This window comes from Mariniflexile sp. (assembly GCF_041583155.1).
Classification (GTDB): Bacteria; Bacteroidota; Bacteroidia; order Flavobacteriales; family Flavobacteriaceae; genus Mariniflexile.
In genome coordinates this window covers 1-41,046 of record NZ_JBFHGK010000037.1, presented here as the reverse complement: position 1 = coordinate 41,046, position 41,046 = coordinate 1, and the positions used below count along the sequence as shown (strand labels likewise).

The 41,046-nt window shown below is 33.2% G+C and carries 32 protein-coding genes and 1 pseudogene; 18 read left to right on the top strand and 15 right to left on the bottom strand.

Going from position 1 to position 41,046, the window contains the following annotated elements; translation table 11 throughout:
• Together ABYI63_RS13200 and ABYI63_RS13195 are read left to right on the top strand one after the other, a co-directional pair.
• A pseudogene (locus ABYI63_RS13200) lies at nucleotides 1–151 on the top strand (succinate dehydrogenase/fumarate reductase iron-sulfur subunit); the annotation flags it as partial.
• A 171-nt stretch (nucleotides 152–322) separates the two neighbouring features.
• Nucleotides 323–1,180: a M28 family peptidase gene (locus ABYI63_RS13195; RefSeq protein WP_372756853.1), complete on the top strand. Its 858-nt coding sequence runs from the start codon at nucleotides 323–325 to the stop codon at nucleotides 1,178–1,180.
• 19 nt (nucleotides 1,181–1,199) lie between these two features.
• Here ABYI63_RS13195 and ABYI63_RS13190 read toward each other — a convergent pair whose 3' ends face one another.
• The 4 genes from ABYI63_RS13190 to ABYI63_RS13175 all read right to left on the bottom strand — a co-directional run bounded on the left by ABYI63_RS13190 (nucleotide 1,200) and on the right by ABYI63_RS13175 (nucleotide 10,595).
• Nucleotides 1,200–2,333 carry an efflux RND transporter periplasmic adaptor subunit gene (locus ABYI63_RS13190; RefSeq protein ID WP_372756852.1) on the bottom strand — a complete coding sequence of 378 codons (1,134 nt, stop codon included), beginning with the start codon at nucleotides 2,331–2,333 and terminating at the stop codon, nucleotides 1,200–1,202.
• An 11-nt stretch (nucleotides 2,334–2,344) separates the two neighbouring features.
• On the bottom strand, nucleotides 2,345–6,658 hold the full coding sequence (locus tag ABYI63_RS13185) for a CusA/CzcA family heavy metal efflux RND transporter (protein WP_372756850.1): 4,314 nt from the start codon (nucleotides 6,656–6,658) through the stop codon (nucleotides 2,345–2,347).
• 78 nt (nucleotides 6,659–6,736) lie between these two features.
• The gene (locus tag ABYI63_RS13180) at nucleotides 6,737–7,129 is read right to left on the bottom strand and encodes a hypothetical protein (protein ID WP_372756849.1); all 393 of its coding nucleotides are present in this window, start codon (nucleotides 7,127–7,129) and stop codon (nucleotides 6,737–6,739) included.
• Nucleotides 7,130–7,178: 49 nt separating this feature from the next.
• Nucleotides 7,179–10,595: a hypothetical protein gene (locus ABYI63_RS13175; RefSeq protein ID WP_372756847.1), complete on the bottom strand. Its 3,417-nt coding sequence runs from the start codon at nucleotides 10,593–10,595 to the stop codon at nucleotides 7,179–7,181.
• A gap of 169 nt (nucleotides 10,596–10,764) precedes the next feature.
• On the opposite strand from ABYI63_RS13175, the gene ABYI63_RS13170 reads away from it, so the two are divergent.
• The 6 genes from ABYI63_RS13170 to ABYI63_RS13145 all read left to right on the top strand — a co-directional run bounded on the left by ABYI63_RS13170 (nucleotide 10,765) and on the right by ABYI63_RS13145 (nucleotide 16,882).
• Nucleotides 10,765–11,529: an exodeoxyribonuclease III gene (locus tag ABYI63_RS13170; RefSeq protein ID WP_372756846.1), complete on the top strand. Its 765-nt coding sequence runs from the start codon at nucleotides 10,765–10,767 to the stop codon at nucleotides 11,527–11,529.
• A 39-nt stretch (nucleotides 11,530–11,568) separates the two neighbouring features.
• Nucleotides 11,569–12,528, top strand: coding sequence for an OmpA family protein (locus ABYI63_RS13165; RefSeq protein ID WP_372756845.1), 960 nt, complete (start codon nucleotides 11,569–11,571; stop codon nucleotides 12,526–12,528).
• 277 nt (nucleotides 12,529–12,805) lie between these two features.
• On the top strand, nucleotides 12,806–13,837 hold the full coding sequence (locus ABYI63_RS13160) for an NADP(H)-dependent aldo-keto reductase (RefSeq protein ID WP_372756843.1): 1,032 nt from the start codon (nucleotides 12,806–12,808) through the stop codon (nucleotides 13,835–13,837).
• Nucleotides 13,838–13,860: 23 nt separating this feature from the next.
• Entirely contained in the window at nucleotides 13,861–14,295 is a 435-nt protein-coding gene (locus tag ABYI63_RS13155; RefSeq protein ID WP_372756841.1) for a DUF4174 domain-containing protein, read from the top strand.
• 119 nt (nucleotides 14,296–14,414) lie between these two features.
• Complete coding sequence (locus tag ABYI63_RS13150; protein WP_372756839.1) at nucleotides 14,415–15,317, top strand: neutral zinc metallopeptidase; 903 nt, start codon at nucleotides 14,415–14,417, stop codon at nucleotides 15,315–15,317.
• Nucleotides 15,318–15,535: 218 nt separating this feature from the next.
• Nucleotides 15,536–16,882, top strand: coding sequence for a rhodanese-like domain-containing protein (locus ABYI63_RS13145; protein WP_372756838.1), 1,347 nt, complete (start codon nucleotides 15,536–15,538; stop codon nucleotides 16,880–16,882).
• Between the two features lie 238 nt (nucleotides 16,883–17,120).
• Here ABYI63_RS13145 and ABYI63_RS13140 read toward each other — a convergent pair whose 3' ends face one another.
• The 3 genes from ABYI63_RS13140 to ABYI63_RS13130 form a co-directional block, all read right to left on the bottom strand.
• Nucleotides 17,121–18,254 carry a lipid II:glycine glycyltransferase FemX gene (locus ABYI63_RS13140; RefSeq protein WP_372756836.1) on the bottom strand — a complete coding sequence of 378 codons (1,134 nt, stop codon included), beginning with the start codon at nucleotides 18,252–18,254 and terminating at the stop codon, nucleotides 17,121–17,123.
• 175 nt (nucleotides 18,255–18,429) lie between these two features.
• Entirely contained in the window at nucleotides 18,430–19,977 is a 1,548-nt protein-coding gene (locus ABYI63_RS13135) for an Rne/Rng family ribonuclease (RefSeq protein WP_372756835.1), read from the bottom strand.
• Nucleotides 19,978–20,386: 409 nt separating this feature from the next.
• Entirely contained in the window at nucleotides 20,387–20,707 is a 321-nt protein-coding gene (locus ABYI63_RS13130; RefSeq protein ID WP_372756856.1) for an HU family DNA-binding protein, read from the bottom strand.
• Nucleotides 20,708–20,815: 108 nt separating this feature from the next.
• On the opposite strand from ABYI63_RS13130, the gene mutY reads away from it, so the two are divergent.
• The 4 genes from mutY (at nucleotide 20,816) to gldD (ending at nucleotide 24,371) form a co-directional block, all read left to right on the top strand.
• A complete protein-coding gene (mutY, locus tag ABYI63_RS13125; protein WP_372756834.1) occupies nucleotides 20,816–21,877 on the top strand; it encodes an A/G-specific adenine glycosylase in 1,062 nt (353 codons plus the stop codon).
• Nucleotides 21,878–21,967: 90 nt separating this feature from the next.
• Nucleotides 21,968–22,432 (top strand): single-stranded DNA-binding protein, encoded by a 465-nt coding sequence (locus ABYI63_RS13120; protein ID WP_372756832.1) that lies wholly within the window; start codon nucleotides 21,968–21,970, stop codon nucleotides 22,430–22,432.
• 53 nt (nucleotides 22,433–22,485) lie between these two features.
• Nucleotides 22,486–23,790: a gliding motility-associated protein GldE gene (locus ABYI63_RS13115; RefSeq protein WP_372756831.1), complete on the top strand. Its 1,305-nt coding sequence runs from the start codon at nucleotides 22,486–22,488 to the stop codon at nucleotides 23,788–23,790.
• Nucleotides 23,790–24,371: a gliding motility lipoprotein GldD gene (gene gldD / locus ABYI63_RS13110; protein ID WP_372756830.1), complete on the top strand. Its 582-nt coding sequence runs from the start codon at nucleotides 23,790–23,792 to the stop codon at nucleotides 24,369–24,371. Before ABYI63_RS13115 ends, gldD begins: the two co-directional genes overlap by 1 nt.
• A gap of 56 nt (nucleotides 24,372–24,427) precedes the next feature.
• On the opposite strand, the gene ABYI63_RS13105 is transcribed toward gldD, so the two are convergent.
• Nucleotides 24,428–24,925 (bottom strand): heavy-metal-associated domain-containing protein, encoded by a 498-nt coding sequence (locus tag ABYI63_RS13105; protein ID WP_372756829.1) that lies wholly within the window; start codon nucleotides 24,923–24,925, stop codon nucleotides 24,428–24,430.
• Nucleotides 24,926–25,150: 225 nt separating this feature from the next.
• Here ABYI63_RS13105 and ABYI63_RS13100 point away from each other — a divergent pair, with 225 nt between their 5' ends.
• The 6 genes from ABYI63_RS13100 to ABYI63_RS13075 all read left to right on the top strand — a co-directional run bounded on the left by ABYI63_RS13100 (nucleotide 25,151) and on the right by ABYI63_RS13075 (nucleotide 31,146).
• Complete coding sequence (locus ABYI63_RS13100) at nucleotides 25,151–25,594, top strand: DUF4199 domain-containing protein (RefSeq protein WP_372756827.1); 444 nt, start codon at nucleotides 25,151–25,153, stop codon at nucleotides 25,592–25,594.
• A 105-nt stretch (nucleotides 25,595–25,699) separates the two neighbouring features.
• A complete protein-coding gene (rplU, locus tag ABYI63_RS13095; RefSeq protein ID WP_372756826.1) occupies nucleotides 25,700–26,356 on the top strand; it encodes a 50S ribosomal protein L21 in 657 nt (218 codons plus the stop codon).
• A 38-nt stretch (nucleotides 26,357–26,394) separates the two neighbouring features.
• Nucleotides 26,395–26,655: a 50S ribosomal protein L27 gene (gene rpmA, locus ABYI63_RS13090; RefSeq protein WP_372756825.1), complete on the top strand. Its 261-nt coding sequence runs from the start codon at nucleotides 26,395–26,397 to the stop codon at nucleotides 26,653–26,655.
• A gap of 206 nt (nucleotides 26,656–26,861) precedes the next feature.
• Nucleotides 26,862–29,708 carry a TonB-dependent receptor gene (locus ABYI63_RS13085; RefSeq protein WP_372756823.1) on the top strand — a complete coding sequence of 949 codons (2,847 nt, stop codon included), beginning with the start codon at nucleotides 26,862–26,864 and terminating at the stop codon, nucleotides 29,706–29,708.
• A gap of 8 nt (nucleotides 29,709–29,716) precedes the next feature.
• Nucleotides 29,717–30,736: a phytase gene (locus tag ABYI63_RS13080; protein ID WP_372756821.1), complete on the top strand. Its 1,020-nt coding sequence runs from the start codon at nucleotides 29,717–29,719 to the stop codon at nucleotides 30,734–30,736.
• 134 nt (nucleotides 30,737–30,870) lie between these two features.
• The gene (locus ABYI63_RS13075) at nucleotides 30,871–31,146 is read left to right on the top strand and encodes a hypothetical protein (protein ID WP_372756820.1); all 276 of its coding nucleotides are present in this window, start codon (nucleotides 30,871–30,873) and stop codon (nucleotides 31,144–31,146) included.
• Between the two features lie 17 nt (nucleotides 31,147–31,163).
• Here ABYI63_RS13075 and ABYI63_RS13070 read toward each other — a convergent pair whose 3' ends face one another.
• The 7 genes from ABYI63_RS13070 to ABYI63_RS13040 all read right to left on the bottom strand — a co-directional run.
• Nucleotides 31,164–31,400: a transketolase C-terminal domain-containing protein gene (locus ABYI63_RS13070; protein WP_372756855.1), complete on the bottom strand. Its 237-nt coding sequence runs from the start codon at nucleotides 31,398–31,400 to the stop codon at nucleotides 31,164–31,166.
• A 46-nt stretch (nucleotides 31,401–31,446) separates the two neighbouring features.
• Nucleotides 31,447–33,768 (bottom strand): AIPR family protein, encoded by a 2,322-nt coding sequence (locus ABYI63_RS13065; RefSeq protein WP_372756819.1) that lies wholly within the window; start codon nucleotides 33,766–33,768, stop codon nucleotides 31,447–31,449.
• 6 nt (nucleotides 33,769–33,774) lie between these two features.
• The gene (locus ABYI63_RS13060; protein ID WP_372756818.1) at nucleotides 33,775–34,770 is read right to left on the bottom strand and encodes a PD-(D/E)XK motif protein; all 996 of its coding nucleotides are present in this window, start codon (nucleotides 34,768–34,770) and stop codon (nucleotides 33,775–33,777) included.
• Nucleotides 34,757–37,540 carry a Z1 domain-containing protein gene (locus tag ABYI63_RS13055; RefSeq protein WP_372756816.1) on the bottom strand — a complete coding sequence of 928 codons (2,784 nt, stop codon included), beginning with the start codon at nucleotides 37,538–37,540 and terminating at the stop codon, nucleotides 34,757–34,759. Before ABYI63_RS13055 ends, ABYI63_RS13060 begins: the two co-directional genes overlap by 14 nt.
• On the bottom strand, nucleotides 37,533–39,014 hold the full coding sequence (locus tag ABYI63_RS13050; RefSeq protein ID WP_372756814.1) for an ATP-binding protein: 1,482 nt from the start codon (nucleotides 39,012–39,014) through the stop codon (nucleotides 37,533–37,535). The genes ABYI63_RS13055 and ABYI63_RS13050 overlap by 8 nt, the downstream gene beginning before the upstream one ends.
• 5 nt (nucleotides 39,015–39,019) lie before the next feature.
• Nucleotides 39,020–40,270 carry a DNA cytosine methyltransferase gene (locus ABYI63_RS13045; protein ID WP_372756813.1) on the bottom strand — a complete coding sequence of 417 codons (1,251 nt, stop codon included), beginning with the start codon at nucleotides 40,268–40,270 and terminating at the stop codon, nucleotides 39,020–39,022.
• A gap of 341 nt (nucleotides 40,271–40,611) precedes the next feature.
• Nucleotides 40,612–41,046, bottom strand: a 435-nt coding sequence (locus ABYI63_RS13040) for a sulfatase/phosphatase domain-containing protein (protein ID WP_372756811.1), incomplete at its 5' end; no start/stop codon positions are given.

Sequence of the window (41,046 nt, the reverse complement as noted above, 5' to 3'; positions counted from 1 at the left end):
AGACCGCGTACGTAATATGGTAGCTCAAATGGATTTAGAAGGTTTTGGAAACTGTACCAATACTGGTGCTTGCGAAATTGAATGTCCTAAAGGAATTTCTTTAGACAATATCGCTCGCATGAACAGAGAATTAATGAAAGCGAATTTGTAATAACAAGTTTCCTTTTGTCGAAAATAATTGAAACCCAAGCATTTGCTTGGGTTTTTTGTTTAGTTTTGTCTTCTGTTTTCAATTTTATTTTTTAGTTAAATGAGGCTTCTTAAAATTATCTTTTTCTGTTTTCTTTGTTTTTTTAACACTTTATGTCGTGCACAATCTGTAGTGTCAGATGAACACATTTCCATTAATTTATTTGAAGAAGAAAGCTTGCTTCAACATATAAAAACGTTATCATCCGATGCGTTTGAAGGCAGACGAACAGGAACAATTGGTGCCTTGAAGACTGAAGAATACATAATCAATCAGTTTAAGTTAATGAATGTCTCGCCTTTGGGAGACAGCTATACCCAACCGTTTTCTTTTAATCGTGATGGAAAACGATTTGAAGCAAAAAATATTTTAGGAATAATTAAAGGTAGTTTATACCCAGAAAAATATATCGTTTTTAGCGGGCATTACGATCACGAAGGAGTGAAGAATGGGAAAATTTACAATGGTGCAGATGATAATGCTTCTGGAGCAAGTGCCTTGCTCAGTGTGGCTGAATATTTAAAAAATAATCCGCCTAAGCATTCCGTTATATTGGCAGCTTTTGATGGGGAAGAATTAGGATTGCAAGGTTCGAAGTATTACGTAAATAATTCCATAATTCCGATAGATCAAATTATGGTAAATCTTAATATGGATATGATAGGTAGAAGTGATAAGAATGAACTTTTCGCCGTTGGAACCATTCATAATAAAACCCTGAAAAGCTTGATTACCGAGAATATCTTTTCAAATAAAATAAAACTCCTTGCTGGACATGATGAAGGGAATGGTAGTAACAATTGGACTTACGCCTCAGACCACGCTTCCTTTCATAGAAAAGATATTCCCTTTTTATATTTTGGTGTTGAAGACCATAAAGATTACCACAAACCTACTGATGATTATGAAAATATTCATCCAAAATTTTATGTAGAGGCTGTTAAGGTTATCATTAGTGTATTTGATAAAATAGATTTACTAGGGCTCTAATAGCCTTGTTTTTATACTTTTATTCGGTTTCGTTTAATAACATAAAGCCACCTTTTATCAAAATGTCTTTGTTGTTTAATTCGTCTGAATTTAATACGGAGGTATAATCTTCATTTTGTGAGCCTAAATCAAGTCTAATTTTTTTAAAACTGAAGTTGTCTTCTTGCTTATTGGATAAAATTAAAGCAAAAAAATTGTTATCCATTTCTATAATGGCGTCTTTGGGTAAAGCCAATCTTTTAAAAGAATCTGTAATTATATTAGCTTCCACAAACATGCCAACTATAAAATTTGCTTGCGATTCATTAATTATATGGCCATGTACTTTTACAACTCTGGAGGTTTCATCAATGGAGGTTCCTACTAAATGTACTTCGGCTTCAAAAGTTTCGTTGGAGGCTTCCGGTATCTTAAAATGTATTATTTGTCCTTTTTTTACTTTTAAAATATCTTTTTCAAAAACCGAAAGTTCTATATGAATATGTTCTGTATCGATAATTTCTAGTATAACATCAGCAGGTGAAACATAAGTGCCATTACTAACATTTACTTTAGTAACAAAGCCATCTATGGGGGCATATAAATTTACAGTTGAAGTTAATTTGCCTTGTTCTACGGAAGTGGCACTAATGTTTAACATCGCTAATTTTTTTCGCAGGCCATTGTATTGAGCCAAACTGCTTTTGTAAACACCTTCGGCCTTTAAATAGTTTTTTTCTGATGTAATTTTTTCCTCAAAGAGGGTTTTTTGACGATTGAATTCAGACTTCAAATAATTTAGTTGCTCTGATATTTCTAAATATTGCTGTTGAATTTCGATAAATTCAGGATTTTCAAGTGTAACGAGTAATTGTCCTTTTTTAACTTTGTCCCCTATTAGCAATGGTGTTTTGGAAATATAACCACCTATAAAAGCGCTAATGGTCGCTTTGTTTTGTGGAGGAACATCTATCATCCCGCTGGTTTTAATAGTTTCATTAAAAGTGTGCGCTTCTAATTTTCCTAGTTGCATGTTTTCGCTGATAAATTGAGACTTCGTAATCTGAATTTTATTGGTATCTACAGTGTCTTGAACAACCGATTCTTTGTTTTTTTCTAAGTTCCCACAAGCTACGTTAACTAGTAGAAGCATTAGGATAAATATATATTTCATGGTTCTTAAATTTATAATAGTAAATAGTTAATAGCTATAATGGTTTCGTTGTATGCTTTTATATTGTTTAAGTAACTTAATTCAATGTCTTTTGCTGTTTCAATGCTTTGGATGTATTGAAAGAAATCAATTTCACCTTCTTTAAAAGTGCGTTCTGCTGTTTTTATTATTTCTTTGGATAGGGTTAGTCCTTCATTTTCATAATAATTGATAGATTCGTTATATTGTTGAAGCGTTGCTAAAAGAGATTGATATTCCGAAACTAACTTTACTTTGTAATCTTGTTTTTCTGTAACTGCAATGTCTACTGCAATTTTTGAAGCCTTTATTTTTGAAGCTGTACCGCTGAATAATAACGGGATTTTAATGCCCAATTGATAGCCTTGAACGTTGCTATTTAAAGTTGAGTTTGTTCCCTGAAAGTACTCTACACTTAAATCTGGTAAAAATGTTTGTTTTTCCTGTTGGTTTAAAGCTTCATATAGTGCTTTGGTGTCCTCATAAAATAGAAGTCCTACATGGTTTTCAAGTGAAATGGTTTGTACTTCAAGTTTTTTTAAAGCGTCATTAGAAATGGTTATACTATCAACTTGCACCAATTTTTTCAATTCTGCCAATGCAACTTTAACTTCTTGTAGCGATTGTTTGTAACTAGTTTCAAGCTGTTTTTGTTTCGATTTTGCACTAATCATTTCTAAATAATTGGTTTCACCCAACTGAAAACGGCGTTCGGCAGCATGTGCGAAATTTTGATATAAGCTGTCAAGATATTTATATGTTTGTTCTTTGTTTTTGGCATAATTTAATGTGTTATATGCTAAAGATACTTGGCGTTTCAATGTTTGCAGTAGAATGGTATATTCCGATTTTTGGAGCTGGTATTTTGCTTTATTAACTTTTCTACCGGCAAAATAAACGGTCGGGAATTTAAAGTCCTGAGATATACCATAAACCTTTAAAGGCAAGTTGTTAATAGCTAAATTGTTTTCGTCGTATTGATAATAAATCGAGGTTTTATCAAAATTAAAGGCACTTCCTATTTGTGCTTTTGTTTCTTTAGTTTTTAATGAAGATGCTTTTAAATGCGCATTGTTTTCAATAGCCAATTCAATGGTTTCTTCAATTGTTAAAGGTTTTTGTTGTGCGTTTATGTTTATTGTTACTAAAGTGAAAATGATTGGTAATATTGTTTTTTTATTCATTTTAATTTCTTTTTTTTCTTCAAACCAAGCATATAAAACAGGTAAAACAATTAGCGTTAAAATGGTTGCGGAAACTAAGCCACCAATAACAACTGTGGCTAATGGTCGTTGTACTTCAGCACCCGCATTCGTGGAAATTGCCATTGGTAAAAACCCTAAAGCAGCAGCTGATGCAGTTAATAAAACAGGACGCAAGCGTTCCGTTGTACCTTTTTTTATAAGTTCCTCAATATTGGTAATGCCTTCTTGTTTTAATTCTTTAAAGTGTTCTATTAAAACAATACCATTTAGAACAGCAATACCAAACAGGGCGATAAATCCAACTCCAGCAGAAATACTAAAGGGCATATCTCTTATCCATAATAATAATATACCTCCAACGGCTGAAAGTGGAATAGCAGAATATACCATAGCAGCTTCCTTTATAGAGCCAAAAGCGAAATGCAATAGAATAAAAATGAGTACCAATGCAATAGGAACCGCTACCATTAATCTGGATTTGGCGCTTTGCAGATTTTCAAATTGACCACCATACGTTACCGTGTAACCTGTAGGTAGTTTCAATTTACTATCAATAATATGTTTTACATCATCAACTACCGATTGTAAGTCGCGATTTCTTACATTAATTCCAACAACAATGCGGCGCTTGGCATCGTCTCTTGAAATCTTTGCGGGTCCTGTGGTGTATTTTATTTCTGCTAGTTCACTAAGTGGAATTTTTACACCATTCGGTGTGTCCACATATAAATTTTGGAGATTTTGAATGTTAGTACGGTGTTCGCCATCTAAACGCACCACCATATCAAAACGTTTTTCACCTTCAAAAACGGTCCCTACATTTAGCCCTGCAAAACCCATAGAAATTAATTCGTTTACATCTGAAATATTTAAACCATAACGAGCAATTTTATTTCGATTGTACGCAACACTCATTTGTGGTAAACCTTCAACTTTTTCAATGATGATATCCGATGCCCCATCAACATGTTGGATAAGTGATTTTATTTCGTTGGCTTTTTTTGCTAAAACGGATAAGTCTTCGCCAAAAATTTTGATGGCGACATCGGCCCTAACGCCAGTAATAAGTTCGTTAAAGCGCATTTCGATGGGTTGAGTAAATTCTACTTCCATACCAGGAATGATAGCAAGCACTTTTTTGAATTTATCGGCTAATTCGTCTTTGCTTTCAGCGGATACCCACTCATCCTTAGGTTTCAGTTTAATGATAACATCACTTTCTTCCATACTCATTGGGTCGGTTGGTACTTCGGCGGCACCAATTCTGCTTACCACTTGGTCTACTTCTGGGAAATTGCTTAAAAGTAATTTTTCTATTTTGGTTGTTGTTTCAATAGTTTTACCGAGTGAAGTTCCGGTTTTTAAGACGGGCTGGATTACAAAATCACCTTCATCTAGAGTGGGAACAAACTCGCCTCCCATGGTACTAAATAACCAAATGCTAATTGCGAGTAAAAACCCTGCTAGTGCAACCACTACTTTTTTGTGTTCTAAGGCCCAATGAATACTTGGTGTGTATAGTTTGGTTAGGAATTTCATCAACTTAACAGAAATGTTTTTATCACTTTGTTTATGGGGTTTTAAAAACATTGATGAAATAACGGGCACATAAGTCAAACAAAAAATTATGGCTCCAATTAAGGCAAAACTGAAAGTTAATGCCATTGGTTTAAACATTTTACCTTCCACACCACTTAATGATAAAATGGGTATAAAAACAATTAGAATAATGAGTTGTCCAAAAATGGCAGAATTCATCATTTTTGAGGCACTTTTTAGGGTAATAGAATCTATGGATGCTTGTTGGTTTTCAAAAGAAAGGGCTTGAATTTTGGCGCTTTTCGTTGTTATTTGAAACGCGATAAATTCTACAATAATTACGGCGCCATCAATAATAATCCCGAAATCTATAGCACCTAAACTCATTAAATTGGCATCAATACCAAAAATGTTCATTAAGGAAATGGCGAATAATAAACACAACGGAATAACCGAAGCTACAACGAGGCCTGAGCGTATATTTCCTAGTAGTAAGACCACCACGAAAATGACGATAAGCGATCCTAAAATTAAATTTTCGGCCACTGTAAAAGTTGTTTTCCCAATTAGTTCGCTGCGCTCTAAAAAACCGTTAATATAAACGCCCTCAGGCAAAGTTTTTTGTACGGAAGCAACACGTTCCTTAACGGCATCAATCACTTCTTTGGAATTTCCATCTTTCAACATCATAATTTGGCCGAGTACTTTTTCGCCTTCACCATTACCAGTTATGGCTCCAAAGCGCGTGGCACTTCCAAAGCCTACTTTAGCAACATCTTTTATGTAAATAGGTAGTCCATTGTTTTTTATAACAATATTCTCAATATCTTCAAGCGAGGTTACCAAACCTTCACCACGTATAAAAAAGGCTTTGTTGGATTTTTCAATATAACCGCCACCAGCTACACTATTATTTTTTTCTAGTGCATCAAAAACAGACCGATAATTAATATTCATTGCTTTCAACTTTTCAGGATTTATAGCAATTTCATATTCTTTTAGATTGCCTCCCCAGGTATTTACTTCTACAACTCCGGGAATTCCTGAAAGCTGACGTTTTACAATCCAATCTTGTATAGTACGTAGTTCGGTGGCAGAGTAACGGTCTTTAAATTCGGGTTTTACATCTAAAATGTATTGATAAATTTCTCCCAAACCAGTGGTTATTGGTCCCATTTCAGGAGAACCAAAACCTTTCGGAATCTTTTCTGTGGCCGATTTTATTTTTTCAGCAATTAATTGTCTCGGTAAATAGGTTCCCAGGCTTTCTTTAAATACAATGGTAACAACGGATAGTCCAAATTTTGAAACCGAGCGAATTTCTTCAACACCTGGAAGATTCGCCATTTCTAATTCTACCGGATAGGTAATAAATTGCTCTACATCTTGTGTTGATAAATTTCGTGATGTCGTTATAACTTGTACTTGGTTGTTAGTAATATCTGGTACGGCACCAATGGGGATTTGGGTTATCGAATAAATTCCGAAGCCAATAACCGATGCTATAAAAAGTAGCACGACAAGCTTATTCTTTAAGCTGAATTTAATTATGGTTTCTAGCATAATCCACTTTAATGAAAATTGATAAATGCCATTCAAAAAAGAATTTGAATAGTTTTAAAAGAAATATTTATAAAGGAATTAAGCTATTTTTGGCGGCTGAAAAACAGTAGGTTTTTCAAAAGAAGAGAAGGGCTCTTTATAAAAAAAGTTAAGAGGAATTTCCGTAATCATCGGGGAATATACGGCGTATGATAATGTTTTTAATAGTGTGAAGGACGTGTTAATATGAGAACACATATGGTGGTCATCTTTAAATGGCAAATTCTCATGCCCTTGATGTTTGTTTTGATGAGACGCCATTTTTTCACCATAATGTTCCGAGATAAATTCTAAAAAATCATCGCCATAAACTACTTGATGATATTTCGCATGTTGTATTAAGGCGTTGAGCCTTGAAAGGTCATCAACGTTAATATTGAAACTTTGAACAAGAATCAAAAAAGAATATATTACAACAATACATTTACTCATATCAAAACAATATTACAAAAAATATTGTTTTTTAAACAGTTATATTTAGTTAAAAATAAGCTTTTAACTGAACAGTGCCTGTGTGTATGGTATTGCTTGTTTCGGTTTTTCGGCCGAAGTAACTCAGATTTAAATCTAGAAAATCAGTTAGTTTTTTTTGTGCTAACAAGCTCCAAGTAAAGTTTTTGCCAGGTTGTAGTCCCTCTAGCATTTGATACGACACTGGTGTGTTTGCATTACCATTAAAGCTATTGGAGAAGAAGTTAAGCTCCCCAATTATAGAACTTTTTTGGTTTGAAGCGAATGTAAAAGAAGTGCCGTATTTCTGTTGTTTTAAACTTTCTAAATCGCCAACAGTATTCTCTTTTTTGGCATATTGATAAAAGATATCGAAACGGGAATTATCGTTAAATAAATACGACAGTTTTGGATTGAAACTAGTTTCATCAAAATTATAATTTTTACTAACATAGTTTTCGCTAATGCTTTCATTAGTATCAAAATCTGATTGTAATGTAACCAACCAACTTGCAGTTATTTTATGATTGAAGTTAAATTGATGACTACTTAAAGCATTTTCTATATATCCAATAGATAAAACACTCCTAGTTTTGTTTGAAAGATAAGTGTAAGAAGCTGTATAGTGCTGTTTTCCGCGATTGAAGAACAACACATTTCTGAAATTTAGTTGAAGCCCTAATTGGTTTTCTTCATTGTTTTCAAATGGGTTTAAGTTGAAGCTACCACCATCGCGTTTTAACTTTCTATCTACCAAATAACTTGTTTGGTTATAGAAATGAGACCAGAATTTTTGTGAATTGTTTTTTGAAACCGACCATTTTGAAGGGTTAATAGTTAGTGTTTGACTAAATCTATTTTGATGCGTTTTTATATATACTTGGTTGGGTAATAACACCCGAATGTATTTTCCTTGGTCTTGAAATTGGGCAATTTCAAACTCTTCTAGTTCCTGAATGTTGTTCCCGTTGTAATCGATCCAAGTATAAGTGCCTTGTCCTGGTTCCACTTCTACGTAAGTAAAATCTTGTTGTGCCAAGGTGCCCGAATTGGTTTCAAAAAGAGTATTCCATTGAACAATTTGTTGAAATAGTTTTTGATTGAATTGTAATCTAGAGTTTAAAGATTGTTCATCATCAACACCTTCGTCTTCATTTTTTAAAGTTCTATAATTAGTGAAAATTGCTAAATTGGTGTTGGTGTTTTGGATAAGTCGTGTATCTATATAAAAAGTGTTCGATGTGTTAACTTTTTGTAATTGATTGTTACGAATACTGTCATTCACTCTATTTTTATAACCAAATTCGGTAAAGATCTTCGTGCTATCTCCAACCCCATAAAATACTTCGTAAGATTTGAATTTCTGACTTAAATCTGTTAATTCGTCAGTAGCTATCTCCTTTTGTTGATTGTCTTCAATAGCCAATTTTGTGCCTAACCAGCTTTTAGGTAGACTATAGGTTATTTGGTTGGAAGATCTTAAAAAAGTAGAGCTATTTTCAGTAGAACTCGCATTTAAGACACTTGAAAAAGAGGTAATTCTAAACTTATTTAGCAATAATAATGTGTTGAAGACATGCCTGTTACCATTAAAATTTTTGGAATAGCCTAAATGTTCAAATTGATAAGTAACATTTCCTTTTTTTTGGTGATATAAATTGAATCCAGAAGTTAATAAAGTTTGATGCCCTAAATCTGTATTTAAACTTGTTGATGAGGCATCATTTAAATTCCAATCTCGATTAAATTCCGCATTGTACAATCGCTCAATAGTTTTGAAATTTCTTTGTATGAAATCGCCATCAGCGAATACATTTAGATTCCATAAACTATCATTTTTAACAAGTCCTTGCGATATTTTAAGTTTACCCGCAAACCCATCGTTATTGGAGTCATCCAAAGTAGAAAACAGGTTTAAATCATTTTTACTGCCTGCAGCTTCAAAAGTAATAGACGTTTTTTTGGAAGGGTTGTAAGTACCATTAATTACTGCAATTTGAAGTTTTGTAGGTGCAATAAGCTGGGTAATTGGTGCGTAATTACCTTGTGAAACACCAATAAATTCATAGATGTTATTAATGGCATTGGTGCTTTTTAAGATGTAATCCCCTTGGTTTGTGCCAACTTCCGAAAAGGTTACACGATATAAAGTATCTTCTGGATTGTTGGAAAATACAAAAGCTTCAACACCATCTATTAACTCTTTTTTGTATAGAATTCGATTATCGTTTTGGGATTCTTCAACTTCCGAAGGTGCTACCATAAGCGTACTGTCATCGCCTGCATTGGAAAGAATTTGTACTTGTGCTTCAGATAAATTTTGCTGCAAGGGTTGGTTTTTAGCATCGTTTTCAGAATAAACAGAAACTCCAATACTTAATTTTTCATTCTCAAATCGGGCACCACCGTAAGCTACTAAACGTGAATAATTACGTTCGCTATATTGGTAATCTACCGTAATACGCATTTCGGAAGTAATTGGGAAGGTGGAATTGAAAATAATTTCTCCTGCATTATAATCAATAATATAATCTTTGTCTTCTCCACGCTGTTTCATCACGCCATTTACATAAACGGTTTCACTACCCGAGACTATAAGTACGTATAACTGGCCACTTTCACCTTGTAATTTATAAGGTCCTTGGTTGCCTTCTTGGGCTATAAAGGTACTTCGGGTAAATTGGCCTCGTACTAAAGCTCCCGCAGCGAATAAATTTGTTTTGGAAGTTTCGTTGTCTATCGTGCCAGTTACCGATAAACCTTGAACACGTTTAGAGAAATTAGCGAAATAAGAATTATTGTTTTGTAAATCGATATCGCCTGCACGGATGTTCCATTTTTCACTATACAATTCAATAAAAACTTGGTCGAATTCATCTAAACGCTGGCTATAGCCACTTTCTTGCAAAGGTATATTGGCGTCTTGAATAGATGCTCGTAAAGAAACTTTATCATTCAGTTTACCTGAAATTTGAAGGTCCAATTCACTGTTTAATACCGAGTTCTGATTGTTACCAACAGTAACGCCTCGCGAAATACTTCCAGAAGTTGTTAATCCATCAAAAGGAATGAAGTTTTTGGTTTCATTTGGTTGCGATAGTTGGTAGAGTTTTTGGATATTAGAAGTGTTTTCAACAATAATAGCCTCATCTAATTGTTTGTACGTTTTGGTTAAAAACTCGGGAAATTTCAAATAATTGATAATAATGGAGTCTGTTTCAATAGGTGTTGTGAATTTTAATATGGCCTTGCCAAAATCAACTTTATAAAATGAACTATCTATAATTGAATTGTTTTTTAGCTTAATAGAAAAGAAATTCGAATTGATACTGACACTATCTATCACAATAGTATCGCTTATAGCTACTTTTTTAGTTCTATAATTTGAATTTTGAGCCAGTCCATAAAACCCAATAAAAAAAATAAGAAGACAGATTATAAACTTCATTAGATACTTAAACTTAAAATAGTTTAAATTATTTTGTTAATAGTTTTCGTTAAATGTGGCCTAAAATAATAGTGTAAAAGTAACGCATTATTTATTTTAGCTGAAATTAACTAGCTTTTAAAAAGTGAGTTATCACAATAGAGGTTGGGATTTTTTAAACATATTTGAAATGAAAATTATATCATATAACGTAAATGGCATCCGTGCAGCACTTAACAAAGGGTTTATAGATTGGTTAAAAAGTGCTAGTCCTGATGTTATTTGTTTGCAAGAAATTAAAGCTTTAAAAGAACAGCTAGATTTAGATTTATTTATAGAGGCAGGTTATACCTACAATTATTGGTTTAGTGCACAAAAAAAAGGCTATAGTGGCGTTGCTATTTTAAGTAAAATAAAACCAAACCATGTAGAATATGGCACAGGAATTGCTTCCATGGATTTTGAAGGTAGAAATTTGCGAGCCGATTTTGATGGCTTATCGGTTATGAGTTTGTATTTGCCATCAGGAACCAATGATGCTCGATTAGACCATAAGTTTGAATATATGGACATGTTTCAAAACTATATAACGGAACTTAAAAAAACCATTCCTAATTTAGTTGTTTGTGGCGATTATAACATCTGCCATGAAGAAATTGACATCCATAACCCTAAAGGATTAAGTAAAGTTTCAGGGTTTTTACCTGCCGAACGTAAATGGTTAGGTGCTTTTATAGATGCTGGTTTTACCGATTCTTTCCGTCATTTAAATAAGGAGCCAAACCATTATACCTGGTGGAGTTACCGCGCTAATTCAAGAGCCAATAACAAAGGTTGGCGATTAGATTATGCCATGGTTTCAAACGCCATACAAGAAAAGATAAAAAGAGCCGTTATATTATCGGATGCAGTACATAGTGATCATTGTCCGATACTATTAGAAATTGAAAATTAAAACCAATAGATAAAAACCAAACCATAAAGAAATTAAAAAATGATAAAAAGATTTTCCTTAGTAGCCTTAACTTTAGTGCTTCTATCTTCGTGCGTTTCCCCTAAAATTTATAAAGATTTAGAAGCAAAATACGCCAATTTAAAACAAGCTAATAGAAAGCTTGCCGATGAAAATGAAGATTTACTTTTCGATAAAACCAAAGCAGAAAACGAGTTAAAACAATTAAAAACAGATTATGCTGCGGTACTTGCACAACGTAATAAATTACAAAGTGATTACGATGCAACAAAATCAAATCTAGATGCGCTTAAATCGTCTTATGATGCTTTAGAGAAGAATAGCTCAGCGTCTATTTCAGCTAATTCAGAAAAAAATAGAGAATTATTGGCTCAATTAGAAGCTAAAGAACAAGCGTTGGCCGATGAAAATCAACGATTAGAAAATCTTAAAAAACAATTGCAAGATCGTTCAAATCGTATTGCGGAACTTGAGAAAGTAATTTCAGATAAAGATGCAGCCATGACGGCCTTAAGAGAAGCAATATCTAAAGCTTTAACCGATTTTGAAGGTAAAGGTTTAACGGTAGAGCAACGCGATGGCAAAGTTTATGTTTCTATGGAAAACAAATTGCTTTTCAGCTCGGGTAGTTGGGCAGTAGGAGCAGAGGGTCGTCGTGCCGTTCAGCAATTGGGAGCTGTTTTAGCTAATAACCCAGATATCGCCATCTTAATTGAAGGCCATACCGATAACGTTCCGTACCAAGGTAGTGGCCAAATTGTAGGTAACTGGGATTTGTCTACCAAACGTGCTACAGCAATCGTTAACATTTTAAGAGAAAACGCTTCTATAAATGCTGAAAACTTAACAGCTGCCGGTAGAGGAGAGTTTGCTCCTGTTGCAACTAATGAAACGCCTGAAGGAAGAGCTAAAAACAGACGTATAGAAGTAATTTTAACACCCAAGTTAGATGAACTTTCTAAGTTGTTAAACGAAAATTAATATTTTGGCGTTACCACAGGGGTCGGGCTATACACTATATCTTTTTAAAACGTCATAGCGAGGACGAAGGACGTGGCCATTTATCGAATTCTCGTTCTTCCCCTATTTATTACTACCATGTTTTAAAAAGGATAGCGTTTCTATCCCTAACGCAAAAAACAAACATGAACACTATTTTTAAACCTTTCAGTTCAATTGTAACTGAAAGGTTTTTTATCTTTATACTTTCATGTAAAAAGTCTAAAAATCCAAAGAATATCTGTCTAAACAATCTAAAATGAAATATACCACCTTACCAAAAACCGATATAAAAGTTAGTAAAATATGTCTGGGTTCCATGACCTGGGGAAATCAAAATACCGAGGCCGAAGGACATACTCAGTTGGATTATGCATTTCAACAAGGTATTAATTTTATAGATACAGCCGAAATTTACCCAGTTCCGGCATCTGCCGAAACTCAAGGTCGTACCAGTAAGATTATTGGAACCTGGTTAAAAAAAACGGGTTACAGAGATAAGCTTGTACTTGCTTCAAAAATTGCTGGAGTAGGTGATTATACGGCGCATATTCGTACTACTGGTTTTAGTAAAGAAGCAATAGCCGATGCGGTAAATGGCGAGTTAAAACGATTGCAAACCGATTATATTGATATTTTTCAATTACATTGGCCAGAACGTGAAACTAACCGATTTGGAATTAGAAATTATACCTTAGATACTAAATGGGAAGATAATTTTAACGACATACTTCATGGTTTAGAAGAGGTTATTAAAACTGGGAAAATCAGGTATGCAGGATTGTCCAACGAAAATGCTTGGGGTACCATGCGCTATCTAGAGGAATCTAAAATCCATGGTTTGCCAAGAATAAAAACCATTCAAAATGCCTATTCTTTGTTAAATAGAACATTTGAAAGTGATCTGGCCGAAGTGTCTTTACGAGAGCATGTTGGTTTATTGGCCTATTCTCCAATGGCTTTTGGGGTACTTTCAGGTAAATATATTAAAGGTATTGAGACTGAAAACTCAAGATTGAAATTATTTTCAAGATTCACAAGATATAGTAGTGAGCAATGTGCGGAAGCCACCAAACGTTATCTGAAAATTGCAGAAGATCATAATATGACTTTAGCTCAAATGAGTTTGGCTTTCGTTACACAACAAGCTTTTGTAACAAGCACCATTATCGGGGCAACGAATTTAGAGCAACTTAAAGAAAATATTGATAGTATTAATATTGTTTTAAGTGATGAGGTCATGGCACAAATTAATGCTGTTAACGATGTAATACCTAATCCCGCGACTTAACTGAAAATTATATTTAAAATATCATGTGCTATCTAAAAACTCTATTATTCTTTCTATTTTTTTTTAATATTAATACTATTATAGCACAAGATATGGATGCTCATAAATGGAAAAATAGAGTGCTATTAGTACTATCTGATGATGATAACAATCTGATTTTTAAAAACCAGATTAATGAATTTAAAGCACATGAAAAGGAACTTAAAGATCGAAAATTAATTGTATATCAAATAAGTAAAGAGGGGTATGCCATTGGTTTAAATCAAGTTTCAAATTGGCAAAAAACTACTAAAACATATAAGATATATAAGAAGGATAAAAAATCTAGTTTTGAGATTATACTTATAGGATTAGATGGTGGTGAAAAACTCAGACAATCAGATTTTATAACTTCTGAAGCCTTGTTTCGGGTAATTGATGTAATGCCTATGAGACGTTCCGAATTGAAAAATAAATAGATTTAAAATATAACGATATGATTTTTAATGGTAATAGCCTTAGTTTAAAAAGGTGTGCCAAATTTAAATTATACGTAAATTGAAGTAGTAAAAACACACAAAATAAATTTGATAATAATATGAAATGGCAAGGTAGAAGGAAGAGTTCTAATATAGATGACCGTAGAGGAAGAAGTAGTGGTTCCGGACAAGGTATAGGTGGGTTTAGCCCGACGCTTTTAGCGCCCTTAGTTAAATTACTTTTTTCAAAATTAGGACTTTTTATAGTTGGCGGTTTTTTAGTAGTGTCTCTAATTATGGGTAAAAATCCACTATCTTTAATAACCCAATTGTTGGGTGGTGGATTAACGCCAACTGAAACAGGCGTGCCCTATCAAGCCTCGGCTAAAGATGAAGAATTGGCTGAATTTAGTGCAACCATTTTGGCAAATACTGAAGATGTTTGGAACAGTCTTTTAAATAATTATAGAGAACCTACCTTGGTGCTTTTTACAGGTTCGGTATCTTCTGCTTGTGGATCTGCTTCAAGTGCTACTGGACCATTTTATTGCCCAGGCGATGAAAAATTGTATATCGACTTAAGTTTTTTTGATGATATGGAGCGTCAATTGAAGGCACCGGGAGATTTTGCTCAAGCCTATGTCATTGCACACGAAGTAGGCCATCATATTCAAAAAATTATGGGTACTACAGATAAAATGAATCGCTTAAGAGGACAGGTATCTCAAACTGAATATAATAAATACTCTGTAATGTTGGAGCTCCAAGCCGATTTTTTAGCTGGTGTTTGGGCACATCATTCTCAAAAAATGACACAGATGATGGAATCTGGAGATCTTGAAGAGGCTATGAATGCTGCCAATGCCATTGGTGATGATAGATTACAAAAACAATCTAGTGGCAGGGTCGTACCAGATTCGTTCACTCATGGAACTTCTGCACAACGGATGCGTTGGTTTAAGAAAGGATTTGAAACGGGTGATTTATCGCAAGGTGATACGTTCAGTGCAACTTCGCTATAGTTTTTTTATGTTATGAAGCTTTTTTAGAAAGGAGTTAAAACAATATCATTCAACACCTTTGGTTATAGCTATCCCAGTTAATGTGCGATAAAAATCGTGGGAATTTGGTTTGTCATTAAGAATCCAAGACCTTTAAAGTTATCTTAAAACTTTAGTCTTTATTTTATAATTAAGTGCGAATTTTCTATCTTATGAGATAAATAAAAAAGGCAAATAATATGAAAATTATACAATTTAAAGACGAGCCATTGGCGCATTATTCCTATGCTATAATTAGTAACGAGCAAATGGCAATAGTGGACCCTTCCAGAAATGTAAAACAATATTATGAATTAGCGGAAGCTGAGAATGCAAAAATTACAACAATTTTTGAAACTCATCCACATGCCGATTTTGTAAGTGGTCATTTGCAAATACATAGAGAAACAGGAGCAACCATATATGTTAGTAAACTTGTAGAAGCAAATTATCCACATAAAGCTTTTGATGATGGTGATGTATTAAAGTTGGGTATCATTACATTTAAGGCCATAAACAGCCCGGGGCACTCACCAGATAGTATTACGATTATTGCTGAAGATGATGCTAAAAATTATGCCATGTTTTCGGGAGACACCTTATTTATTGGCGATGTTGGTCGACCAGATCTACGTGAAAAATCTGGTAATATGAAATCTAAACGAGAAGAATTGGCAAAAAGCATGTACCATACCATAAAAAACAAGTTTAATCATTTGCCAGATAATACAATCGTGTATCCGGCACATGGAGCGGGTTCTCTATGTGGCAAAAATATGAGTGACGACGCTTCAAGTACTCTGGGCAAGGAAAGAAACGAGAACTGGGCATTTAAGAGTATAACTGAAGCCGAGTTTGTGGATCATATTTTAAAAGACCAACCCTTTATTCCTTCTTATTTTGGTTTTAATGTAGATTTAAATAAAGCGGGCGCTGATAGTTTTGAATTAAGTAGTTCCAAGCCATCATTTCAATTTCAGGTTAATGGGTTTAATGAAAATGATGCCTTAGTTATAGATGTTAGAAATCACGATGATTATAAGAAAAATCATTTAAATAAGAGTATTAACATTAAGGCAGAAACAGAGGATGACAAGTTTGAAACTTGGTTGGGGTCTATTGTTAAACCTAAAGAATCTTTTTATGTTGTATTGAATTCTATAAAAGATCGTGATGATATTTTAAATAGAATAGCTAAGATTGGTTATGAAAAGCAATTGAAAGGTATGATGACATTGGCACATGCCACTTTTGAAAGCTCAGAAGACTTTAATTTGGAAGCTTTTAAAAATGATTTAGATGCCTATACTATTATTGATATTAGAAATAAAAGTGAAGTTGAAGAAGGCAAATTCTTTGAATCTGCCATTCCAATTCCTCTTAATGAGTTAAGAGATTCTAAAGATAAAATTCCTACAAACAAACCTATTGTGGTGCATTGTGCTGGTGGTTATCGTAGTGCAGCGGGAAGCAGTATTATTGAAAATATGTTAGATGATGTTAATGTTTATGATTTAGGTGATGATGTGTCGGAGTTTAAGGATTAAGGTAATAAATGAAATCTTTTTAATTTAATGGAATACGAACTTTTGCAATAGCGATTGAAGTGGATAGCTTTTGCAAAACTTCCATGTATGGTTTTGCAAAACTAATAGCGTAAAGCGCGGTGCTTTAGCAATTGCCCATATTTAAAATTAAAAGCTTAAAAATGTTATTGCTTCACAATGTCTGCAATGCTGCTTAAAACTAAAAAGCCCTTACTAATAGACTAGTAAGGGCTTTTAATTAATTAGTGGCTTCTTGAAGTTTATAAAAATCGTATAATTTCTTGTTGTAAGGATAATCCCAGCAGCCCATTCTATGGAATAAGTCGCCACCAAATCCTTTTTTGTATATGTGTACGCCATGCAGCGGATGCTTACGGTTTAAATTTGGAGCGGAGCCAAACATATCGTACTCGGTACAACCCCAGGCTTTTGCTATGCGTATAGATTCCCATTGCAGGGCATAACTAGCCATGGCGTTGTTTTTAGACGATTTAGAGGCGCCATATAAATAAGTGCCTCTTTTTTTTGTTAAAACTAAAAACATGGAGGATAGGAATTTACCATCAATATCTGCCATGAGCATTTTCACAGTAGTACCGTTTTTGGTATTGTCTTGGTTCTTTAATATGGTTGTAAAGAATTCTTGATTTTGTAAAGGGATACCATGACGTTTTGCTGTTTCTAAGTATAATTTATACCAGATGTCTATATGATCGATGCCGTATTCACGAACTTTAATGCCTTTTTTATTCGCCTTTCTTACGTTGTATCGGGTGTTATAACGCATGTTTGAAAGTAACTCTTTTTCGTTTAATGTTAAATCGAGGAAAAAAGTGTTTTTAGGTAGGTTGTCTTGCACGCTTTTTTGTAGGTTCCAATTGGTTGTGCCAAAATTCATTCTAAACTCTTGAGTTTGATTAGGGGGTGGGCCTTGCCAATTTCCAGCGTTATCAAAATATTCTTTTTCAACAGCCCATTGGTTTTCCCAAATTAAGTCATAACGGATGAAAATACAATTAGGAGGTAAGTATGGTTTTATGGATTCGGATAAGTATTCCAGAAATATACCTTGGTTTTCAAAGGTTGGTTCTAGTTTTGGTCCGTATGGTACGTAAGCAATACAGGCGTCATCGTTTACGTATTTAATAAGAATTAATAAGTCTTCAATTACGTTCTCTGAGGAATTCGCTGTGCTATTTAAAAGATTTTTGGAAATGGTTAGTTCAAATCCTAGTGGTATAAATCCTTGATTTTTTTTTACACGTCCCCAAAAAGGTGTTTGGGGTAATATATTTGTTGCTTTAAATTCTTCAATGTTTTTTCGCTCTAACTCACAAACCATTCCTTTTTTGCTGCAAAAATACGGAATCATATACGTAATTTAAAATAATTTGCGGATTGATTACCACTTTTATTCAATTTTTATCTATATAAGTGCATGCAAATAAGCTAATTAACTGAAATTAGAACGGTTTTAGTTTAATTAGTTTGTATTAAGCTGTAGTAACGAAAAAACCCCTAACTATATAAATAGTAAGGGGTCTAGGTTATTTAATTTGATTACCATCTTTGTCAAAAAAATGATATTCTAAATACGTGTAAGCATCTCTTGGTAAAATTTTAACCCATTTTTTATGTTCAAAAAACCATTTTGAACGAGTTGATGGAAAACCTTTTGTTAAAAAGGCAGCTATAAAAGGATGTGTGTTTAAAGTCAGCTTTGTATAGTCTTTTTTTAATAATTGTTCTAGGTCGTATTTAATTTTAGATACGATTCCTATTGGTGCCTCTACCTCCGATCCATTATTAACTTCATCAGGATTTTCTTCCTTCGTTTTAATGTTCATTTCTGGGCGGACGCGTTGTCGTGTTATTTGTATTAAACCAAATTTACTAGGAGGTAGAATTTTGTGTTTCGCTCTGTCGTCTTTCATTTCATCACGAAGGTGATTGAAGAGTTTTTGTCTGTTTTCGGCGCTAGACATATCAATAAAATCAACTACTATAATACCACCCATATCGCGTAAACGCAATTGGCGTGCCATTTCGGTAGCCGCTATTAAGTTAACTTCTAGTGCTGTATCCTCCTGGTTGTTAGCCTTGTTTGAACGGTTTCCGCTGTTTACATCTATAACATGTAGTGCTTCAGTGTGTTCTATAATTAGATACGCACCTTTTGCCATAGAAACGGTTTTGCCAAACGAGGTTTTAATTTGTCTTTCAATCCCAAATTTTTCAAAAATGGGGATGTTAGAATTATACAATTTTACGATTGATTCTTTATTAGGTGCAATTTCTTGCACGTAATCTTTAATTTGAATGTACAGTGCTTCATCATCAACATGAATAGCTGTAAAGGAGTCGTTAAATATGTCTCGTAAAATGGACGAGGCTTTATTCATTTCACCTAAAACTTTACTTGGATGATGTGCCTTGTTAAGTTTTTTACACATTGCGGTCCAGCGACCTAACAAATTTTGTAAATCTTTATCTAATTCGGCTACTTTTTTGCCTTGTGCTACGGTGCGTACAATAATGCCGAAACCTGGTGGCGTAATGCTTTTAACCAATCGTTTTAACCGATCTTTTTCTTCTTTGTCTTCTATTTTTTGAGAAATAGAAATACGGCTAGAAAAAGGTACTAAAACGATATATCTACCGGCAATAGATAGCTCGGAGCTAATTCTAGGGCCTTTGGTGGATATGGGTTCTTTTACTATTTGTACCAATAGCGATTGATTTGATTTTAAGACATCAGATATCTTTCCGTCTTTATCAATATCTTTTTCAAATGGGAAATTTTTTAAAGTAAAATCTTTTAATTTACCTGTGCTTACACTTTTTGTGAATTTTAAAAGTGAAGGTAGCTTAGGACCTAAATCATGATAATGCAAAAATGCATCTTTTTCATACCCTACATTAACAAATGCAGCATTTAGTCCAGGAACAGCTTTTCGTATTTTGGCTATAAACACATCACCAACCGAAAAATTGTTACCATCTTCGTCTTTCTGTAATTCAATAAGTTTTCCATCTTTTAATAAGGCAAAATCAACGTGCTCGGAACCAGATCGAATAATCAATTCTTTATCCATTAAGTTAATTTTTATCCATACTTTTTAGTATGCAGTCTTAGTTTACGGTTTTCAGTTATTGTTTACTGATAATTGTAACGGCTTACTGCAAACAGAATTGTACAGATGGATTAAACAATATTTTTCACAGGATTTTTAATATCCGTGGAGTTCATAAAACGCTACAAGCGTCTAAAAATTTAATGAACTCATTTCAAAGAACTTTTTGTTGTTAAAAACCAAAAAAGTAGCTATTAAAACTACTTTTTAGGGTTTATTTTTTCTTTTTGTGACGGTTAGCGCGTCTACGTTTCTTACGTTTGTGCGTCGCTACCTTATGTCTCTTACGTTTTTTACCACTTGGCATAAATAGTGTCTTTTATGATTAATAATTTATTTTAATACTGAAACAAGTTCAGCACTTGCATTTTTATTTAACGTCCACATTTGATTTAACGCCTTCAACAAAAACTTTTGCTGGCTTAAATGCAGGGATATTGTGAGATGGAATTTTAATGGTAGTGTTTTTTGAAATGTTTCTACCAGTTTTCTCTGCTCTAGTTTTAATAATAAAGCTACCAAAACCTCTTAAGTAAACATTATCACCGCTCTCTAAAGAAGATTTCACTTCTTCCATAAATGTCTCAACAGTTGCTTGAACATCACCTTTTTCAATTCCTAATTTATCAGAAATTTTTGCTACTATATCAGCCTTAGTCATTTTAATATTATTTTTTAAGTTACTATAAATTCTAAAAGGGATGCAAATATAGGAATTTAAAATTCAATATTTCAAACCTAATTCATTAAAATTTAAGATTATAAACGTTTATTTTTGTTTGCTGTATTTATTTAATTAATGAATTTTTCAAAAACTATAATCCATTGGTATTCAAATAATAAACGCGAACTACCTTGGCGACAAACAACCGACCCTTATCAAATTTGGCTATCCGAAATCATCTTACAACAAACGCAAGTGGTTCAAGGTTTGCCATATTTCGTCAAATTTACACATCATTTTCCGTCTGTTTTTCAATTAGCGAGAGCACAGGAAGACGAAGTTTTAAAACTATGGCAGGGATTGGGTTATTATTCTAGAGCTCGAAATTTACATGCTACTGCAAAACATATTGCTAATGAGTTAGGCGGTAAGTTTCCTAATACATATAGAGACTTATTAAAACTGAAAGGTATTGGCGATTATACGGCTAGTGCTATTGCTTCCATTTGCTTTAATGAAGTTGCCGCTGTAGTAGATGGTAATGTATATCGTGTGCTGTCTCGTTTTTTTGGTATTGCTACACCTATTAACTCTGCCCAAGGCACTAAGGAATTTAAATTATTGGCGCAGGAATTGATTGATGTTAATAACCCGGCCACCTTTAATCAAGCCATAATGGAGCTGGGGGCAACTCAGTGTAAACCGCAAAATCCAGATTGTAGTGTGTGTCCTTTGAATACTGGTTGCATCGCTTTTAATAAGAATAGAATTTCAGAATTACCAGTAAAGTTAAAAGCAGCAAAAGTTAAAAAGAAGTATTTTAATTTTTTGGTTTTTATTTTTGAAGATGGAAAAACCATTTTAGAAAAGCGTGAAGGTAAAGGGATTTGGCAAAACCTTTACCAGTTTCCTTTAATAGAGACCAAAGAGAACCTAAATTTTGAAGTTTTTGGTGAATTGGTTAAAAAACACAAATTAGTACAGAATCAGGAATTTGAATTGGTACTATATAATGAAGATCCAATTATTCATAAATTATCTCACCAACATTTATATACTAAATTCTGGATTGTTAAGGTTACCGGTACTTCTAATAACGGAGTTCCCATAACTGAAATGGAGGAATATGCAGTGCCAATATTAATTGGTAATTTTATAGAACGTTTTAATTTTGATTTGGTTAATACATTCAATTGAAATTTTTTATTAATTTTAAAAAAACGAAAAGCAAGTAGTTAAAATGCAAAGCAATTCAGTAATTTTGCTTTCTTATTAAAAACAAACATTATGTCTGGAACTTTAAATAAAGTAATGCTAATTGGTCATTTAGGTGACGATGTTAAAATGCATTATTTTGAAGGTGGTGGTTGTGTAGGCAGATTTCCTTTGGCTACTAACGAAACCTATACGAGGAAGGAAACCAATGAACGTATTACTAATACGGAATGGCATAATATTGTGGTTAGAAATAAAGGTGCTGAAATTTGTGAAAAGTATTTGAGTAAAGGTGATAAGGTATATATTGAAGGCCGATTGAAAACGAGAAAATGGCAAGATGAAAGCGGTGTTGAGCGCTATTCTACAGAAATTCAATGTACCGATTTTACATTTTTAAGTACAAAAAAAGAAAGTGAAGCTAATGCAGCCAGTACAACGAATAGTGCGGCTCCTGCAGAACAAAAACCAGTTGCTAAACCACAAAATACTCCAGAACCTATTGTTGGAGAGGAAGAAGATGATTTACCTTTTTAATATGAAATATCTCGATTTAACGAGATTACTTTGTGTAACTAAAACTCTAATAGTTGGATCCTGACCCCACGCATTTTTTAAATTTAATTTCAACAATTGACACTTCAGTTGTTTTAGGTATTATATTATTATTTTTGCTCCTATTATGTTCTGCCCTTATTTCAGGTTCGGAAGTAGCATTGTTTTCACTCACAAGAACGGAAATAGATAAGGGTCTGGAGGTTAATTCAAAACGCATTCAAATAATTGCACGTTTGTTGGACCGTCCTAAAAAATTACTCGCCACCATACTTGTAGCTAATAATTTTATTAATATAGGTATCGTTATTCTGTTTGCCTATTTAAGTGGTGATTTGTTTTTAGGTATTTCTTCTCCAGTTTTAAAATTTATCATAGAGGTGGTAATTGTTACCTTTTTAATTTTGTTATTTGGTGAAATTCTTCCTAAAATTTACGCAAGTAGAAACAATTTAAAGTTTGCCACTTTTATGGCTTATCCACTTAGTGTATTGGATGTTTTGTTATCGCCTTTAAGTTTGCCAATGCGAAGTGTAACCATTGGTATTCATAATAAATTAGGAAAGCAAAAGTCCAACTTAAGTATCGATCAGTTATCGCAGGCTTTAGAGCTAACAAGTAAAGAAGATACTACTAAAGAGGAACATAAAATACTTCAAGGTATAGTCTCTTTTGGTAATACTGATACGAAGCAGGTGATGCGGCCTAGAATAGATATTTTTGCCCTAAATATTGAGCAGAAATATACGGACATTATACCTGAGATTGTAAAAAATGGGTATTCCAGAATTCCTGTTTATAAAGATAATATCGATTCTATAAAGGGAATTCTTTATGTAAAAGATTTATTACCCTATATAGATAGAAAGCAGTTTGATTGGACAAGCTTGATGCGCGAACCTTTTTTCGTGCCAGAAAACAAAAAGTTGGACGATTTAATGGCCGATTTTCAGGAGATGAAAGTGCATCTGGCAGTAGTGGTAGATGAGTATGGTGGTACTTCTGGCCTTATTTCTTTAGAAGATATTATTGAAGAAATTGTAGGAGATATAAGTGATGAGTTTGATGATGACGATTTAACTTATTCTAAACTCGATGAAAATAATTTTGTATTTGAAGGTAAGACAGCCTTGAAAGATTTTTATAAAATTATTAAAATGGAAGACCCTTCTGTTTTTGAGGAATACAAAGGTGAAGCCGAAACCATTGCAGGCTTTGTTTTAGAAATATCGGGTAGTTTTCCGAAATTGAATAGTAAAATAATTTTTAAAAACTACGTTTTTAAAATTGAAGCTTTGGATAAAAAGCGGATAAAACTTGTAAAATTCACCATCACTTAATGAAGCATTTTTTTTATGTATTAGTAGTACTTCTGTTATGTTTTTCATGTGGGCAAGACTATGTTCCAAAGCCAAAAGCATATTTAAGGTTAGACTATCCAAATGCAAAATATAAAACTATTACAGCAAATGTGCCTTTTACTTTTGAAAGTAATAATTTGGCTTCCGATATAAGGATTAAAAAGTTAGCTGCGCCTACCGAGAGTTACGGTATTAATATAGAATATCCAACCTTAAAAGGCACTATATTTTTAACTTATAAAGCAATCAATGGTGATGAAAATGTACTAACAGAGTACCTTCGTGATGCGCAAAAATTCACATTAGAGCATACTATTAAAGCAGATGAAATTCCTGTGTTTCCTTATGAGAATAAAAAACGTAAAGTTTATGGTGTTTTTTCTGAAGTGAAGGGTAATGTAGCTTCTCCAGCACAATTTTATATTACCGATAGTGTTAAGCATTTTTTGGTAGGTTCACTTTATTTTTATGCGAAGCCTAATTATGATTCTATTTTACCAGCTGCTAACTATTTGCAAAAAGATATGATGCAAATAATGGAAACACTTCATTGGAAATAAAAAAAGAGCTTCCCAATACTAAAATTAAGAAGCTCTTTTTTCAATGTGTATTTAGTTTATGCACTCTTTTTTTCTGAACAACATGCCTTTTTATTCTCACTTGCACATGCGGCTTTTTCGGCTGCTGTTTTAGCACAAGTACTGGCATTACTACAATCTTTTTGACATTTTGCTTTGTTACCAGAACTGTCAGTTTTCATATTACTAACTTTATAAGTGTCGGAAACCTTGGTAACTGTATTTTCTAACAGCGCAGGTGTAACTTTAGCTTCGTCATACTCTACCATGGCTAATTTTTTATCAAAATCAACAGTAGCAGATTTTACGCCTTCCATTTTTGCTATTTTCTTTTCAATGGTTTTAGCACACCCCATAGCGCAGGTCATTCCTTCAATGGTAAATTCTGCTTTAGCGTAAATGGCATTAGGATCGGTAATATTGGCGGTTTCCTTAGCTATTTCAACCGTTTTAACCTCTGGGTTGGTTTCGTTTTTACAATTCATAGCAAATAAAGCTACTAGCCCAACCAACATTATATTTTTTATTATTTTCATTATTTGTACTGATTTAAATTCAAGCAAATTTAATAAATATTAAGGTTTGCTAATTATAAATCTTTATTAAATAATGAGTTAAATTATTTTTTTACCATTTTTTTTCCGAAATTTAAAAGCATAAATCATTTTTAAGTTGGAATAAACTTGTTAGCGTTTATTGATTTTTAAGGTAGATTTATTAACCGAGTATTGTTTTCTTAACTAAAAATTAAATTTTTAAACATGAAAAAAATAACACTTCCCATTAGGTTTGGACTTGTAACCAGTGCCGTTTTAATAGCTTACTTTTTAATTTTAGCCTTATTTCATAAGCACATAAATCCAGTATTTAGTTGTTTTAATGCAGTAATAACTGCGTTTGGAGTTTATGAAGCTGTTAGATTTAGTAAACTAGAAAGTCCTGATTCGTTTTCTTATGGTGAAGGTTTTAAAATTGGGCTTATCACAGGCTTTATTGCCACCATTCTATTTACTATTTTTTTCTTGTTTTATGCCACGGAGTTAAGTCCTGAATTTTTGCCAGAATTACTTAAAGAAATGGAAGGTGGTTTAGGTGCAGATGTTGGCTTAATTACCTTTGTGGTGGGTGTAATGGGGCTTGCAACCACGGTAGTTGTAACCCTTGCTGTAATGCAACTTTTTAAAAACAGTAAAAATCTTGCCTAAAAGAAATAAAACGTTTGTAAATTAATTAATTAGCAGTATATTTGCACCCGCCTTCCGTAGAGGTAGGTCTATTTTGTATAAAATTAATTAATAAAACGTTACGCTATGTACGCAATTGTAGAGATAGCAGGGCAACAATTTAAAGTTGTTAAAGACCAAAAGGTTTTTGTACACCGTTTACAAACAGAAGAAGGAAAGCAAGTTGCTTTTGATAATGTTCTTCTAATTGGTGATGGTGACAATGTAACTGTAGGCGCCCCAGCTATAGACGGAGCTCAAGTTGGAGCAAAAGTCTTAAAGCACCTTAAAGGTGATAAAGTTATAGTTTTCAAAAAGAAAAGACGTAAAGGTTACCGTAAGAAAAACGGTCACCGTCAATCTTTAACTGAAATTGTAATAGAAAGCATTGCTGCTTCTGGAGCTAAAAAAGCTGCCCCAGCAAAAGCAGAGAAAAAAGCTGAAGTTGCTGCACCAAAAGCAGAAGCTAAACCAGCTGCAAAAAAAGCAGCAGGAAAAGCTGATGATTTAAAGAAAGTTGAAGGTATTGGGCCTAAAATTGCTGAAACCTTAGTGGCTGCAGGAATTACAACTTTTGCTGAATTAGCAGAATCAACTCCGGAAAAAATCGCTGAAATCATTGCAGATGTTCGTGGAAATCATGTAACAGATACTTGGCCGGCACAAGCTAAATTAGCTGCTGAAGGTAAATGGGATGAGTTAGCAAAATGGCAAGACGAATTAAACGGCGGAAAAGCTGAATAACAAATCGTTAAAGTTTAACAATATAAAACCTTAAGACAATGGCTCATAAAAAAGGAGTAGGTAGTTCTAAGAATGGTAGAGAATCAGAATCAAAACGCTTAGGTGTTAAGATTTTTGGTGGTCAAGCTGCTATTGCTGGAAACATTATCGTAAGACAAAGAGGAAATACACACCACCCAGGTGAGAATGTGTACTCATCTAAAGATCATACATTACACGCATACGTAGACGGTATTGTAAAATTTACAAAGAAAAAAGACAATAAGTCTTATGTTTCTATCGAACCATTTGAGGTTTAGAAACTAATTTCTTTTTAAAGTTCAAACCCTTTCTGGAAACAGAAAGGGTTTTTTTATTCATTCTTTTCCGTAATGTTTTTGCAATGTTAATTAACTGTGATCAAATATAAATTCATTGTAATTCTTAACAGTTTCGTAAATATTGGATAAAACGCTTCCCTAGGCTATTTTGTTATTTCGCTCAAAAACTAATCAACAAAATAAACATGAGAAAAGATTATTTATTTTTATTCTTTGCATTACTGTTGTCATTAACAGGATTTGCACAAAATGGGAATATAAGAGGTGTTATTGCCGATGAAAATGGGATTGCAGTACCAGGAGCCACGGTTTTAATTGAAGAACTTCAAAAAGGAGCGATTTCCGATTTTAATGGAAGTTTCACAATGGTTAACATTCCCCAAGGTACTTATCATCTGTTAATTCAATACCTAGGTTATTCAGAATTTAAACAAGAAGTGGTTGTTTCGAATTCAATAACAACAACTATTAACATTGTGCTAAATTCTAAAAATACGGAATTAGCTGAGGTTCAAATTACAAGTTATTCTTTAGGCGGGCAGGCCAGAGCTTTAAATATTCAAAAAAATAAGGCAAACATAACCAATATCGTTTCAACAGATCAAATTGGTAAATTCCCAGATGCGAATATAGGTGATGCGGTAAAGCGTATTCCAGGAATCACAATGCAGGTAGACCAAGGTGAAGCTCGTAATATTATAATTCGTGGTATTTCCCCTCAATTAAATTCGGTAACATTAAACGGTAGTCGTATTCCTTCTGCAGAGGGTGATAACAGAAATGTTCAAATGGATTTAATTCCTTCGGATATGATTCAAACGATTGAAGTCAATAAAGCGGTAACTCCCGATATGGATGCTGATGCTATTGGTGGTTCGGTGAATTTAGTTACAAGAACTTCTCCTCAAGGATTTCGTTTGTCGGCAACTGGTGGTTCTGGTGTTAACTTTATTACCGAGAAAAGAATACTTAACGGATCGTTTTTATTAGGAGATAGAAGTGGTAACGGTAAATTTGGTTATATGCTTGCTGCATCATTTAATGATAATGATTTTGGTAGTGATAACGTTGAAGCAGAATGGGAAGATCAGTTTGAATATAATGCTTTTAATGATGAAGATAATTTACAAGAAGTAGCAGTTAATCCATACGCTAAAGTTTCTGAAATAAGAGAATATTTAGTGCAACGTATTCGTAGAAGTTTTTCGGCAAATTTTGATTATAAACTTAACGAAAACAATAATATTTATTTAAAATCTATATACAATTGGAGAGATGACCGTGAAAATAGATTCGCTTTTTCACAAGAAATTTTAGATGGTAAAGATATTGAATTAGCTGATTTTTCAATAGATAGTAATAACAATTTAACATCCTTTCCAATTGAAGCAAAAAGACAAACGAAAGGGGGTATTGATAATAATCGAAATAAAAACAGACGATTAGAAGACCAGCGTATGTTTAATTTCAGTATTGGTGGAGAACACTTAGTTGAGAAACTGGAAATTGACTGGATGGCTTCATTCTCGAAAGCCTCGGAAGAACGATTAAATGAGCGTTATTTAGAATATGAAAGTGAGTATGCTATCGGCTTTAATAACGATCAGGAAAAACCTTTATATATACCACTATTTGCTGATGATGCGGCTTATAATGATTTTGAATTTGGTGAATTAACAGAAGAAAATCAATATACAGAAGAAAAAGATTTTAATTTATTTGCAAACTTCAAATTACCATTAAATATCTTTCAGCAAGAAGATGGTTTTCTTAAGTTTGGTGTGCGTGCCAGATTAAAAAACAAAAATAGAGCAAACGATTTTATTGAATTAAGCCCGGAATCTTCAAATTTTGATGAATTAGGAGGGATTCCAACACGTAATTATTCCGACAATGACTTTTTAGCAGGGGGGCAATACAGTATTGGTACTTTTGCAACGCCAGAATATTTAGGTAGCTTAAATTTGAACGATGTTGCGCAGTTTGAAGCAGAAATCCTTCCAGAGGAATACTTAACTGCTAATTTTGATGTAGATGAAAACGTATATGCAGGTTATGCAATGACTAGTCAAAAACTATCAGATAAGCTTAATCTGTTGGTTGGTTTAAGGCTAGAGCACACTAAAATAACTAGTTTAGGAAACGAACTAATTTTTGATACGGATGGTGATTATGATGGTACTAATACTTTAAAAGATGATAACTCGTATACCAACTTGTTGCCAGGTTTACATTTAAAATATGATGTTTCAAACCATACAGTATTGCGTTTTGCATGGACCAATACATTGGCAAGACCAAATTATGTTGATTTAGTACCTTACAAGGAAATAAACAACGAAGATGAAGAGATTTATTTAGGAAATTCAGAATTAAAGCCAACCACAGCTATGAATTTTGATGTTATGGCTGAACATTATTTTAAATCTGTTGGAATCCTTTCAGGAGGGTTGTTCTATAAAAATATTCAAGATTTTGTTTACACTAGCCAGTTCGAGGATGTTAATAATTACGATGTCTACCAGCCATTAAATGGTGAAGGCGCCACTGTATTTGGTGCCGAGGTGTCATTTCAGCGTCAGTTAGATTTCTTGCCAGGTTTTGCAAAAAACTTTAGCGTTTACTTAAACTACACCTATTTAACGTCGGATGCCAAGGGAATTAAAAATGAAGATGGCGAAGAACGTAACGATTTAGATTTGCCGCAAACTGCACCAAATATGCTTAATGCATCATTAGGTTATGCAAGTAAAAAAGTGAGTTTCCGTTTATCAGCTAACTATTCCGATTCTTATATTGATGAAATTGGTGGTCGTGCTTTTGAAGACAGATATTATGATGAGCAATTCTTCTTAGATTTTAACGCAAATATTTCAATAAGCAAGAATTTAAGTCTATATGCTGATTTAAATAATATCACGAACCAGCCCTTACGTTATTTTCAAGGTGCAAAGGCTAGAACCATGCAAATGGAGTATTACGGTCAGCGTTTAACTTTTGGTTTAAAATATGATTTGTTTAAGAAAAAATAATTGCGAAAATGAATAAACTAAAAGTAAATATTGTTTTTGGCATTACCGTTTTATTGCTTGGGTGCGTTGCTAAATTGCCCGAAATATTAGCAACAACGGTTACTGAAAAAACCCCTCATGATAGCGATGATCCTGCTATTTGGATTAACAAACAGAACCCCGAAGAAAGTATTGTTTTTGGAACAGATAAAGATGAGGTGAACGGTGGTGTGTATGCATTTAATCTTGATGGTAAAATTATTAACGAAAAAAGCATTACAGGTATTAGTTACCCAAATAATGTGGATATTGAGTATGGTTTTGCATTAACGGATTCAACTGAAACCGATATTATGGTCTTCTCTGAAAGGGGAAAAAACCAAATTAGATTGTTTTCAGTGCCAGATATGAGACCTTTAGATAATGGTGGTTTTAAAGTTTTTGAAGATGAAAATACAATTGAAATGAAACGACCAATGGGAGTTGCTCTATATAAAAATCCTAAAACAGGAAGCATTTCGGTTTTTGTTAGCAGAAAAACAGGACCAACTAATGGGTATTTATATCAATATGAATTAGTTTCAGATTCCATGGGCGTAAAAGCTAAGTTGGTTAGAAGACTAGGAACATTTAGCGGGCAAAAAGAAATTGAAGCTATTGCTGTTGATGATGAGGCAGGATTTGTTTATTATTCCGATGAAGGTGCAGGCGTAAGAAAATATCATGCAAGCCCGGAACATGGTAATGCAGAATTAGCCTTTTTTGGAAGCCAGCATTTTAAAGACGATATTGAAGGTATTGCCATTGCAAAATATGAAAATAAAGGTTTTTTAATTGTGTCTAACCAGCAAGCGCATTCCTTTGTGGTTTTTGATTTAAAAACAAATGTGTTTATAAAAGAAATTAATTTAGGAACCTCAGAAACCGATGGTTGTGATGTTACTACAACTGCTCTGGGAAGTAAATTTCCTAACGGATTGTTTGTGTCTATGAACGATGAAAAGAATTTCTTTTTTCATGATTTGGCCAAGTTAAAACTGTTAGAATAATGTAGCTTAATTGTTTGCTTATAAACCCTTTCTTTCAATAGGAAGGGTTTTTTTATTGACTTTAATAGAATAATTTAGTAACTTAGGGTGTTGCATTTGCAAATTCGTTTATTGTATCACCTAAAATTGTTGTTATGTTAGTTCCATTCCGATCCGAAATTAGAAATTCTCCAACAAGGCAAACCATCAAAATATTTTTGAGTGATGAATCTTTGGATGGTAAAATTAAAGATCATTTAGAACACTTTACTGAGATTGATATTATTGAAATAAACGAAACTGTTGAGCAGAATCATGCAGGTGAAAACCTTACTATTTTTTTAAAAGATGCCGTAGATATTAATAGAATGAAAGCGTCTATTGACTCTAGTTTATGGTGGTATTTTGAGAAAGATGTAGTTGATGAATAGCTCTGCTATCCTACAAATTATTTTTTTTGAATTTGCTTAATGTACTTCTTCAAACTTTCCGAACCTAAACCAATAGATTTTTGCAGTGGTGTTACGCTACCGTGCTCTATAAAATGATATGGTATTCCTAAAACGTTAATGTCGTTTTTATAATCATTTGCAGAAGAAAATTCTAAAATAGCACTTCCGAAATCGCCTTTTATGGTGTTGTCATCAACGGTAATAACTGTGGAGTATTTTTTTAATTCACTAATGATTGTTTTTGTAATTAATTTTTAGTTTAAATGGGATTCATAATTTCTATCTAAACCCATATTTTTGAACTGTCTTTAAATTAAGGCTTGCAAGGTATTTATTCCTTTGGTTTAATTCCTTTTTTCCTTGTACAAGGTCATTCATAAAACAATATTTATAATCAGAAAGTCTTTTGTTTCTTTTGTCCCATTGAACAATTTTTTCAATAAGTTCAATTGTAATTTCAATATCATTGTCCTTTTTATTGCCGTCTTCGATAAAAAAATCATCCATATCATAGAACAATTCATGATTAGTTTGAGCAACGATATTCAAAATAATTTCTCCCTGAATTCTTTCAATATCAGTAATGCTTCTATTATTTCTAAATTTACTACTTAAATTAAAAGCCATATCATATTGATATTGGCTAAGGTTTCCCGTTTCTCTACCCCAAACTTCTATTTTTTTCCAAGTTTTATAGTGAACCGATTTGATTCTATTAATGGATTCTTCAATTTCTGCCCTAACAGCATCGTCTTCTGTCAATAATTTGCGCTTTTCAGATTCTTTATTCTCAATTTCATTAGATAAATCGTCTAGGTTTATCTTTAGATTTTCGTTCTTCAAAGCATTCCAACAATCTTCTTTTTTTGCCCATTCACCATATAAAGAACCCGGAGCTTCTGATTTAATAAACTCTTCAATCTTGCTCATTATTTCATATAATTTAGATTTTAGAGAATCACTTAAAGCTTGTTGTTTCCATATTTTGTATAGATCAAGTTTGTAATCCAATTTATAACCTAACCAAGCTATTGCGTAAGGAACTACTATATAACGCATATCGCCAATAGCATTAGGTTTTACACCATAAACTTTTTCCGCCGAAGAGAATAGAATTGCTTTAGCTATAACATCCTCAAACCAAATATTATCGGGTTTTTTATCAAAATTATAATTTAAAAACTGAGCATAGTTTTTTTGGCTGCCTCGAACAACTATATGTGGTCCAATTACGAGTTTTTTGCCACTATACACTTCTTGATAAGTATTTATATATTTAGCTAAAAGTTCTTTAGTAAACATTTGACTTCTTGGATTCTGTTTGTCAAATTGCTTTCTTTTTGAAGGAGTTAATCCATGACGATTTCTTTCATTTTTGAATTGACCACGAGAACGTTCAAAAAACCAACGTGTTTGGTATGATTCGCCAGAAACAGGAGGAGCCCAAATAGTTCTAGAAAGTTTTTCTATTGATACATGATTCTCTCTATTTGAACTTAAATCTGAAGCAGATACTCTATTCTGTGTATTGGCATATTCAGCTATGCGTCCAACAATTTCTGAAAAATTTTCTCTGTTTTTTACAATTGTAAGTTTAACAGGCACAAAAACATTACTAATATCTATTTTATCCTTTTTCCATGTATGATAAATTGATGCCGTTGTCTGTCCACCGTTTACAATTTGAAAATCTTTTACTCGACCTATTGCTATACCTTGATTGTTAGGTAACGTTGTAATTGTCACTCCATCAGCTGTTGCAGCAATTCCATTATTAAAGGCCATGAACATATGTTGCTCTTTGAGTATTGTGTTTCTTATGCCTTTATTTATTTTACCAGTAAATTGTAGAAACGATCGAACATTTTGCTCAAGTAATCTTGCTCCATATTGTTCATATATACTAGCTAGTGCAATGCCAGGAATAATTGCTAACCAAGATTGGTAATCTGTATTATCCGTTTCATTAACGATACAAGGAACATTATAACCGGAATGCTCAAAATCAATTTCAATTGGAACTCTTGATTTATCCGAAAGATTAAAAAGATAATTAATGTCTATTGTTCTAAAAAATACAGGATAACCAGCAATTTTATCCGAGGTTTTTAAATCTGCCTTGACCTCTCCATTTGTAATCAAAAAAACATTAACTCTAGTAAGGAATTCTTTTACTTCTGGTACATTCGCTAATGTTTGTGCAAGGTCAAATATTTCAGAACTTTCCTCTATTTCGTTTACATAGTCTTTATAAATTGCATTCCTGAAAAATTTTACAACCCTATCAATTGTCTTTTCAGCGTCTGCTTTATTAATACTCTGTATGGTAGAATCCCCATTGTATATTGTTACGAACAAATCAAGTGTTTCATAATTTTCATAAAGTGAATAGCCATTAATTTTATGTTCTACACCTCTTTTACTTATTTTTTCATCAAAACATACTCTGTAATTTTCTGACTCACCAGCTTCAGATAAATAAGAAAGTGCTAATTCTGTAAAAATTTGCTCAGGATTTGTGCCTTCTTCTTCTGAAATTAAAGTTGTTTTTATTTCTTCCTGAATATCAATGTAGAATTTATTTAATTCTTTATTTTCCATAAAATGTTATAGGATTTCATTTAATAGGGTTTCATGATTTATTCTCCAATTTTCTGATTCCGATAAAACTATCGAATACTTCACATCACCAACGCCAATAGGAATTTGATTTTCGGTTATTCTTGGGAAATTACCAGAAACACGGTATAGGTTTTCTTGTCGAATAGTATAGCTATTATCTTCGTATAAAGGCCTATGTGCATCGTAATATCCAGATTCTAATAATTTTAATTTAAATAGATTTGAAGCCATTGTATTATCATTAAGTAATCCCAAAACTTCATCTATAAGATAATTTAATGTGTCATCATTTCCAGTCCTTATGTCAAGTGATAGATGATATAAAAATATTTTTTCAATGATGGAATCATCCAATTGTCGTTCACTAGTAATGTGGATTTTTTGGTGATTATTTCCGTGAGTTGTTTTTACTTCAACTGCCCAATTTGAATACTGAAAGTCTTGGATAGACTTTTCAGGACCAACCCAAGTTTTTATACAATGATTTTTATCAATTGAATTATTTAAGAATAATCTCAAAAAAAACACTTCTCCATAAAGTCCTCGTTGAGCCTCTGGTGTTAAACCTTGTTTTCCAACTTTCTCAAACAAGGATTGCCATTTAGCTAAACGTTCTAATAACTTTTCTACGAGTGTTTGCTCATTAGTTATTTGCGATACACCAAAAATCAAATCTTCGCATAGGGTAGAGAATATGTCTTTATGTTGTTTGTTTAGTAAAAGGATTAAAAGAAACTTTTTATTATTATCTCTTTCATCCGGCAACGTTTCAATTTTGATGTCTTTAAGTTTGTTCCATTGATTTTCTTCAAAAGGGAAAGAAGAATTTATTCTAAATGCAATGCACCTAAGTTTTTCAGGAGATTTTAAGGCAATAAAAACATCAGGTAAAACTTCTGCCGAATACCGCTTGTATAGCAATCCTGAGTGGTTTGACGTATCACGCTCTAAATCTGTCCAAATTGTTTCAATTTTCGTCATCTCCATAATCTTCAAAATCATCTTCGACTACATCAAATTTATCTAATAACTCTTCATTAATAGCATATGATACTGGTGCATTAAAATTGCTTTTAGGAAAACTTATCGCATAACCTACAAACGGATTTGTTCCTTCTGGTAACGGATGTTTTGAGTCAATACTTTCTTCTGGGTCAAGCAAGTAAATTAATAGTAACGGTTTTTTAGTATCTCTAAGTTCATTCCTAACAACTTGACCATTTGGATACATAGCGTTACCTTCTTTTTTCCTATGCAGATTAGTCAATTCCATGGCTCTTGTATACTCAGCTTCTGTGAAATCAATAAACTCATCTGATGGACTTATGATGTGTGATTTTCTTAAATAATAAATTTGATCATTAGAGTTTTTATCATCTTCTGTCCTTTTCCATTGACCAATTGGAACCCTATTAGCATTAATTTCAAATAATGAGTTGTTTTTAGCGTTAGGTTTAGACATAAGGGCGATTCGCCAATCCGTTAATTCACGATTTCTCAATTGAGTCGTTATAAACTGTATCAATTTTCTTGGTTCTGCTTTTTTGAGATTTTCAACCGATTGAATACCCTCAAAGAAATTAACTACTTGTTCTGCTGGAATATCATACCATAGATATGCATTAGGCTTTTTAACAAAATTTGACGGTAAAGTAGAAATGAATTTTTGAGTGTTTTTAAAATTATTATTCATTACAGGTATATCTTTCTTAAACTCGTAAGATTCTACCAATCTGCCAGCCCAAGATATTTGGACAGTTGTTGCCGAACGCATTTTATTCGTTGCTGAAATTTGAAGAACGCCAGGGTGTGTTCTTACTTTCAAGGCGTATTGTTCAGGTGTAGATCCTGCGACATCAGACATATATTCAAATTCTTCTCTTAGTTCTTCTGAAGCTTGGGTAATGTGACAAAACCATTCATTTAACTCTCGGCTTGTAAATAGACGGCATAAATCTACATACCCACCACGATAACCGAACCAACGCCCCATTTGCATTAGCGTATCATACATTCTGGAGGCTCTTAAATAATAGCTTATAGTAAGCCCTTCTAGGGTTAATCCTCTGGACAATTTATTGCCGCCAATTGCTATAACTGAAAGGCCATTTTTGTGATCAAAATAATCTAGAGCTTCTCCCGAACCACCATGTATAGATTTAACTTCTATGCGTGAGGCCGCATCGTTTAAATGTTGTAATACATTACTCCATTGATGAACCTGAATTTGTGAATCTAAATTCCTTAGTTCAGAATCAAGAATTTGTTGTGAAACAGAAACGAACGATTTGTAACCGTTATCATCTTTCTGAAATGTGGATTTAAACTCATTTAAAATTTTGGTATCATTTTGATCAATGCCTCTACGATAATATGCAAATTGGTTTGAAACCAATTCTGCGATGTGATCTTGCCAACGCACGAATCTAGAAACATGAATAAGCATTGAATTATGAACTGTTTTTTGCCCCCTTAATCTTCTAATTGCACACGTAATTATGAAACAACGAATGGCTCTTTTTAATGATTCCGGAAGTGAAGTTGGCAATTGATCATCCAATTTGTGTCTGTCAGGCACAAAGTTAACATGATCATCAATCCTATTTACTATGGGAAGGACAGTGTTAGATGATTCATCTTCTTCTAAAGGGCTAAAACCAAAAACCTTTTCAGGTCCAATGTAGTTAGAAGGAGCAGGAATGTTCTTTATGAAATTTCTTGGAAAGAGGTTTTGATCATCTAATGGAATAAAAATGTTTGCAAAAGGCGTTGCAGTATAGCCAACATATGCATTTTTACCAAAAAGATTTAAAATTTGAGTTATCCAGCCGTTTATTGAACTTTGACGTTCTGGGTCGTTAGAAATATTTATTGAAGCGTTATCTGCTTCGTCATCAATTAGTAAAAGTGATTTATTTCGAATAATTCTTCCAAGTTCATTGTCTTCACTTGCTTGAGCAGCCAGCCATTGATATATTCTCCTAAGTACATGAGGGTTTTTTTTGATTACAGCTACAATTGGTTCAGATGTATTAAAATTTAAGCCTAATGCATTTGCTGCTCCTTGTGTAAAATCTCCTTTTTCAATACTAGAGGTTAAAGAGTGTGCTACAATGGGTGGACCAAAATACGGATCACCAACACCTATTTGAATACTTCTTTGGTCAAAAGCCCTTGTATGTTGCGTGTCAAAACCTAAAAAACTTTCATCAATTCTAATTTGAGTTTGACTTCTTAGATTATTATGGATACCAGCCATAATAATTATAAGCTTAAACCCAGAATCGGCTGCTTTACATACTAAGCCAGTATAATTGGCTGTTTTGCCTGATTGGACTTGACCAACAACCAATCCCTTTTTATTAATTGTAATCTTAAGAGTCGGGTCAAAAAGGTTATCTAGAATGCTATCAGTAAGTCTGTCCAACTTATTTATAACTTCAGGGGCAAAATTCTTTTCTATTTCTAAATATTCTCTATATCTGCCCCAAAAACCATTAGCAAAATCTATATCTGCTCTTTTTTCATTAAGCCATGGTAAGTTTTCATCAGCCTTTTCTATTGACTTAAATTCATCCTGTCGAATTGTATAAAGTTCTTCAATTCGTCTGATGAGCATTTCGCGATTTTCATTCACGAAATATCGCATTTTAAGGACTTCGTCAACTGCTTCTTCAATTTCTTCTCTTGTATAGGAGGAGCTATCGGATAAAAGTTGTCTAATATTTTTTATTGGGTCTTTTTTACTCATTAATCAAAAATTCAATGTATTCTGGATAAAAATTATATGGTTCAGTGTTAAGTATTCTAGCTTTGGCTTTATTACTAGACAAGCCAACTGTTAAAAAGCTGTTATATAACTTTTGCATTGTTTCTTTTATCGCTTCATGGTCAATTCCTTCGAAAGGTTGTCCATGAGGTTTTTCATTTTCACTTTCTTGAAGTGTTATTAATGGAACAGGGATAGTTTCCTCAATGAATTGAATAACTTTCTCGATTTCGGTTTTCAGTTCTCCTGATTTCGAAAGCAATTCATCTAATAGGGGATGATTTCGGTTAATTTTATAAAATCGTTTTCCATGTCTAGCTCTTTCTTCCCAAAATGGAAAGTACTCATCAGATGCCAACTTCCGTTTTAATACTTTACCCTTATGGCGATAAACTTCTACTGCTTGATTACGAGCCTCTTTAGCTAAAGCCAAAATTTGTTCACGGAAAACAGAAGGTGGTCTAGCGATTGATTTTTTTATGTCAATCTGCCAATCGTCGTCGAAGTTATTCGGTAAGTCAATTTGAACCCTGCAAAGATCATAGTGTACTTCTCTCTTAAACAAACCAAGCCAATCTCCAGCTACTAAAAGTCGTTTATTTCGATACACATAAAATCCTTGATGCGCTGTCCAACTATCTTTAGGACCTTTTCCGTAATTATACTGTTCCGCAGTTAGTTTTGATCTATGAGGTAAAACAAAACCTTTTATTTTTATTTTTCCTCCTTCCATCATTGTTTCGGGTTTCGTTTGTAAGCCTTCAACACCGATCATAAAAGGATCCCAAGATTCTATTAAACGGCCTCTAAAATAAATTTTCAAACCAGCATCAATAAATCGATGAAAGACCATGGATAAATGCTTTTTAACCGAATCCATTACTGCAAAAAACTTACTTTTTGCTTCTTCACTTTCTTCGCTAGTTTCCTTAGTTAATCTATCTAAATCCCACCATATTACACAAGTTCCAGTGCTTATTGAATTTAGTTTTTCTAACCATTGAAATTCATTTGGGACATATCTAATTAATTTCCATGCTTTTTCTTTATTTACATAATCTAAATCCCAACTCCAATAAACAGAATTATAATCTTTAGCTTTTGAAATTACAGTGAATTTTCTTGATTGAGAAAATGAAGCAGTTTTAAGCCCTAACCCAAAACGGCCTAAGTCATGGTCACTTCGCTTATCTAGGGGGTTTTTACTTCCTGGTCGTAGCGCTTGAATGAGTTGTTCATTATTCATTCCTGTACCATCATCTAAAATAGATAGATTAGTATTTGATCCTTTCCAGTCATAATCTATCCAAATATTTTTAGCTTCAGCTGTTATTGAATTATCAATAATGTCTGCAATAGCTGTTTCAATGGAATAACCAATCGCACGAAAGGTTTCAATCATCGAGCTTGCCTCTGGTTCGGCATATGCAGATTGGATGTTGGAGTAGTCAATCATAAACCTTAAAGCGCTTTCAAAATTTCTAAGGCAATTGATTTTGCCATCAATGGAGGCACAGCATTTCCAATTTGTTTAAAAGCCGCAGTTCTGTTTGCTCCTTCTCTTTCGCCTTCAAAATAATAATCATCTGGGAAAGATTGCAGTCGAGCAGCTTCTCTAACACTAATGGATCTATTTTGCTTTATATCAGGATGAATATAATAATGGCCATCTTTAGCGATATGTGCAACAACAGTTTGAGAATAAGGCAAATCGGCTGCTACAACTTTAAACCTATCAAAAAAAGAAGTGCGGTTTTGATGTGTTTTCAGTCTTTCAGGTAAGTCGTTATAGTTTAACCTCTCCTGTTTCTTTTCCCATTTCTTTACAGCAATTTTATATATTTCTTTATCCTGTTCTCTATGTGGTCTAGCAATATGCTGAGTTAGAATGTCGATACCATTTCGTAAGGAATGGTTTTTTAAATATTCGGTTGTTTCAGTTTTATAATTTAAAAACTTATCGTTTCCTCCTCCTGCTTTAATCACTGGTAAATCTTTTAGTAAATCTTGAACCACAAAATCGTTAGCAACATTGATATCTTCGAGGTTAGGAAAGTTGTTTTTATTATTTTTCTGCCAACCAAGGATTATGATTCTCTTTCTGTTTTGAAGTACACCAAAGTTTTTAGCTTCAAGAGTAAAAAGTTTAATCTGATAACCTTTTTTTATAAAAAGTTTTTCCATTTCGGCTAAATAATGTCCTTTTTTAGCTGATTTAAGCCCTAGTACATTCTCGAACACAAACATTTTTGGTTGATATTTCTCCAAATATTCTGCGTATTGAACAAATAAATAATTTCTTGGATCACCAACCATCTTAGTTTTTGACCTTGATCTTCCTGCCAACGAATAGGCTTGACAAGGTGGGCCTCCAATGATGAGGTCAACTTTTCTTTTTCCAAGGCATTCATCTATTTGCTTTTGAATGGCTTTATTGTTTTCATCACCTATTGGAAGGTTTATTACAGTATCTAAAATTTCTTTTGGAACACTATCATAAAGTTCTTCGCGAGTAATTTCACCTTTAAGGTAAGATACATAAACTTCATATTTATTATTGGACTTTAAATAATGATACGCTGTTCTTGTTTTTAGAGTGTTACAAGCAGATTTTTCTATCTCAACATGTGCAATAGGCTCAAATCCAGCTTGGATAAAACCTTCAGAAAGTCCACCTGCCCCTGCAAATAAGTCTATGAAATTATATGACATTATATTCTATTTCTATATTTTCAAATTTACTTCTTTTTTAATTTGTACATAGTAAAATTCAGCATCTTTTACCTATGGTGTGGGTTACTAATTGTTACAGTTAAAAAAGTGTTGTACGTAATTTTGATATTTTAATATTTGTGAATATTTTATATTGTTACCTTTTGAGTATTAATAGATGCTCAGAAATACAATCGGTATTATTTGACCATTTTTACTTCAAAACGAATTTATAACTTTTTTCCGACAAATTCAATGTGAGAAGCTTGATTTTTTCAACTTTTAATAAACACAAATCATAACCCAGCAATGTATAAAAAACAATACACTAATTGGACAGCTTAAGACCTAATCACCCCAACTTCTTTTTTTAAGTTGTTGTAAATGGTGGTTTCTTCGGGGGTTAGGGTATCTATGATGTTATTGGTTTCGTAGGGGTCGGTTTTTAAGTTGTAAAAGCGTTCGGTGCCATTATCTAAAACAAACAATTTATAGGTAGTATCTCTTATGGTATAGCCCGATCGGGCGAGTACTACATTTAACACATCGGAGTAATTGTACTGGCGATTATTGCTAGTCGATTGGCTTAGCAACGGATAAAAACTTGCACTGTTTTGGTAGCTGCTTGCATTTACACCAGCCATTTGCGCAATGGTTGAAAATAAATCGGTGGCATTAATAAGGTTTTGGTCGCGTGCGCCTAATCGCGTAACGCCTTTGCCCGAAATAATTAATGGCACGGCAATACCGCCTTGGTACAAACTGCCTTTGCTTTT

Excerpts from the sequence above, each read along its gene's own strand:
- ABYI63_RS13165 (WP_372756845.1), top strand. The coding sequence starts at position 11,569 with ATGATAAAAAGATTTTCCTTAGTAGCCTTAACTTTAGTGCTTCTATCT.
- ABYI63_RS13075 (WP_372756820.1), top strand. The coding sequence starts at position 30,871 with ATGTTAGTTCCATTCCGATCCGAAATTAGAAATTCTCCAACAAGGCAA.
- ABYI63_RS13185 (WP_372756850.1), bottom strand. The coding sequence starts at position 6,658 with ATGCTAGAAACCATAATTAAATTCAGCTTAAAGAATAAGCTTGTCGTG.
- ABYI63_RS13150 (WP_372756839.1), top strand. The coding sequence starts at position 14,415 with ATGAAATGGCAAGGTAGAAGGAAGAGTTCTAATATAGATGACCGTAGA.
- ABYI63_RS13155 (WP_372756841.1), top strand. The coding sequence starts at position 13,861 with ATGTGCTATCTAAAAACTCTATTATTCTTTCTATTTTTTTTTAATATT.
- ABYI63_RS13105 (WP_372756829.1), bottom strand. The coding sequence starts at position 24,925 with ATGAAAATAATAAAAAATATAATGTTGGTTGGGCTAGTAGCTTTATTT.
- ABYI63_RS13180 (WP_372756849.1), bottom strand. The coding sequence starts at position 7,129 with ATGAGTAAATGTATTGTTGTAATATATTCTTTTTTGATTCTTGTTCAA.
- ABYI63_RS13045 (WP_372756813.1), bottom strand. The coding sequence starts at position 40,270 with ATGTCATATAATTTCATAGACTTATTTGCAGGGGCAGGTGGACTTTCT.
- ABYI63_RS13065 (WP_372756819.1), bottom strand. The coding sequence starts at position 33,768 with ATGGAAAATAAAGAATTAAATAAATTCTACATTGATATTCAGGAAGAA.
- ABYI63_RS13140 (WP_372756836.1), bottom strand. The coding sequence starts at position 18,254 with ATGATTCCGTATTTTTGCAGCAAAAAAGGAATGGTTTGTGAGTTAGAG.
- rpmA (WP_372756825.1), top strand. The coding sequence starts at position 26,395 with ATGGCTCATAAAAAAGGAGTAGGTAGTTCTAAGAATGGTAGAGAATCA.
- ABYI63_RS13055 (WP_372756816.1), bottom strand. The coding sequence starts at position 37,540 with ATGAGTAAAAAAGACCCAATAAAAAATATTAGACAACTTTTATCCGAT.
- ABYI63_RS13170 (WP_372756846.1), top strand. The coding sequence starts at position 10,765 with ATGAAAATTATATCATATAACGTAAATGGCATCCGTGCAGCACTTAAC.
- ABYI63_RS13145 (WP_372756838.1), top strand. The coding sequence starts at position 15,536 with ATGAAAATTATACAATTTAAAGACGAGCCATTGGCGCATTATTCCTAT.
- ABYI63_RS13060 (WP_372756818.1), bottom strand. The coding sequence starts at position 34,770 with ATGACGAAAATTGAAACAATTTGGACAGATTTAGAGCGTGATACGTCA.
- mutY (WP_372756834.1), top strand. The coding sequence starts at position 20,816 with ATGAATTTTTCAAAAACTATAATCCATTGGTATTCAAATAATAAACGC.
- ABYI63_RS13160 (WP_372756843.1), top strand. The coding sequence starts at position 12,806 with ATGAAATATACCACCTTACCAAAAACCGATATAAAAGTTAGTAAAATA.
- ABYI63_RS13175 (WP_372756847.1), bottom strand. The coding sequence starts at position 10,595 with ATGAAGTTTATAATCTGTCTTCTTATTTTTTTTATTGGGTTTTATGGA.
- ABYI63_RS13120 (WP_372756832.1), top strand. The coding sequence starts at position 21,968 with ATGTCTGGAACTTTAAATAAAGTAATGCTAATTGGTCATTTAGGTGAC.
- gldD (WP_372756830.1), top strand. The coding sequence starts at position 23,790 with ATGAAGCATTTTTTTTATGTATTAGTAGTACTTCTGTTATGTTTTTCA.
- ABYI63_RS13100 (WP_372756827.1), top strand. The coding sequence starts at position 25,151 with ATGAAAAAAATAACACTTCCCATTAGGTTTGGACTTGTAACCAGTGCC.
- ABYI63_RS13135 (WP_372756835.1), bottom strand. The coding sequence starts at position 19,977 with ATGGATAAAGAATTGATTATTCGATCTGGTTCCGAGCACGTTGATTTT.
- ABYI63_RS13050 (WP_372756814.1), bottom strand. The coding sequence starts at position 39,014 with ATGATTGACTACTCCAACATCCAATCTGCATATGCCGAACCAGAGGCA.
- ABYI63_RS13080 (WP_372756821.1), top strand. The coding sequence starts at position 29,717 with ATGAATAAACTAAAAGTAAATATTGTTTTTGGCATTACCGTTTTATTG.
- ABYI63_RS13190 (WP_372756852.1), bottom strand. The coding sequence starts at position 2,333 with ATGAAATATATATTTATCCTAATGCTTCTACTAGTTAACGTAGCTTGT.
- rplU (WP_372756826.1), top strand. The coding sequence starts at position 25,700 with ATGTACGCAATTGTAGAGATAGCAGGGCAACAATTTAAAGTTGTTAAA.
- ABYI63_RS13085 (WP_372756823.1), top strand. The coding sequence starts at position 26,862 with ATGAGAAAAGATTATTTATTTTTATTCTTTGCATTACTGTTGTCATTA.